The organism is Streptomyces sp. 135, from assembly GCF_020026305.1.
Taxonomy (GTDB): domain Bacteria; phylum Actinomycetota; class Actinomycetes; order Streptomycetales; family Streptomycetaceae; genus Streptomyces.
The window spans coordinates 7106515-7162312 of record NZ_CP075691.1 but is presented as its reverse complement, the minus strand read 5'-3'; the positions used below and the strand labels follow the sequence as shown (position 1 = coordinate 7162312).

General features: G+C 70.4%; 51 protein-coding genes, 6 pseudogenes and 1 riboswitch (1 of these 58 cut by a window edge). Of the genes and pseudogenes, 30 read left to right on the top strand and 27 right to left on the bottom strand.

Going from position 1 to position 55798, the window contains the following annotated elements; translation table 11 throughout:
• The 3 genes and pseudogenes from KKZ08_RS32225 to KKZ08_RS39045 all read left to right on the top strand — a co-directional run.
• Positions 1-407, top strand: partial view of a GNAT family protein gene (locus tag KKZ08_RS32225; RefSeq protein WP_223777782.1) — the 3' portion only. 142 nt of this gene lie to the left of the window's left edge; the window shows 407 of its 549 coding nt (coding positions 143-549); its start codon lies off the left edge, out of view; it ends in the stop codon at positions 405-407.
• Between the two features lie 218 nt (positions 408-625).
• Positions 626-1966, top strand: a complete 1341-nt coding sequence (locus KKZ08_RS32220) for a DUF3533 domain-containing protein (RefSeq protein WP_223777781.1) — start codon at positions 626-628, stop codon at positions 1964-1966.
• A gap of 52 nt (positions 1967-2018) precedes the next feature.
• Positions 2019-2291 (top strand): annotated as a pseudogene (locus KKZ08_RS39045) (hypothetical protein); the annotation flags it as partial.
• Here KKZ08_RS39045 and KKZ08_RS39040 read toward each other — a convergent pair.
• The 6 genes from KKZ08_RS39040 to KKZ08_RS32185 form a co-directional block, all read right to left on the bottom strand.
• Entirely contained in the window at positions 2172-3383 is a 1212-nt protein-coding gene (locus tag KKZ08_RS39040; RefSeq protein ID WP_346657924.1) for an amidohydrolase family protein, read from the bottom strand. The pseudogene KKZ08_RS39045 and the gene KKZ08_RS39040 sit on opposite strands and share 120 nt — an antisense overlap.
• Positions 3384-3529: 146 nt before the next feature.
• Positions 3530-4933 (bottom strand): dihydropyrimidinase, encoded by a 1404-nt coding sequence (gene hydA / locus KKZ08_RS32205; protein WP_223777780.1) that lies wholly within the window; start codon positions 4931-4933, stop codon positions 3530-3532.
• Between the two features lie 69 nt (positions 4934-5002).
• The gene (locus KKZ08_RS32200) at positions 5003-6286 is read right to left on the bottom strand and encodes an aspartate aminotransferase family protein (protein ID WP_223777779.1); all 1284 of its coding nucleotides are present in this window, start codon (positions 6284-6286) and stop codon (positions 5003-5005) included.
• Positions 6283-7125, bottom strand: a complete 843-nt coding sequence (locus KKZ08_RS32195) for a nitrilase-related carbon-nitrogen hydrolase (protein ID WP_223777778.1) — start codon at positions 7123-7125, stop codon at positions 6283-6285. The genes KKZ08_RS32200 and KKZ08_RS32195 overlap by 4 nt, the downstream gene beginning before the upstream one ends.
• A 207-nt stretch (positions 7126-7332) precedes the next feature.
• Positions 7333-8637 carry a tetratricopeptide repeat protein gene (locus KKZ08_RS32190; RefSeq protein WP_223777777.1) on the bottom strand — a complete coding sequence of 435 codons (1305 nt, stop codon included), beginning with the start codon at positions 8635-8637 and terminating at the stop codon, positions 7333-7335.
• A 181-nt stretch (positions 8638-8818) separates the two neighbouring features.
• Positions 8819-9070 carry a helix-turn-helix transcriptional regulator gene (locus KKZ08_RS32185; RefSeq protein WP_223777776.1) on the bottom strand — a complete coding sequence of 84 codons (252 nt, stop codon included), beginning with the start codon at positions 9068-9070 and terminating at the stop codon, positions 8819-8821.
• Between the two features lie 46 nt (positions 9071-9116).
• Between KKZ08_RS32185 and map the strand changes: the two genes are divergently transcribed.
• From map to KKZ08_RS32165, 4 genes are all read left to right on the top strand, one after another.
• Positions 9117-9884, top strand: a complete 768-nt coding sequence (gene map, locus KKZ08_RS32180; RefSeq protein WP_223779272.1) for a type I methionyl aminopeptidase — start codon at positions 9117-9119, stop codon at positions 9882-9884.
• Between the two features lie 46 nt (positions 9885-9930).
• A complete protein-coding gene (locus tag KKZ08_RS32175) occupies positions 9931-10086 on the top strand; it encodes a hypothetical protein (RefSeq protein ID WP_223777775.1) in 156 nt (51 codons plus the stop codon).
• A gap of 67 nt (positions 10087-10153) precedes the next feature.
• Positions 10154-11347 (top strand): hypothetical protein, encoded by a 1194-nt coding sequence (locus KKZ08_RS32170; RefSeq protein ID WP_223777774.1) that lies wholly within the window; start codon positions 10154-10156, stop codon positions 11345-11347.
• Positions 11347-11562: a hypothetical protein gene (locus KKZ08_RS32165; protein ID WP_223777773.1), complete on the top strand. Its 216-nt coding sequence runs from the start codon at positions 11347-11349 to the stop codon at positions 11560-11562. The genes KKZ08_RS32170 and KKZ08_RS32165 overlap by 1 nt, the downstream gene beginning before the upstream one ends.
• Before the next feature lie 49 nt (positions 11563-11611).
• Here KKZ08_RS32165 and ggt read toward each other — a convergent pair whose 3' ends face one another.
• A complete protein-coding gene (gene ggt / locus KKZ08_RS32160) occupies positions 11612-13426 on the bottom strand; it encodes a gamma-glutamyltransferase (RefSeq protein ID WP_223777772.1) in 1815 nt (604 codons plus the stop codon).
• Positions 13427-13530: 104 nt separating this feature from the next.
• On the opposite strand from ggt, the gene KKZ08_RS32155 reads away from it, so the two are divergent.
• The 3 genes from KKZ08_RS32155 (at position 13531) to KKZ08_RS32145 (ending at position 17332) form a co-directional block, all read left to right on the top strand.
• The gene (locus KKZ08_RS32155) at positions 13531-14286 is read left to right on the top strand and encodes a hypothetical protein (protein WP_223777771.1); all 756 of its coding nucleotides are present in this window, start codon (positions 13531-13533) and stop codon (positions 14284-14286) included.
• 134 nt (positions 14287-14420) lie between these two features.
• Positions 14421-15614 carry an Ig-like domain-containing protein gene (locus KKZ08_RS32150; protein WP_223777770.1) on the top strand — a complete coding sequence of 398 codons (1194 nt, stop codon included), beginning with the start codon at positions 14421-14423 and terminating at the stop codon, positions 15612-15614.
• 113 nt (positions 15615-15727) lie between these two features.
• On the top strand, positions 15728-17332 hold the full coding sequence (locus KKZ08_RS32145; RefSeq protein WP_223777769.1) for an alpha/beta fold hydrolase: 1605 nt from the start codon (positions 15728-15730) through the stop codon (positions 17330-17332).
• Between the two features lie 35 nt (positions 17333-17367).
• Here the strand turns inward: KKZ08_RS32145 and KKZ08_RS32140 are convergent, their stop codons facing one another.
• The 5 genes from KKZ08_RS32140 to KKZ08_RS32120 all read right to left on the bottom strand — a co-directional run bounded on the left by KKZ08_RS32140 (position 17368) and on the right by KKZ08_RS32120 (position 21149).
• A complete protein-coding gene (locus tag KKZ08_RS32140; RefSeq protein WP_223777768.1) occupies positions 17368-18234 on the bottom strand; it encodes an amino acid ABC transporter permease in 867 nt (288 codons plus the stop codon).
• Positions 18231-18875 (bottom strand): amino acid ABC transporter permease, encoded by a 645-nt coding sequence (locus KKZ08_RS32135; protein ID WP_223777767.1) that lies wholly within the window; start codon positions 18873-18875, stop codon positions 18231-18233. The genes KKZ08_RS32140 and KKZ08_RS32135 overlap by 4 nt, the downstream gene beginning before the upstream one ends.
• Before the next feature lie 9 nt (positions 18876-18884).
• Positions 18885-19790 (bottom strand): glutamate ABC transporter substrate-binding protein, encoded by a 906-nt coding sequence (locus tag KKZ08_RS32130; protein ID WP_223777766.1) that lies wholly within the window; start codon positions 19788-19790, stop codon positions 18885-18887.
• Positions 19791-19821: 31 nt separating this feature from the next.
• Positions 19822-20565, bottom strand: a complete 744-nt coding sequence (locus tag KKZ08_RS32125; protein WP_223777765.1) for an amino acid ABC transporter ATP-binding protein — start codon at positions 20563-20565, stop codon at positions 19822-19824.
• Between the two features lie 137 nt (positions 20566-20702).
• Positions 20703-21149 (bottom strand): DUF6278 family protein, encoded by a 447-nt coding sequence (locus KKZ08_RS32120; protein WP_223777764.1) that lies wholly within the window; start codon positions 21147-21149, stop codon positions 20703-20705.
• Positions 21150-21412: 263 nt separating this feature from the next.
• On the opposite strand from KKZ08_RS32120, the gene KKZ08_RS32115 reads away from it, so the two are divergent.
• Positions 21413-23185: an SGNH/GDSL hydrolase family protein gene (locus KKZ08_RS32115; RefSeq protein WP_223777763.1), complete on the top strand. Its 1773-nt coding sequence runs from the start codon at positions 21413-21415 to the stop codon at positions 23183-23185.
• A 15-nt stretch (positions 23186-23200) separates the two neighbouring features.
• On the opposite strand, the gene KKZ08_RS32110 is transcribed toward KKZ08_RS32115, so the two are convergent.
• From KKZ08_RS32110 to pcaC, 3 genes are all read right to left on the bottom strand, one after another.
• On the bottom strand, positions 23201-23980 hold the full coding sequence (locus tag KKZ08_RS32110; protein ID WP_223777762.1) for an exodeoxyribonuclease III: 780 nt from the start codon (positions 23978-23980) through the stop codon (positions 23201-23203).
• Between the two features lie 30 nt (positions 23981-24010).
• On the bottom strand, positions 24011-24643 hold the full coding sequence (locus KKZ08_RS32105) for an MBL fold metallo-hydrolase (RefSeq protein ID WP_223779271.1): 633 nt from the start codon (positions 24641-24643) through the stop codon (positions 24011-24013).
• A gap of 63 nt (positions 24644-24706) precedes the next feature.
• On the bottom strand, positions 24707-26008 hold the full coding sequence (gene pcaC, locus KKZ08_RS32100) for a 4-carboxymuconolactone decarboxylase (protein WP_223777761.1): 1302 nt from the start codon (positions 26006-26008) through the stop codon (positions 24707-24709).
• Between the two features lie 24 nt (positions 26009-26032).
• Between pcaC and KKZ08_RS32095 the strand changes: the two are divergent.
• Positions 26033-26280: pseudogene (locus KKZ08_RS32095) on the top strand (TraM recognition domain-containing protein); the annotation flags it as partial.
• A 145-nt stretch (positions 26281-26425) separates the two neighbouring features.
• Here the strand turns inward: KKZ08_RS32095 and KKZ08_RS32090 are convergent.
• Positions 26426-26620, bottom strand: coding sequence for a hypothetical protein (locus tag KKZ08_RS32090; protein ID WP_223777760.1), 195 nt, complete (start codon positions 26618-26620; stop codon positions 26426-26428).
• Between the two features lie 347 nt (positions 26621-26967).
• Here KKZ08_RS32090 and KKZ08_RS32085 point away from each other — a divergent pair, with 347 nt between their 5' ends.
• Both KKZ08_RS32085 and KKZ08_RS32080 read left to right on the top strand, forming a co-directional pair.
• Entirely contained in the window at positions 26968-28209 is a 1242-nt protein-coding gene (locus KKZ08_RS32085) for a cation:proton antiporter (RefSeq protein WP_223777759.1), read from the top strand.
• 144 nt (positions 28210-28353) lie between these two features.
• On the top strand, positions 28354-30258 hold the full coding sequence (locus KKZ08_RS32080; protein ID WP_223777758.1) for a potassium channel protein: 1905 nt from the start codon (positions 28354-28356) through the stop codon (positions 30256-30258).
• Between the two features lie 247 nt (positions 30259-30505).
• Here the strand turns inward: KKZ08_RS32080 and KKZ08_RS32075 are convergent.
• Positions 30506-31853, bottom strand: a pseudogene (locus tag KKZ08_RS32075) (alanine:cation symporter family protein).
• On the bottom strand, positions 31808-33067 hold the full coding sequence (locus tag KKZ08_RS32070; protein ID WP_223777757.1) for an ankyrin repeat domain-containing protein: 1260 nt from the start codon (positions 33065-33067) through the stop codon (positions 31808-31810). The pseudogene KKZ08_RS32075 and the gene KKZ08_RS32070 overlap by 46 nt, the downstream one beginning before the upstream one ends.
• Positions 33068-33367: 300 nt before the next feature.
• Between KKZ08_RS32070 and KKZ08_RS32065 the strand changes: the two genes are divergently transcribed.
• The 5 genes from KKZ08_RS32065 (at position 33368) to KKZ08_RS32045 (ending at position 37353) form a co-directional block, all read left to right on the top strand.
• Positions 33368-34315 (top strand): helix-turn-helix domain-containing protein, encoded by a 948-nt coding sequence (locus tag KKZ08_RS32065; protein WP_223777756.1) that lies wholly within the window; start codon positions 33368-33370, stop codon positions 34313-34315.
• Between the two features lie 144 nt (positions 34316-34459).
• Complete coding sequence (locus tag KKZ08_RS32060; protein ID WP_223777755.1) at positions 34460-35089, top strand: DJ-1/PfpI family protein; 630 nt, start codon at positions 34460-34462, stop codon at positions 35087-35089.
• 86 nt (positions 35090-35175) lie between these two features.
• Entirely contained in the window at positions 35176-35784 is a 609-nt protein-coding gene (locus KKZ08_RS32055) for a DJ-1/PfpI family protein (RefSeq protein ID WP_223777754.1), read from the top strand.
• Positions 35785-35825: 41 nt separating this feature from the next.
• Positions 35826-36563, top strand: coding sequence for a DJ-1/PfpI family protein (locus KKZ08_RS32050; RefSeq protein WP_223777753.1), 738 nt, complete (start codon positions 35826-35828; stop codon positions 36561-36563).
• 145 nt (positions 36564-36708) lie between these two features.
• Positions 36709-37353, top strand: a complete 645-nt coding sequence (locus tag KKZ08_RS32045; RefSeq protein WP_223777752.1) for a hypothetical protein — start codon at positions 36709-36711, stop codon at positions 37351-37353.
• 99 nt (positions 37354-37452) lie between these two features.
• On the opposite strand, the gene KKZ08_RS32040 is transcribed toward KKZ08_RS32045, so the two are convergent.
• Positions 37453-37977: a hypothetical protein gene (locus KKZ08_RS32040; RefSeq protein ID WP_223777751.1), complete on the bottom strand. Its 525-nt coding sequence runs from the start codon at positions 37975-37977 to the stop codon at positions 37453-37455.
• 1226 nt (positions 37978-39203) lie between these two features.
• Entirely contained in the window at positions 39204-39584 is a 381-nt protein-coding gene (locus KKZ08_RS32035) for a MerR family transcriptional regulator (RefSeq protein ID WP_223777750.1), read from the bottom strand.
• 58 nt (positions 39585-39642) lie between these two features.
• On the opposite strand from KKZ08_RS32035, the gene KKZ08_RS32030 reads away from it, so the two are divergent.
• Positions 39643-40440: an SDR family oxidoreductase gene (locus KKZ08_RS32030; protein WP_223777749.1), complete on the top strand. Its 798-nt coding sequence runs from the start codon at positions 39643-39645 to the stop codon at positions 40438-40440.
• Between the two features lie 172 nt (positions 40441-40612).
• Here the strand turns inward: KKZ08_RS32030 and KKZ08_RS32025 are convergent, their stop codons facing one another.
• Together KKZ08_RS32025 and KKZ08_RS32020 are read right to left on the bottom strand one after the other, a co-directional pair.
• Entirely contained in the window at positions 40613-40897 is a 285-nt protein-coding gene (locus tag KKZ08_RS32025; protein ID WP_346657904.1) for a DUF4383 domain-containing protein, read from the bottom strand.
• A 347-nt stretch (positions 40898-41244) separates the two neighbouring features.
• Entirely contained in the window at positions 41245-41652 is a 408-nt protein-coding gene (locus KKZ08_RS32020; RefSeq protein WP_223777748.1) for a peptidase inhibitor family I36 protein, read from the bottom strand.
• A gap of 138 nt (positions 41653-41790) precedes the next feature.
• Between KKZ08_RS32020 and KKZ08_RS32015 the strand changes: the two genes are divergently transcribed.
• Positions 41791-42357: a hypothetical protein gene (locus tag KKZ08_RS32015; RefSeq protein WP_223777747.1), complete on the top strand. Its 567-nt coding sequence runs from the start codon at positions 41791-41793 to the stop codon at positions 42355-42357.
• Between the two features lie 182 nt (positions 42358-42539).
• Here the strand turns inward: KKZ08_RS32015 and KKZ08_RS32010 are convergent.
• The 4 genes and pseudogenes from KKZ08_RS32010 to KKZ08_RS31995 all read right to left on the bottom strand — a co-directional run.
• Positions 42540-42803: pseudogene (locus KKZ08_RS32010) on the bottom strand (transposase); the annotation flags it as partial.
• Positions 42804-43367: 564 nt separating this feature from the next.
• Positions 43368-44007, bottom strand: a pseudogene (locus tag KKZ08_RS32005) (transposase); the annotation flags it as partial.
• Positions 44008-44078: 71 nt separating this feature from the next.
• A pseudogene (locus KKZ08_RS32000) lies at positions 44079-44663 on the bottom strand (AMP-binding protein); the annotation flags it as partial.
• Positions 44664-45387: 724 nt separating this feature from the next.
• The gene (locus KKZ08_RS31995) at positions 45388-46323 is read right to left on the bottom strand and encodes a LysR family transcriptional regulator (protein WP_223777746.1); all 936 of its coding nucleotides are present in this window, start codon (positions 46321-46323) and stop codon (positions 45388-45390) included.
• 127 nt (positions 46324-46450) lie between these two features.
• Here KKZ08_RS31995 and KKZ08_RS31990 point away from each other — a divergent pair, with 127 nt between their 5' ends.
• From KKZ08_RS31990 to KKZ08_RS31955, 8 genes are all read left to right on the top strand, one after another.
• Entirely contained in the window at positions 46451-47452 is a 1002-nt protein-coding gene (locus KKZ08_RS31990) for a fumarylacetoacetate hydrolase family protein (protein ID WP_223779270.1), read from the top strand.
• Complete coding sequence (locus tag KKZ08_RS31985) at positions 47449-48411, top strand: cyclase family protein (RefSeq protein WP_223777745.1); 963 nt, start codon at positions 47449-47451, stop codon at positions 48409-48411. The genes KKZ08_RS31990 and KKZ08_RS31985 overlap by 4 nt, the downstream gene beginning before the upstream one ends.
• A 24-nt stretch (positions 48412-48435) precedes the next feature.
• Entirely contained in the window at positions 48436-49566 is a 1131-nt protein-coding gene (locus KKZ08_RS31980; protein WP_223777744.1) for an FAD-dependent oxidoreductase, read from the top strand.
• The gene (locus tag KKZ08_RS31975) at positions 49563-50564 is read left to right on the top strand and encodes an amidohydrolase family protein (protein ID WP_223777743.1); all 1002 of its coding nucleotides are present in this window, start codon (positions 49563-49565) and stop codon (positions 50562-50564) included. Before KKZ08_RS31980 ends, KKZ08_RS31975 begins: the two co-directional genes overlap by 4 nt.
• Before the next feature lie 4 nt (positions 50565-50568).
• Positions 50569-51501 carry a VOC family protein gene (locus tag KKZ08_RS31970; protein WP_223777742.1) on the top strand — a complete coding sequence of 311 codons (933 nt, stop codon included), beginning with the start codon at positions 50569-50571 and terminating at the stop codon, positions 51499-51501.
• 177 nt (positions 51502-51678) lie between these two features.
• The gene (locus KKZ08_RS31965; protein ID WP_223777741.1) at positions 51679-51849 is read left to right on the top strand and encodes a hypothetical protein; all 171 of its coding nucleotides are present in this window, start codon (positions 51679-51681) and stop codon (positions 51847-51849) included.
• A gap of 28 nt (positions 51850-51877) precedes the next feature.
• A complete protein-coding gene (locus tag KKZ08_RS31960; RefSeq protein ID WP_223777740.1) occupies positions 51878-52849 on the top strand; it encodes a fumarylacetoacetate hydrolase family protein in 972 nt (323 codons plus the stop codon).
• Entirely contained in the window at positions 52846-53052 is a 207-nt protein-coding gene (locus tag KKZ08_RS31955; RefSeq protein WP_223777739.1) for a hypothetical protein, read from the top strand. Before KKZ08_RS31960 ends, KKZ08_RS31955 begins: the two co-directional genes overlap by 4 nt.
• Positions 53053-53265: 213 nt before the next feature.
• Here the strand turns inward: KKZ08_RS31955 and KKZ08_RS31950 are convergent, their stop codons facing one another.
• The gene (locus KKZ08_RS31950; RefSeq protein ID WP_223777738.1) at positions 53266-54069 is read right to left on the bottom strand and encodes an NAD(P)-binding domain-containing protein; all 804 of its coding nucleotides are present in this window, start codon (positions 54067-54069) and stop codon (positions 53266-53268) included.
• Between the two features lie 635 nt (positions 54070-54704).
• A riboswitch (cyclic di-AMP (ydaO/yuaA leader) is annotated at positions 54705-54869 on the top strand.
• A 3-nt stretch (positions 54870-54872) separates the two neighbouring features.
• Here KKZ08_RS31950 and KKZ08_RS31945 point away from each other — a divergent pair.
• Positions 54873-55595: a LysM peptidoglycan-binding domain-containing protein gene (locus KKZ08_RS31945; protein WP_223777737.1), complete on the top strand. Its 723-nt coding sequence runs from the start codon at positions 54873-54875 to the stop codon at positions 55593-55595.
• Positions 55596-55798: the final 203 nt, after the last annotated feature.

The window sequence follows — 55798 nt, the reverse complement described above, 5'->3', positions numbered from 1 at the left end:
ACGGCGCCCGGGCCACCCTGCGCCGGTACGCGGAGCGGCAAGCCGCGGACGGCGCGCGCCTCTACGGCATCTGGCTCGACGGCACGCTGGTCGGCGGCGTCATGTTCGTGGCCTTCGACGCCGCCGCGGGCACGTGCGAGGTCGGCTGCTGGCTGGAACCGGCCGCCGAGGGCCGCGGTCTGATCACCACGGCGTGCCGCACCGTGCTGGACTGGGCGTTCACCACCCGGGGCGTACACCGCGCCGAGTGGCGCTGCCGGGCCGACAACGCCCGCAGCTCCGCGGTCGCCGAGCGGCTCGGCATGACCCTCGAAGGAGTACAGCGCGAGGCCTGGCCCTACGGCGGCACCCGCTACGACAAGCAGAACTGGGCGGTCCTCGCCGGGGAGTGGCGCGCCGGGGCGTGAAGGGGGGCGGGGCGGCGGCGTGAAGAGGCGGCGGGACTTGCCCGCCCTCTCACCGTCCGGCGAACCCCGGTACCGCAGGACGCGCGTGGTCCATTCGGGCAGGCACGACCAGCAGGCCTGTGTCGCGGGCGGTCCCGGGCCGGGGCGGCGCCTACGCTCGCCAGCGTTCGTTCGCCGGTACTCGGGGCAGACCCGCACTCATCACCTCATGGAGCGCCATGGCTTCCGACCGCGCGCGGCCCTCCGGGGCCGCGGTGAGCGCCCGGTCCGCGGTGAGCGCCGGGTCCCTGCTGCGCCACGGAAAGCTGTGGGTCGCGCCGGGCGTGCTCAGCGGACTCGTCGCCCTGATCCTCTCCCTGCTGTACATGGGCGGCGTCCTCACCCCGGAGAGCAGTCTCCACCGGCTGCCGATCGCGCTCGTGGACCAGGACGCCGGCAAGCCTCTGCCCGGAGCGCGGCAGAACCTGGGCGCGCAGGTCAGCGCCCAGGTCATCGCCTCCACTCCGGCCGAAGACGTACGGTGGCGCCGCCTCGGCATCGAGGCCGCCAAGGACCAACTCGCCTCCGGCAAGATCTACGGCGCCCTGGTGATCCCCGCCGACTTCACCGCCACGGTGGGGTCGCTGACCGGCACCCGCGCCACTCGGCCGACCCTGACCGTGCTCACCAACCCGGGGTTGGGCAGCCTCGGCTCGTCGATGGCCGCCCGGATCAGCCAACAGGCGGCCCAGAAGGCGTCGACGGGCATCGGCAAGCAGCTCACGGCCTCGCCGGAGATCGCCGACGCGGACTCCGCCACCCGCCTGCTGGCCGCCGACCCCGTCGCCGTGCGCACGGAGCCCGGCCACCCCATCGGCAGGCACAGCGGAATGGGACTCAGCGCCTTCTACTACACGCTGCTGCTCGTGCTGGCGGGCTTCCTGGGCGGCAACATCATCCACAACGCCGTCGACACCGCCCTCGGTTACGCCGACGCGGAGATCGGCCCCTGGCACTCGCGGCGGCCCACCGTCCCGATCAGCCGCACACAGACCTTGCTGCTCAAAATGGCCATGACCGCGGTGCTGGCCGTGCCGGTCACCGCGCTGACGATGCTCGCCTGCATCACCATCCTGGGCATGGACGCGTCCCACCTGCCCATGCTCGCGCTGTTCTCGTACTGCTCCTGCCTGAGCGTGGGACTCGGCGTACAGGCGATCAACGCGGCGTTCGGGAGCATCGGCCAGATCGTGTCGATGTTCGTCTTCATCGCGCTGGCCCTGCCGTCCTCCGGCGCCACCATCCCGCTGGAGGCCGTGCCCGGGTTCTACCGCTTCCTGGGCGTCTTCGAGCCGATGCGTCAACTCGTCTCGGGGGTCAGGGCGAATCCTGTAGCTGGGACCCGGCCGAGGAACTGGCGTACCTGCTCCAGGACGCGATCACGGACCAGACCGGTCCCGGCGCGGCGAGGAGGTCGCGGCGCGGACGACCCCCTGCTTTTCTGCCCGAGCCCTTCGCGACATCACGACCGAGCTGCCGCCGCTGAGGAAGAGCCCGCAGAGCCACCGCAAGACCCGTGAACAGCAGCGGCTGCACCTGGTCCGCACCGCGAGCTACGCCATCACCGCACTCGTGGCTCTCACGGCGTCGGCGGTGAGTCTCTTCAGCACGGCGGTCGCATACGACCCGCTGAGGATCATCGCGATCGGCCACACGGAGAACAGCTCGGTCACCTGGTGGCCCGCCCTCGTCTTCGGACCCTGGCTGGTGGCGTCCCTGTCCGTCCTACGAGCCGCTCTGCATCAACGCCGCGCCGTCCACTCCTGGTGCGTGGCCGTCCTCTTCTCCCTGATCACGATGCTCCTGTGCATCGCCCAGGCCCCCAGAGACGTCATCGACATCACCGTCGCCGTCCTGCCCAGCCTCGCCTCCCTGGCCTGTTTCCAGCAACTGGTCCGGCAGGTCACCCTCACCCGGCCCCCCAAGCGTGTCGCCCCCCGCCACCGCCTCCCCCAGACCCGCGTGCCGCTCCCCGCCGATGAAGCAGCCGTCAAGACGACGGCCGGCACCACCCAGAAGGCAGGAGTCCCCCGACCGCGCCCCGCGGGACGCGGGGAGCAGTGAACGGGGGCGGTAGCTCGGTGCCGGGCCCTCCGCCCGGCACCGAGCTACCGCCCGTAGACCTGGTTGCCGAGGACGTACGTGGCGGCAACCGCCTGTTCGCCGCCGAGGATCATCAACGCGAAGAGCCGTTCGTCGAAGGTCCCGGCCACTTCGTACGACGGGCCAGGGCGGGGTGGCGGCCCAGTCGAGGACGGTGGAGTCGGCCTCCTTGCCCGGCGCGAAGTTGCCGATGACGCCGTCGAGGTCCAGTGCCTGCGCGCCGCCGAGGGTCGCGAGGTAGAAGCCGCGGATGTCGGTCCCCATGCCGACGTCGATGTTCCGTGCCCGGGCGGCACGCAGGTCGAACAGACCGCTGCCGAGGAACAGGTTGGAGGTGGGGCAGAACGCGATGGCGGAGCCCGCCGCAGCGAGCCGGGCGCCCACCATCCTCAGCAGCCTCTTGGTGGAGGTGAGGGCGAACCTCGGTGTGAGGCTGTAGCCGAGCCGGCCCTTGCCGTGCCAGCGGTCGATCAGCTCGCGCGTCGCCCGCTCCGCCTCGTCGACATCGGCGTCGCGCAGATAGGCGGGGGCGTACGGCTCGCGGTCCATGAGGACCTTGCCGCAGAGCATGCGCAGGTCGCGTTCTGCGGCCTGCTCGAAGAAGGCGTCGACGGACACCGGGTGCACCGTGGGAAAAACACTCGCGGTCGTGGTCCCGGCGGCGAGCAGCCGGTCCAGGAAGAAGCCGCTCACCGCACGCACGTGTGCCCGGTCGTCGAACTTCGCCTCAGCGGGAAAGACGTACTTCTCCAGCCACTGCAGCAGTTGCTCACCGTACAAAGCGATGATGTCGACCTGGCTCGCGTGGACGTGGGTGTCGACGAAGCCCGGCACGATCAGCTTCCCGCGGTGGTCCACCTGCCGGGCGCCCGCGCGCAGCCGCCTGCCCAGGCGGACACCGCCGCGGCGGCGCCCAACCCCGACACCGAAGCGGCGGGTCACCCGGGAGAACGAAGCCGTCCGCCTGCTGCCCGGCCCCCCTAGTTCAGGTACTGGCAGGTGGAGCGCGGCGTGTACAGGCCGTGTCCTGCCCGGCCGGTGTAGGTGCGGGCGTCGATGACGACCTCGCCGCGTGAGAGGACCGTCTCCACCTGGCCCGTGACCCTCTTTCCCTCGTACGCCGAGTAATCGACGTTCATGTGGTGGGTCTCAGCGGACATGACCTGCTCGGCGTGCGGGTCGTAGATCACGATGTCGGCGTCCGCGCCGGGGGCGATGGTGCCCTTCTTCGGATAGAGGCCGAACATCCGGGCCGGGGCGGCGCAGGCGATCTCGATCCAGCGCCGGCGGCTGATGTGCCCGTCGACGACCGCCTGGTGCAGGAGGTCCATCCGGTTCTCCACGCCCGGCAGGCCGTTGGGGATCTTCGAGAAGTCGCCGCGGCCGAGCTCCTTCTGGCCCGTGAAGCAGAACGGGCAGTGGTCGGTGGAGACGACCTGGAGGTCGTTGGTGCGCAGCCCGCGCCAGAGCGCCGCCTGGTGCTCACGCGGCCTCAGCGGCGTACTGCACACGTATTTGGCGCCCTCGAAGTCCGGCTCGGCAAGGTTGTCGGTGGAGAGGAAGAGGTACTGCGGGCAGGTCTCGCCGAAGACGTTCAGGCCCTTGTCGCGGGCGGCGGCAAGCTCGGCGACGGCCTCCTCGGCCGACACATGCACGACGTACAGCGGGGCGTCGGCGACCCGGGCGAGCTGGATCGCGCGGTGCGTGGCCTCCGCCTCCAGCAGCGCCCTGCGCACTTCGCCGTGGTAGCGCGGATCGGTCTCGCCACGGGCCAGGGCCTGCTCGACGAGTACGTCGATGGCGATGCCGTTCTCGGCGTGCATCATGATCAGCCCGCCGTTGGCCGACGCGCGCTGCATGGCGCGCAGGATCTGCCCGTCGTCGCTGTAGAAGACGCCGGGGTAGGCCATGAAGAGCTTGAAGGAGGTCACGCCCTCCTCCACCAGCAGGTCCAGCTCCTTGAGCGTCCGCTCGTTCACATCGGAGACGATCATGTGGAAGGCGTAGTCGATCGCGCACTTCCCGTCCGCCTTCGCGTAGTACGCGTCGAGCCCCTCGCGCAAGGAGTGCCCCACGGTCTGCACCGCGAAGTCGACGATGGTGGTGGTGCCGCCCCAGGCCGCGGCCCGGGTCCCGGTCTCGAAGGAGTCGGCCGAGAAGGTGCCGCCGAACGGGAACTCCATGTGCGTATGGGCGTCGACCCCGCCCGGGATCACGTACTTTCCGGTGGCGTCGATGACGTGCTCGGCGGTCCACGCGCCCGCCGCGGCGGTGCCGCTCGCGGCGAGCGCGGCGATCCTGCCGTCCTCGATCAGCACGTCGGCGTGGATCTCCTCGGCGGCGGTGACGACGAGGCCGCCGCGGATCAGGGTGCGGGTACTCATGTGGTGCGCTCCCTCTTCTGCACAGGGGGTGTGGCAGGGGGTGTGGCAGGGGGTGTGGCAGGGGGTGAACTAGGCGCTTCGCAGGGCCTGTTCGAGGATGGCCGCGCCCTCCTCCGCCTCCGCGACGGTCAGCGAAAGGGGCGGGGCGACGCGCAGGACGCTGGTGCTGTGGCCGCCTCCCTTGCCGATGAGCAGGCCCCCCTCACGGGCCGCTTCGAGCACTGCGGCGGCCGCGCGCTGGTTCGGCTCGTCGGTGCCGGGCTCGACCAGCTCGATGCCGATCATCAGGCCGCGCCCGCGCACCTCGCGCACGACGGGCAGCTGGGCGCAGATCGCCCGCAGCCGCTCGATGAGCAGGCCCCCGACGCGCCGGGCGTTGCCCTGGAGGTCGTGCTCCAAGAGGTACGTGAGGTTGGCGAGGCCCGCCGCCATGGTGACCGGCGAACCGCCGAACGTAGAGATGGAGTTGGCGTCGAGGCAGTTCATGACCTCGGCGCGGGCGACGACACCGCCGATCGACATGCCGTTGCCGATGCCCTTGGCGAAGGTCAGCATGTCCGGCGGGCCGCTGCGGGCGTGGGCCTGCCAGCCCCAGAAGTGCTCGCCGGTGCGGCCCCAGCCGGTCTGCACCTCGTCGGAGATCCACAGGATGCCGTGCTCGGCGAGGACCTCGCGGAAGGCGGCGTACAGCCCGTCGGGCGGCGACGTGAAGCCGCCGACCCCCTGGATCGGCTCGGCGATCAGCGCCGCCACTCCCCCGCGGGCCTGCCCGAGCATGTCCCGCAGGTCGGCCACGCAGGCCGCCGTGAACTCGGCGTCGCTCAACTCGGCGTACGGGCCGCGACTGCGGACGCCGCCGTGCACGTACAGCGTCTGGAGCGGGGAGAGGCTCGTCGGCGACCACGACTGGTTGCCGGTGATGCCGACGGCCGAGAAGGAGCGGCCGTGGTAGCTGTTGCGCATCGCCAGGATCTGGTTGGAGCGGCGGTGCGCGGTGGCGAGCAGCAGCGCCGCGTCGTTGGCCTCCGTGCCGGAGGTCGTGAAGAAGACACGGGCGTCGGGGATGCCGGACAACGCGGCGACGCGCTCGGCGAGTTCGACCATCGGGCGGTCGAGATAGAGCGTCGAGGAGTGGATGATCCGGCCCGCCTGCTCGCTCACCGCCTTGGTGACCTCGGGCAGGGCGTGCGCCGTCATGGTGGTGAGGATGCCGCCGAAGAAGTCGAGGTACTTCCTGCCGTCGGCGCCCCAGACATACCGGCCCTCGCCGTGCGTCAGCTCGATGGGCCGCTGGTAGTAGAGCGCGAGCCACTCGGGCATGACCGCCCTGTGGCGGTCGTACAGGTCGGTCACGGCTGCACCAGCCCTTCGTAGACGTCGGGGCGTCGGTCGCGGTAGAACGCCCACTGTTGTCGTACTTCCTCGATGAGCCCGAAGTCGAGGTCGCGGATGAGGAGTTCCTCTGTCTTGTCGCTCGCGGGCTCGCCGACGAACTGGCCTCGCGGATCGACGAAGTACGACGTTCCGTAGAAGTCGTTGTCGCCGTACTCCTCCTGGCCCACGCGGTTGATCGCGGCGATGAAGTACTCGTTGGCGACGGCCGCCGCGGGTTGTTCCAGCTGCCAGAGGTGGGAGGAGAGGCCGCGGTGGGTGGCGGAGGGGTTGTAGACGATCTGGGCACCGTTCAGGCCGAGTTGGCGCCAGCCCTCCGGGAAGTGGCGGTCGTAGCAGATGTATACGCCGACCTTGCCGACGGTGGTGTCGAAGACCGGCCAGCCCAGGTTTCCCGGCTTGAAGTAGTACTTCTCCCAGAAGCCCTTGACCTGGGGGATGTGATGCTTGCGGTACTTGCCGAGGTAGCTTCCGTCGGCGTCGATCACGGCCGCGGTGTTGTAGTAGAAACCGGACTGCTCGGTTTCGAAGACCGGGACGACGATCACCATGCCGGTCTCGCGGGCGAGCGCCCGCATGCGCGTGACGGTGGGTCCGTCCGGCACGGGCTCGGCCCAGCGGTAGTGCTCGGGCTCCTGGACCTGGCAGAAGTAGGGAGCGTTGAAGACCTCTTGGAATCCGATGATCTTCGCGCCCTGCCGGGCCGCCTCGCGGGCGTGCTCCTCGTGCTTGGCGATCATGGATTCGGTGTCGCCCGTCCAGGTCGCCTGGACTAGTGCGGCGCGTACGACGTTGACCATGAGCTGCTCCTTCACTGCCCTGGGGAGGACTGCCCTTGAGAGGGCGTCAGAGAGCCTGTACGCACGTAGAGAGAGTCTCTACGCACGTAGATTTGGTGCGTGGACAGGCAAACGTAAGCCTGCGCCGACGGGCTGAGCAAGACCATCGTCGTCAGCCGGCGGAGTCGATCATGTTTCGCACCCGAGCGGGCGAGGGGCGGGTGCAATTCACGCGTTGAAGCCCGCCACGCGCAGGGCGTGCACCAGGTCCCAGCGGTGTTCCTCCGAGACCCCCCGGGCCGTCTCCAGGAGCAGTGGGACGAGGCGGCGAGGGTCGGTGTGCGCGCAGCGCGCCGCGTCCTCCGGGGTGCGGACGCGGAGATACGAGTCGAGGAGCGCGCGGGCCTCCCGCTCCCGGCCCGCGTCGATCAGCGCGAGGATCGCCTCGGCGATCTCCGGTGCCGGGCGTGCGACGCCCTGCCGCAGCAGCTTCCGGCAGTCGTCCGCGCGGCCCGCGCCCGCGAGGGCGTCCGCGAGGGCCACGAGGCGGTCGGGGGGCAGCGAGGCGGCCTCCCAGAGGAGGGTGGCCCAGTCCGCGGCCAGTCCCGCGCGGTGCAGTTCCGCGGCGAGCGGCGGCAGGTCGTGGGGCGGTCGGGCCGCCGCCTCCACCAGTACGGCGTGGGCCTCGCCGGTGCGGCCTTCGCGGCGGAGGTGGAGCAGGGCCTGGACGGTCTGTGTGGTGTGGTCGGGCTTGGCGTGGTCGGGCTTGGCGTGGGGGGTGGGGGCGGGGGGGGGTACTTCGGGGGTGGGTGCCTCGGGGGGCGGCGGTTCATAGCGTGCGCCGCGGGGGGTGGAGGGCGTTGCGGGCGTGGGGGTGGGGGGTGCGGCGGGCTCCGGGTACGTGTCCGTGGTCTGCAGGCCTGCGTAGCGGGCACCCCGGGGGTGGTGGGGCTGGTCGGGGTTGGGGGCGGCGTCGGGGCGGGGGCGAGTCGGAGTCGTGCCGGGGTTCGCCCAGGTGGGGCGGTCCGCCGACTCCAGGCGGGCCAGTCGCTCCTGGAGTTCCGCGCACCGGGCGGTCGCCCGCTCGTGGTCGTCGCGCACCCACGCGAGGTCGAGGCTGATGCGGTCGGCGTCGTCGGGGGCGGTCGCCTCGGACAGCAGGCGGCTCAGGTCCGCCTCCCTCTCCAGGGCGAGCCGCCGCTCCGTGAGCATCATGTCGAGGCGGTCGCCGAGCAGCTCGCGGGCGCCGGGGCGGGAGTCGTACGCGGTGAGTGACGCGCGGTGCAGGGTGCGGGCCCTGTGGGTCTCGCGTTCGGCCTCGGGGATGCCTCGGTCGGCCGCGAGGTCGTGGAGCAGGGCCTGGACCACGTCCCAGGGCGGGACCTCTACGCCGTCCAGGCAGGCGCGCATGCCGTCCGGGTCGCGTTGCCAGAACACGCCGCACCAGCCGGTTGCCTGGTCCAGGCGTCCCAGCAGGTCCCTCAAGTACCTTGCGAACTCCCCTACTTGGTCCGGGAGTTGTCCCACTGCCATCTGACCAGCACCGCCCCGTGGAGACTGGAGTCTTCCGGTCCGGAAGATAACACCAGACGTGTTACTGGACGACTACACGGAGTTTTCCGGTGGTTGTCCGGTTGCCTGGGGTGCGTTTGGGGGGCGCGCCCGCGGCCGCGGGCGCGCTCCCGCCTCGACGCCTTGATGCCTCGCGCACCCGTCACGCAGGAGCGAGCTCGCAGCGGAGGACGATTTCGTCCAGGGAGAGGTGCAGGACGGAGGCCAGCGCCGCCACCGTGAAGAGCGCCGGCGTCGGCGCCCGTCCCGTCTCGATCTTCCGGAGGGTCTCCGCGGAGAGCCCAGCCTCCGCGGCCACCGACACCATGCTCCGCGTCCCTCGCGCTTCCCGCAGCAGCTGCCCCAGCCGCTCGCCGCGCTCACGCTCTTCGGGGGTCAAGGGGGTACGAACCATGCCGCCATCGTACGACGCCCATTTAAATACCGGTATAGTAATGGGCATGGTGGAACTCAAGACTGATGAATCGATCGACGCGATGCGCGAGGCGGGTCGCGTCGTGGCGCAGGCGCTCACGGCTGCGCGCGAGGCCGCGGCCGTCGGCGTAGCGCTGCTCGACCTGGACGCGATCGCGCACGACGTGCTCCGCGAGGCCGGGGCCTCCTCGCCCTTCCTCGGCTACCGGCCGCACTTCGCCCCGGTGCCCTTCCCCGCGGTCCTGTGCACCTCGGTGAACGACGCGATCGTGCACGGCGTCCCGACCGCCTACCGCCTGCGCGACGGCGACCTGGTCTCCATCGACTTCGGCGCCCAGCTCGGCGGCTGGGCCGGGGACTCGGCGGTCAGCTTCATCGTCGGCACCCCGCGACCCGAGGACCTGCGCCTCATCGAGACGGCCGAGCACGCCCTGGCGGCGGGCATCGAGGCGGCGGTCGTCGGCAACCGCATCGGCGACATCGCCCATGCCATCGGCACCGTCTGCCGCAAGGCGGGGTACGGCATCCCCGAGGGGTTCGGTGGGCACGGCATCGGGCGCCGCATGCACGAGGACCCCGGCGTGCCGAACGAGGGTCGGCCCGGCCGCGGCATGCCGCTGCGGCCCGGCATGGTCCTGGCCATCGAGCCGATGGTGATCGCCGGTGGCGACGATCACTACCACCCCGCGCCCGACGGCTGGACGCTGCGGACGAACGACGGGAGCCGCGCGGCCCACGCCGAGCACACCGTGGCGATCACCCAGGACGGTCCCAGGATCCTCACGGCACTGTGACACCTCGGGGACACTCCCCTACGTAGATCATTCGTACGATGCGCCGGTGAGACGAGAGATCATCGATTACGGACGGTTCGCGGAGCGGCTGCGGGCGCATCAGCAGGGGCGGGCGCGCTGGGAGTTGCTGGACGCCGTCCAGCGCGAGTGGGGGTATGAGGAACCCGGGCACTCACACCCAGTGGCCGCCCAAGATCTCTGAGCTCGAAGTCGCCCCGGACAGCTGGCTGTTGGCGGGTGGGAGCACCGATCGTCGCGTCTGTGTGTTCATGTCCGAGTATCACTACAGCCATGAGTGGGGCTATCTCGCGGCCGAGGCCGAACAGCCCGACCCGCGCGTCGTCGTCAGCGTCGGCGGCGCGTGGGTCGAGCAGAGCCGCTCGTTGTCCGAGTTCCTGATGCGGCTGGCCTTCGAGCGGATGCCCGCGCACTACGGCTGGACGCTGCGGGCTCGTACGGCGCCCCGGATGCGGTCATACGGCACGGGCGCGGGCCCGGCGCCGACTTCAGGATCGTCGTCAACGCCCGTACGCGCGACGCGCTCATCGCGGTCGCCGAGACCCTGGGCGTCGACTGGTCCGGCGACAAGGCGATCCGCCCGCCGAGCGAGCCGCCCCCGCCCCTGGAGGACCCTGGGGCCGGTCTCGTTGGAGGAGGGCGCCGCCGACCCGCGAGGGCGCTGGACGGTCGTCTCGCGCGGCCCCGCCTCACCGCCCCCCGTGCCCGGCGCAGCCGCCGCGCTCGTCCCCGGGCCCGCAGCCGTCCGGGCGGTGGCCGCCGACCAGGACGCGACGACCCTCGCGGCCGGTGACGCGGACGGCCAGGTGCATGTCCTGGAGACCGACGACGAGCACCCCGAGACCATCAGCCTGTCGCTGCACCGCGCCCCGGTGACCGCGCTCACCTGCCTGAAGCTGGACAGCGGCAGGCGCCTCGTACTGAGCGGCGACGAGCACGGCGGGATCCGCTACTGGAGCACCCGCCGCAAGCCCCTGCGCTCCCCCTTCGCCCGCCGCCGCACGCCCGTACGAGCCCTGCCCACCGCCCAGCTGGAGACCGGGCCCGCGCTCGCCGCCGCGTGGGCCGACGGCCTGGCCCGGGTCTGGGACATCGCGTCCGACGCGGTGGCCGCGCTGCGTCTTGGCACCGGGATCACCTTCCTCGGCCTCGACGCGGACGGCACCCTGCGCGTCACCGACGCCGACGGCACCTCCGTGCTCCGGCTGGACCTGGCGAAGCTGTGGCCCCACAGGGATCTGCAGATCCGCCTGGACGGTGTCGACTGGGGCTCGCTGTGGACCTCCCGCGGCCCCGGTCACATGATCCTGGACCTCATCGGCAAGGTCGCCTCGGACGACAAGAAGACCGCCATGGACGCGGTGCACGACCTGTACCGGCTGCTGGTGCCAAGGAGGCCTCCTCGACGGCGGCGGTCCCCGCGATCCCGTTCCTGGTCGAGCTGATGCAGGCCCCGGACAATCTGTCGCGGAGCACCCTGCTGCTGCTCATCGCGGGCCTCGCCGACGTCCGCCAGGCCCGCGGCGGCCGCGGTGACGCCCAGCTCGCCGCCGTCCGCGAGGCGCTGCCCACCCTGCGGTATCTGCACGATGACCCGGAATCAGCCATCCGCTGGGCCGCCAACGAACTGGAGCGAAACTGCGCGGCCACGCCCGCCTGAGGGGTCTCACGTATACGAGACGCACGCGAGACCCCCGGGACGCGGCGGCTCACTCGGCGGGACGTACCACCATCGCCGAGCCGCCGCCCCTGCGCTCCTTCTCCGCCGCCGCGAGCCACTTGCCGCCCGGCAGCCGCTGGACGCCCGTCGCCGCGCCGATCTCCGGGTTCCGTTTGAAGGAGTGCCCGATCGACTCCAGGGAGGCGCGCAGCCGGCTGTCCCACAGGCCCGGTTCCAGCTCGGTCTGCGCGGCGTTGCGCTGGCTCGCGCGCGGCGCGGCGATCGCGTCCACCAGCGGCAGGCCGCGGTCGACGAAGCCGGTGAGGGTCTGCAGGACGGTCGTGATGATGGTGGCGCCGCCCGGCGAACCGAGCGCCACCACCGGCTTGCCGTGCTTCAGCACGATCGTCGGCGCGATCGAGGAGCGCGGGCGCTTGCCCGGCCCCGGCAGGTTCGGGTCGTGCACCGCCGGGTCGGCGGGCGCGAAGGAGAAGTCCGTCAGTTCGTTGTTGAGGAGGAAGCCCCGGCCGGGGACCGTGATGCCGCTGCCGCCCGTGGACTCGATGGTCAGGGTGTAGGCGACGACGTTGCCCCACTTGTCGGCGGCCGTGAGGTGCGTGGTGTTCTCTCCCTCGTACGTCGTGGGGGCCGCCTTGTCCCCCGAGGCGCACGGCTTGGGGTGGCGGGGGTCGCCGGGCGCGAGCGGGCTCTTGAGGACCGCGTCGTCCTTGATCAGGCACTCCCGCGTGTCCGCGAACCGCTGCGTGAGGAGTTCCTTCGCCGGTACGTCCTCGAAGGCGGGGTCGCCGACCCAGCGGCCCCGGTCGGCGAACGCGATGCGGCTTGCCTCGATGAAGCGGTGCAGGTACTTCGTCCTCGACGCCTTGGAGAGGTCGGTGCGCTCCAGGATGTTCAGCGCCTCACCGACCGTGGTGCCGCCGGAGGACGAGGGGGCCATGGAGTAGACGTCGAGGCCGCGGTAGGTCGTCTTCGTGGGCTTCTGGCGCTTGACGTCGTAGGACGCGAGGTCCTTGAGGGAGAGGTCGCCGGGGCGTGCCACGCGGCCGGACGCCGGGGCGACGGGCGGCTTGTTGACGGTGCGTACGAAATCCTTGGCGAGCTTCCCGTGGTACAGCGCCCCTACGCCCTTGCGGCCCAGCTCGTCGTACGTGCGGGCCAGGTCGGGGTTCTTGAACGTCGAGCCGACCACCGGGAGCTTCCCGCCGGGCAGGAACAGCTTCGCCGAGGCGGGGAAGTCCCTGAAGCGCTTCTCGTTCGACTCGGTCTGGGAGCGGAAGGTCTCGTCGACCGTGAAGCCGTCGCGGGCGAGGCGTTCGGCGGGCTTCAGGAGCGTGCCGAGCTTCTTGGTCCCCCAGGCGTCGAGCGCCGACTGCCAGGTCGCGGGCGTCCCGGGGGTGCCGACGCCGAGGCCGCTGGTGACCGCGTCCGCGAAGGGGATCGGCTTGCCGTTCTCCAGGAAGAGCCCGGCGTCCGCGGTGCGCGGGGCCGTCTCGCGGCCGTCGATGGTGCTCACCTTGCGGGTCTTGGCGTCGTAGTGGACGAAGTATCCGCCGCCGCCGACACCGGCCGAGTAGGGCTCGGTGACGCCGAGCGCGGCCGCGGTGGCGACGGCCGCGTCCACGGCGTTGCCGCCCTTGCGCAGCACCTCGATGCCCGCGGCCGAGGCATCCGGGTCGACACTGGCGACCGCGCCGCCGTACCCGACGGCGACCGGCACCTTCGCCGGGCCCGGCGGGGTGTGTTCCGCTGAGCGCGTAGGCGAAGGGGGTGCGGCGGCACCGACCGACACCAATACCCCTCCGACCGCCAATAGCGTCAGATTACGTGCGACAGCGCGACGCATTCGTACCTCCAGTCAACAGCCGTCCGCGCAGCGTAACTTCGCGGCCCCCGCCGCGTCAGGACCCCCTCGAACGTGTCTCCGAGGTGGCGCTAGCATGCGCCCCCATGACTGAAGACGTGCGCAACCTCGTCCTCGGCCTGATCGCGGTCGGCCTAGGCGCCCCCCTTGGCTGGCTCGTCCGCAGCCAGTTGTGGAAGCGCAGGCTCCGTCGCAAGCAGGCGTTCTTCGGGCTGCCCGCCAACTCCGAGTCGCTGCTCGTGGTCAACCGCGACGCGGGCGGCGGCGAGCTGATGGTGGTGCGCCACGACGTGTTCGCGCTCCTGGAGCTCGCCGCGGTGATCAAGGAGTGCGGGGCGCACGCGCAGATCGTCGCGCACGACGCGGCCCGGCAGGGCTTCGGCGAGCGCACCGAGTTCTGCGTGGGCAGCCCGGTGGCGAACCGCCGCATGGCGGCGCACCTGCACTCGCTGCTCCCGGGCGTGCGGGTGAACGCCGAGCCGGAGCCGACACCCGACCGCGGCGCGTTCCAGATCGGCGCCGAGCGCTACCGCCTGGAGGCGGGCCTCACGGAGTACGTGCTCCTCGCGCGGCTCACCGCCGACCAGGGCCAGGAGGCGAGACCCGTCTTCCTCCTCTGCGGACAGCGCGCGGTCACCAGCCAGGCGGCCGGCCGCTATCTCGCACGCCACCACGAGAAGCTCGCGCGCAAGTACGGCAACAACTCCTTCGTGCTGCTGCTGAAGGTCGTCAATTCGCAGGCGTACGGGCCGGACGTCGTCGAACTCGTCGCGGACGTGACGCGCGCGGCCCAGACGCCGATCCCCACGCCGTCGGCCCGCACCTCTCATCGCGCGAAGTGACCGCGCCCTCACCGTGGGCCCACCTCGCCGGGGGCCTTCTGTGACCTAGCGGTCATTTTCCGGACATCAGGCTACCTGTCGGCCTCGTGTCCCCTCTCTCCGGGCAGTCCACATTCGCACGGAGGTACGTTTCCTTGTCCCCGCAGAGCTCTTCGAGCCGCCGACGCCCCCTTCGCACCCGCCACGCGGCGACCGCGGGAGTCGCGGTCCTTGCCGCCGCCCTGAGCGCCTGCTCGGGCGGCGGTGACTCGTCCGACGGCAAGGCCGCCGCCGAGAAGCCGGAGATCTCGGTGAACCTCACGGGGCAGCAGGCCAAGGCGGGCGGGCCGGTCACGGTGAAGCTGGCCGGCGGCAAGCTGAAGCAGGTGACGGTCGCCGACGCCAAGGGCGCGGAGCTGCCCGGCAAGGTCTCGGCGAACGGCACCACCTGGAAGTCGCAGCGCGTGGCGGCGCCCGGTACCGCGTACCAGGTCGAGGCGGTCAGCGAGCAGGGCGGCAGCGCGAAGGCGTCCTTCAAGACGGCCGCACCCAAGCAGGTCAACAAGGTGACGCTCGCCCCGGGCAAGGGCACCACCGTCGGCATCGCCCAGCCCCTGTCGATCACCTTCGACCACCCGGTGCGGAACAAGGCCGAGGTCGAGAAGCAGCTGAAGGTGACGACCTCCGACGGCACCACCGGTTCCTGGGGCTGGATCAAGAACTACGACGGCAAGGACCGCGTCGACTGGCGCCCCGAGGAGTACTGGAAGTCCGGCACGAAGGTGAAGCTGGACGCGCGGCTCAACGGCATCGACTCCGGTGGCGGCGACTGGTTCGTCCGCGACTACGCCACCGGCTTCACGGTCGGCAAGAGCCAGGTCGTGAAGGTGAACCTGGACAGCAAGACGGCGACGCTGGCGAGGGACGGCAAGACGGTCAAGTCGCTCCCGATGTCCGCGGGCACGCCCGGCGGCGAGAAGGCCTCCTGGGGCGGTACGTCCGTCCTGATGTCGAAGGAGGGCACGATCAACATGCGCTCCGAGACGGTCGGCCTCAGCGGCAGCGACAGCTACAACAAGATGGTCGACTACTCGATGCGGCTGACCTGGTCGGGCATGTACGCGCACGCGGCACCGTGGAACGTCTCGTACTTCGGCAACACCAACCACAGCTCCGGCTGCGTCGGCATGAGCACCGGCGACGCGGGCTGGCTCTACCGCGAGGCGCAGATAGGCGACCCCTTCGAGGTCACCGGCAGCGGCTCGAAGGGTACGCCGGACCCGGGCAACGGCTACGGCGAGTGGAACCTCTCCTGGTCGGACTGGCAGACCAAGAGCGCGCTGAGCTGACGGTACGTCCGTCAACAATCGTTACCGGGGCGTAACTTACCGATGGGTTACCCCTGGTAAAGCCCTGCGGTTACCGTCGGGTCACTTTGCACCGTCCGAGTGAGGAGTGACCCGTGGGACTGCCGCACCGTGCTCACCATGCCTGGCGTACGACCACCGTGGGGAGTGTCTCGGCGGCCCTCGTCGCCGGGGCCGCCTTCGGGCTCGCCCCGGCGGCACAGGCGGCGCCCGCCGCCGGGCCGTCGGCCGCGAGCGCCACCGGCGTACGCTTCGTCGACATCCCCGGCGAGGGCGGCACGGTCCTCAAGGCCAACGTCTTCGCACCGAAGGACGCGGAGCCCGGCGCGAGATACCCCTCGATCGTGCTGCCCACCAGCTGGGCCATGCCCCAGATCGAGTACGTGGCACAGGCGCAGAAGCTCGCGAACGACGGCTATGTCGTGGTGAGTTACAACTCCCGCGGCTTCTGGCAGTCCGGCGGCGAGATAGAGACCGCGGGCCCCGAGGACATCGCCGACGCCTCCAAGGTCATCGACTGGACGCTGGCGAACACCCCGGCCGACCCGACGAAGGTCGGCATGGCGGGCGTCTCGTACGGCGCGGGCATCAGTCTGCTCGCCGCCGGGCACGACAAGCGGATCAAGGCCGTGGCCGCGCTGAGCGGCTGGGCCGACCTGATCGACTCGATCTACAGCGGGCGCACCCAGCACGTCCAGGCCGCCGCCCTGCTCGGCGGCGCGGGGGCGCTCACCGGTCGCCCGAGCGCCGAACTCCAGCAGACGCTCAAGGACTTCCTCGCCTCCAATCTGGACAAGGAGGACGAGATGATCGCCTGGGGCGCCAAGCGGTCCCCCGTGACCCATCTCGACCGGATCAACGAGAACGGCGCGGCCATCATGCTCGGCAACGCCTGGGGCGACACGCTCTTCCCGCCCAACCAGTACGCCGAGTTCTACGAGCGGCTGACCGGCCCCAAGCGCCTGGAGTTCCGCCCGGGCGACCACGCGACGGCGGAGGCGACGGGCCTGCTCGGCCTGCCCAACGACACCTGGACCTCCACCCGGCGCTGGTTCGACCACCACCTCAAGGGCGAGGCCAACGGCATCGACAAGGAGCAGCCGGTCCAGCTCAAGTCCCGGTCGACGGGCGGCTACGAGGGCTACCCGGACTGGAAGTCGGTTGGCCCCACCCGCAAGAAGATCGCCATGGCGGGGACCACCACGATCCGCACGAACGTCGACTCGGGCGCCAACGGCGGCATCGCGATCCTCTCCAACGCCCTGGACCAGTTCCTGAAGATCCCGCCGACGGCCTCCGTGCCGCTGCTGCCGCGCCGCTACACGGGCGTCTGGCAGTCGGAGCGGTACGCGTCGGACCAGCGGGTGCGCGGGACGGCGAAGCTGCACACCACGCTCACCAGCACCAAGGAGAGCGGCACCCTCGTCGCGTACCTCTACGACGTGGGCCCGCTCGGCCTCGGCAAGCTGGTCAGCAATGCGCCGTACACCTTCCACGGCAAGACGCCCGGCAAGCCGTTCGGCGTGGACCTGGAGCTGTTCTCCACGGCCTACGACGTACCGGCAGGCCACCGACTCGCCCTGGTCGTCGACACGGTCGACCCGCTGTACATCGAGCACAACCCGTCCGGCGCGCAGCTGACCTTCTCCTCACCGGCGGCGGACCCGAGTTACGTGTCCGTCCCCCTGCGCGAGCAGTGATCTCCGGCTGCTGCCGGGTGGGCCTGCTTCCGCCGCTACCGGCCCGGCAGCAGCGTCCCTGGTTCGGCCGGCGCGACTTCCGCGGCCTCCGTCTTGGGATTGCGCCGCTGACGCTTGGACACCCACTGGGCGAACCACGACAGCAGCATGCACATCCCGATGTAGATCGGTGAGATCACCATGACCACGGGGATGAAGGGCAAATCGTAGTCGAGGTTCGAAGCGATCAGTTTCCCGGCATGGAGGAACTCCTCGTAGGTGATCAGAAAACCCAGCGAGGTGTCCTTCAGGGCCACCACCAGCTGGCTGATGATGGCGGGCAGCATGGCGCGCAGGGCCTGGGGCACGAGGACGTGGCTCATGACCTGGGTCTTGCGCATGCCGAGCGCGTAGGCGGCCTCCTTCTGTCCGCGTTCCATGGAGTTGACGCCGGAGCGGAAGACCTCGGCGAGCACCGAGCCGTTGTAGAGCGTGAGTCCGGTGACGAGCGCGGGCAGCGGCTGCACCTTCAGCGCCACGAAGACGAAGAAGATCATCACCAGGACGGGCATCGCGCGGAAGAACTCCACGAGGAGCGTGGCCACCCAGCGCACCGGCCGGTGGTCCGAGAGCCGCCCCATGGCGAGCAGTCCGCCGAGCGCGAGCGCGAGCACCGCGGCGATCGCGAAGGCCTTGAGCGTGTTGCCGAGGCCCCGCAGGAGCAGTTCCTGGATGCCCTTGTACTCGAAGGGCGTCCACTTGGTGGAGGTGAACTGGTCGGTGTCGAAGAGCAGGTACAGGATCCAGGCGACGAGCGCGAGCACGGCCAGGGTGGAGAACACCCCGTAGATCCTGTGCCGCCGCACGGTGTTCGGCCCCGGGATGTCGTACAGCGCGGTGGAGTCGTGGGCGAGGGCTTTCATCGGGCGACTCCCCAGCGCTTCTCGAGGATGTTGAAGATCGCGCTGATGGCGAGGGTGATGATCAGGTAGCCGATGGCGATCCAGACGAAGGTCCAGATGATGCTGTAGCCCAACTCGTTGAGGGTCTTGTACGTGCCGAGCAGCTCGGTGACGCTGAACGCGCCGGCGATCGCGGAGTTCTTGGCGAGCGCGATGAGGTTGGAGCCGACCGGGGCGATGACGGAGCGGAAGGCCTGCGGCAGGACCACCTTCGACAGGGTCTGCCCGAAGGACATGCCGAGGCTGCGCGCCGCCTCACCCTGCCCCTTGGGCACGGTGTTGATGCCCGATCTGAGCGCTTCGCAGATGAAGGCGGAGGTGTAGCAGCCGAGCGCGAGGACCGCGAACACCTTGAAGGGCAGCACGAGCCCGAAGCGCGGCAGGCCCAGCAGCACGGCGAAGAAGAGCAGGGTGAGCGGGGTGTTGCGCAGGACCGTCACCCACACCGTGCCGAAGGCCCGGAAGGAGCCGACGGGCGCGACCCGGAACGAGGCCATGAGGAAGCCGAGCACGAGCGCCAGGAGCGAGGCGTAGACGGTGAGTTCGACGGTGCCGAGGAAGCCGTCGCCGAACGTGGAGAAGTTGTCTGTCAGTACGTCCACGACGCCTCCTCAGTTCGCCGGGTAGCGGTCGATGGCGGGTGGCTCCGGCGCCGGGACCCCGGAGAGCCCGAGGGTGGCGTCGTAGGCCTTCTTCCAGTCGCCGTTTCGCTGGCGGGCGGCGAGGGCGTCGTCGACGGCGAACCGCAGCGCGTTGTCCCGCCTCGGCACCCCGATCCCGTACGGCTCCTCGGAGAACGGCTTGCCGACGACCTTGAGTTCGTCGGGCACCTTGGCCGCGTAGCCGATCAGGATCGCGTCGTCGGTGGTGACGGCGTCGACCTGATAGGTCAGCAGGTTGTCGACGCACACGGAGTACGTGTCGTACGCGACGAGGGTGGCCTTCGGGTAGTCCTGCTGGATGCGCTGGAAGGGGGTGGACCCGGCGGCCGAGCAGACGCGTTTGCCGTCCAGGTCCCCCGGGCCCTTGATGTCCTCCTCGTCGTGCCGTACGAGCAGGCCCTGGCCCGCCATGTAGTACGGCCCGCCGAAGCCGACGAGCTTCTTGCGGTTGTCGTTGATGGTGTAGGTGCCGACGTAGTAGTCGATCTGCCCGTTCTGGAGGGCGGTCTCGCGGTTGGCCGACGCGATGGTCTTGAACTCGATCTCCTTCGGGTCGAGGCCGAGCGATGCCGAGACCATCTTGGCGATCTCGATGTCGAAGCCCGAGTAGGTGCCGGTCGCCGGGTCCTTCTCGCCGAGGTAGGGCTGGTCCTCCTTGGCCCCCACGATGAAGCGGCCGCGGCCCTTGGCCTTGCGCCAGGTCCCCGACTCGGGCAGCTGGAAGCCGGTCGCCACCCGGTACTTGGGGAGTTTCTCCGCCGCGGGGCCCTTGGTCGGCGGGCTGCCGTCCTTGCCGCAGGCGGTGGCGACGAGCGCGGACAGGACGAGGGCCGCCAGGAGCCGGGTGGTACGCATGGTGGGTCTCTTCACGAGCACGTCGCCCCCGTCAGTGCTTGAGGATCTTGGAGAGGAAGTCCCGGGCGCGCTCGCTCTCCGGGTGGGTGAAGAAGTCCTCGGGGGACCGGTCCTCGACGACGCGGCCGTCGGACATGAAGACGACGCGGTTGGCGGCGGAGCGGGCGAAGCCCATCTCGTGGGTGACGACGACCATCGTCATGCCGTCCCGGGCGAGCTGCTGCATGACCTCCAGGACCTCGTTGATCATCTCGGGGTCGAGGGCCGAGGTCGGCTCGTCGAAGAGCAGCGCCTTGGGGTCCATGGCCAGGGCGCGGGCGATGGCCACGCGCTGCTGCTGGCCGCCGGAGAGCTGCGCGGGGTACTTCTCGGCCTGCGTGGCCAGTCCCACGCGCTCCAGGAGTTCACGGGAGCGGTGGTCGGCCTCGTCCTTCTTGCGGCCGCGTACCTTCACCTGCGCCAGCGAGACGTTCTGGAGAACGGTCTTGTGCGCGAAGAGGTTGAAGGACTGGAAGACCATGCCCACTTCGGCGCGGAGCCTCGCGAGCGCCTTCCCTTCGTCCGGCAGCGGCTGCCCGTCGAGTCTGATCTCGCCGGACTGGATGGTCTCCAGCCTGTTGATCGTCCGGCACAGTGTTGACTTCCCCGACCCCGAGGGGCCGATGACCACGACCACCTCCCCCTTGCCGACGGTGAGGTTGATGTCCTGGAGGACATGCAGCTCCCCGTAGTACTTGTTCACATCGCGCAGTTCGATCAAAGGATCGACGGCCATGGCAAGACCTGCCCACTCTCAGCTGTGTACGTCCGCGCAAACTATCCACGTGAAAACGGGACTTACCGGACGACACGCTCGCGGGGGCATTAACCGTATTTGAGGCAATCCCAGATACGTTTCGACGGTCCCGCCGGTTACGTTTCGGCGGCCTCGGCGTAGATCTGCGACAGCTCGGGGGCTCCGTGCACCGCCCAGTCGAGCCCCGCCTGGACGACCGGGATGTCACGGCCGGAGCGGAGCCGCACGACGGGGCTGCCGCCGGGCCACACGTGCCAGGCCGCGCCCGGCACGGTCCGCACCACGATCGTGCCCAGGTACAGCCCCGCGTCGTTGCCGAGCCACGGCAGCAGCTCGGGGTCGTCGCGCCAGCGCGGCAGGAGCTGGTCGAGGGCGGTCAACGACGCCGGGGAGTCGTCCAGTTCGAGTCCCGCCGCGGCCGCCTGGGACCGCAGCAGCTCGCACTCGGACAGCAGCTCGGCCACGCCCCGCGGGTCCTCCCGGAAGGCCGCCGCCAGCCCCTCGCCGGCGGCGTCCGCCGCGGAGTGCCGTCTGCGCCACTTGTCGAGGAACGGAATGTTCATGGTCGGCCTCTCCATCGATGGCACCCGCCGGAGAGCGCGCCGGAACGCGCGTGTCCGTATGCCCCGAATGTACCTTGCATCCACGGGACGGGACCGGTCGCTGCGGCCATCAGGACGACCCCTGGACCCGGGCCAGGTGACTCCGTCCGGAGCGCCTGACCGACCAGGTGAGTTCGCGCCGTATTCACGCGCGACTCATTGACGCGCCTCTGACGCCTCCTTAGCTTCATGGCGCATCTGTCATCACGCGGGAGGGGACTGTCGTGCGCCGACGTATCCGGGGGGCGGCCGTGGCGCTCTGCCTCTGTACGGGCCTCGCCCCCGCGGTCTCCGCCGAGGCGGCCACGCCCGGGCCCCGGCCGCCGCTCCCCCTGGAGCGGCTCTTCGACAACCGGGCGGTCAGCGACGACGCCCGGCCCGGCGCCGCGGACTTCGACGGGGCGGGCGGCTCCCTCTCGGCGCGGGACCTGCGGGCCGCGGGCTGGACTCCCGGACGCTCCCTCGGGGTTGACGGGGCGCGGCTGACCTGGCCGCGCACGGAGCCGGGCGAGCGGGACAACGTGCGGGCGAACGGCCAGTCGGTGCGGGTGCGCGGCCGTGGGGACGCCCTCGCGTTCCTGGTGGCGGGCACGGGCGGCGAGGCGAGCGGCACGGGGACGGTGCGCTACCGGGACGGCTCACGCGGCGGCTACCGGCTCACCGCACCGGACTGGCGTTCGGGTCCGCTCGCCACGAAGTCGGTCGCCCTGCCGCACATCAACACCCCCGACGGTCAGCGCGCCGAGAAGGCACGCCTGTACGTGGTGACCGTGCCGCTGGTCCGGGGGCGCGAGGTGGCGTCGGTGGAGCTGCCGCGCGACCCGGGCGCCCCGGACCTGCACGTCTTCGCCTTGTCGGTGCGGGCGCAGACCAAGGGCTGGACCGGCAGCTGGTCGGCGTCGACCGCCGGGTACACGGCGGTCGGGCCCTGGAGCGACCGCACCCTGCGCCTCGTCGTGCACACCAGCACCGGCGGGCCCCGGGTGCGCATCCGGCTCGACAACACCTTCGCGGCGGCTCCGGTGCGGATCGGCGGCGCCACTGTGGCGGTGCAGGCGGCCGGGGCGGAGGCAGCGGGCGAACCGCGGCGGCTCTCTTTCCGGGGCCGGGCCGGCACCGAGATCCCGGCCGGGGCCCAGGCCTTCAGCGACCCCCTCGACTTCGACGTGCCCGCCGACGCCAATCTGCTGGTGAGCTTCCACCTGCCGGGGCCCGTGGCGGCGGTGCCCGTGCACAGCCAGGCCATCCAGCGGTCGTACGTCAGCGGCCCCGGCGACCACGCGGCGGACGCCTCCCCGGCGGCGTACACCTCGACGATCACGACGTGGCCGCTGCTCACCGGGGTCGACGTGGGCGGCGGGCCCGGGTCCGTGGTGCTGCTCGGCGACTCGATCACCGACGGGGTGAAGTCGACGCCGGACACCAACCGCCGCTGGCCGAACGTCCTGGCCAGGCGCCTGCTGAGCCAGTCCGACGTGCCGCGCTACGGCGTCCTCAACCACGGCATCTCGGCGAACCGGGTGGTCACCGACCGCTATCCCGGCGACGGTGTCTCCACCGACACCGGCGGCGTGAGTGCCCTGCACCGCCTGGACCGCGACGTCCTCGCCCAGACCTCGGCCCGCACGGTGGTGGTCTTCGAGGGGATCAACGACGTGCGCTGGGGAACCTCCGCGGACCAGGTGGTCGCGGGCCTGCGGGAGATCTCGGAGCGGGCGCGGGCCCGCGGCCTGCGCGTGGTGGCGGCGACCATCGCGCCCTGCGAGGGCGAGTCGCTCTGCACGGCGGCGGCGAACGCCCGCCGGGAGGCCGTCAACGCCTACCTCCGCGAGGGCGGCGACTTCGACGCGGTGCTCGACTTCGACGCGGTCCTGCGCGATCCCGCGCGCCCGGCGCGGATGCTGCCCGCCTACGACAGCGGGGACCATCTGCATCCGGGCGACGCGGGCCTCGCGGCGCTCGCGGACTCCGTGGACCTGCGGAAGCTGGTGCCCTGAACCGGGCCAGGGGCCTCAGAGCTCCAGGTCCACCACGACCGGGGCGTGGTCGGATGCGCCCTTGCCCTTGCGCTCCTCGCGGTCCACGTACGAGTCGGTGACGGCCTTGGCGAAGGGTTCGTTGCCGTACACCAGGTCGATGCGCATGCCCTTGTTCTTGGGGAAGCAGAGCTGGCGGTAGTCCCAGTAGGTGTACGGGTGGTCGTACTTCAGGGGGCGCGGCACGATGTCCGACAGGCCGGTGCCGCGCAGGTCGGTGAGGGCGGCGCGCTCGGCGGGGGTGACGTGCGTCGCGCCGACGAAGAGGGAGGGGTCCCAGACGTCGTCGTCGGTCGGCGCGACGTTGTAGTCGCCGAGGACGGCGAACGGGCGCGAGCCCTTCGCGTCCCCGGCGACGGCGGCCTTCAGGGCCTCGAACCACTGAAGCTTGTAGGCGTAGTGGGCGTGGTCGACCTCGCGGCCGTTCGGCACGTACACCGACCAGAGGCGGACCGGGCCGCAGGTCGCGGAGATCGCGCGGGGCTCCTCCACGCCGTCGTAGCCCGGATCGCCCGGCAGGCCCCTGACGACGTCTTCGAGGCCGACCCTGGAGATCAACGCGACGCCGTTCCACCTGCCGGTCGCGTGGACCGCCGACTCGTAGCCCAGCTCGCGGAGCTCGGCGGCCGGGAAGCCCTCGGCCGTCGTCTTGGTCTCCTGGACGCACAGCACGTCCGTGCCGGTGCTCTCCAGCCAGGCCAGGAGCCTCGGGAGCCGAGCGGTGATCGAGTTCACGTTCCAGGTCGCAATGCGCATGCCTCACAACCTACCGGCCGCCACCGACAGTCAGAGTTCGGCGGTCTCCCCGGGGGTCAGCCGCAGGTGTTCGGCGCCGCCGAGGGCCCCGATCTGACGGTCGTAGATCGGCCGGGCGAGGTCGGTCAGCAGGGCGTCGTGGATGTCGTAGGCGCGCTGCGGCCTGACCTCTCGTACGTACTCGATGACCTCGGAGATCTTGTTCCAGGGCGCCATGACCGGGAGCATCAGCGTCTCCACGGGCTGGTCGGGAACGGTCAGCGCGTCACCGGGGTGGAAGACGGAGCCGTCGACGAGGTACCCCACGTTGGTGATGCGCGGGATGTCCGGGTGGATCACGGCGTGCAACTCGCCGTGCACCTGGACGTCGAATCCGGCGGCGGTGAACGTGTCGCCGTGCCCGACGGTGTGCACGCGGCCCGGGAAGGCGGCCGAGAGCTGGTCCGCGACCGCCTTCAGGGTCCAGATCTCGGTGCCGGGGCGGGCCTCCATGGCCGCGCGCAGGTGCCCCTCGTCGAAGTGGTCGGGGTGTTCGTGGGTGACGAGGATGGCGTCGGCGCCGGCGGCGGCGTCGTCCTCGCTGAACCCGCCCGGGTCGACGACGAGCGTGCGTCCGTCCTTTTCGAGACGCACGCACGCGTGGGACTTCTTCGTGAACGTCATGCGCTTCGCGCGCGTGGGAGCGTTGTCCGCGGGGGTCGTCATGCCAGTCATCCCCCCATCCTGCTACTCCTGCGGAGTGGTTTCCTCACGGATCACGGCCTGCGCGACCTTGAAGGCGGAGTTCGCCGCGGGGACGCCGCAGTAGACGGCGGCCTGGAGCAGTACCTCCTTGATCTCGGCCGGGGTGAGGCCGTTGCGCAGCGCGGCGCGGGTGTGGAACGCCAGCTCGTCCAGGTGGCCGCCCGCGACGAGGGCCGTGAGGGTGACGCAGCTGCGGGAGCGGCGGTCCAGGCCGGGCCGGTTCCAGACCTCGCCCCAGGCGTAGCGGGTGATGAGCTCCTGGAAGTCGCCGGAGAAGTCGTCGGCCGCGGCCAGCGCACGGTCCACGTGAGCGTCGCCGAGGACCTCGCGGCGGACCTTCATGCCCGCCTCGTAGGGATCGTTCCGGACGGTGCCGACGACCGCCTCGGGCTGTAGGGCGGCGGCGATCTCGGCCACGGCGGCCACCGGGGCTGTCGGAGTCATGGACTTCGGGGACAGGGCGGGCTTGACGGGCGGCGGTGTGATCGCCGCCTGGTGGGCCTCCTGCCAGGCCGTGGAGAAGTGGCGTACGAGCAGGTCGGTGACGGCGGCGGGCTGCTCGACGGGCGCGAGGTGCGAGGCGCCCGGCACGACGGCGAGCCGCGAGTCGGGTATGCCCGCGACGAGGGTGCGGGCCTCCCCCTGCCCGGTGACCTGGTCCTCGGAACCGACGAGGACCAGCGTGGGGACGCCGATGCGGCCCAGTTCGGCGCGGACGTCGAAGGCGGCGAGGGCCTCACAGGCCGCGATGTAGCACCCGGGGTCGGTGGTGCGCACCATCTGCACGGCCCAGTCGGTGATCGCGGGCTGCGCGGCGGCGAAGCCGGGCGTGAACCAGCGCTCGGGGGCGGAGCGGGCGATGGGGTCGAGGCCGTTGCTGCGGACGATCACGCCGCGCTGGCGGAACTCGTCGGCGGTGCCGAACCGCGGCGACGCGGCGATCAGGGCGAGCGAGGCGACCCGCTCCGGGTGCCGCAGCGCCAGCTCGGCGCCGATGGCACCGCCGAAGGCGCATCCCGCGTACCCGAAGCGCTGCACGCCCAGCTCGTCCAGCGTGGCCAGCAGCCGCTCGGCGAGCTCTCCGACGGAGCCGCACGGGTGTGCGGGGGCCCCGCCGTGCCCCGGCATGTCGAAGCGGAACACCCGCCAGTGGCGGGTCAGGTCGGGTATCTGCCGGTCCCACATGTGCCAGGTGGTACCGAGGGAGGCACCCAGGATCAGGACCGGGGCCTCTTCTGGCCCGTCAAAGCGGTATTGCAGGGTGTTCGACGGCGTCTCACTCACGCCCCAGACCCTCTCACGTCTCACCTGCAGTCCTACCGGCAGGGCCAGGAGGTCTGGGGGGACGCCGGCGTGGACGCCATGTGGAGCGCCTCCACGATCAAGGTCATCGGCTCGGCATCGGCGACCCGGACTTCGCCGACAAGCTCTCCCGGCTGATCGGCGACCACGACGTGGAGACCACCTCCACCTCGCACTCGGAATCCGGCAAGTCGACCTCGGTCAGCATGCGGCAGGAGCGGATCCTGGCCGCCGACGCCATCCGCGCCCTGCCCAATTGGGGGCGGCCTTGGCGACGGCCCGCTCGGTGATGCCCGTCGGTGCACAACGCCCCGATGAAGTCCTGCCGTGACGGTGCGGGCTCGTCCGGGAAGAGCTTGGCGAAGGGCCGTACGAGCCCGCGCGCCGCCCACCAGGCCGTCAGCCCGGAAGCCAGCAGCAGGGCGAAGTCCGCCGCGACGTGAGTGAGCCGGCCCCCAGGTCCACATCCGTGTCGAAACTGTCCGCTGCGACCGCACCGAACATGGCGAGCAGCCAGAAGGCAAGGACTACCACCAGGGCGGAGGTGAAGACGACGGCCGGAAAACCCGTGGCGGACTCCAGGAACTCCCGCATCTTCCACTCCTTTCCCATGCCGCAGCTCCGACCCTGATGCCGGGGCCTCGTTTCCGTGACCCGGCATCAGGGCCAGGCCCCCGTTTCTGCCACGCCCATCCTGGACCGAGAGGCCGTCACAGTTCATTGCCGAATTCCGGCAATCCTACGCGTTGTTGATGCCGGACCCGGCGTGCTCGGCCAGACGACTCCACGCCTATTTATGTCTCACCTCCACCGGCGGTCCCGAGCGCTCGTCAGGGTCCTGTTAGCACCGCGTAAAGAACATGTAAGGTTCCCCTCGGTGTGCCGGGAAGTCTGGTCGGCGTCTTGAGACAAGTCTCTTCGCTGATCGGGGGATTCCGGCCATGGTGCTCATCGTCGTCTTCGGAACCGCGCTGCTCATCGCGGTGCTGCTGTCCGGCCTCGCGGCCCGCACGGTGCTTTCCACCTCTTTCCTCTTCCTCATCGGTGGCGCGCTCGTCAGCGACGGCTTCCTCGGCCTGATCCACATCACCCCGGACAGCGAGATCGTGTCGGTGACGGCCGATCTCGCGCTGTTCGCGGTGCTGTTCACCGACGGCATGCACGTCTCCTTCCCCAAGCTCCGCGCCAACTGGAAGAACCCGGCACGGGCCCTGGCCCTGGGTATGCCGCTGGCGTTCGTCGCCATGGCCCTGGTCACCCATTACCTGGTCGGGCTGGACTGGACGACGTCCTTCCTGGTCGGCGCGGTCCTGGCGCCGACCGACCCGGTGTTCGCCTCGGCGATCGTGGGACGCAGGGAAGTCCCCGCCAAGCTCCGGCAGTTGCTGAACGTGGAGAGCGGTATCAACGACGGTCTGGCGCTGCCTGTCGTCCTCATCCTCATCGCGGCGGCCGGCCCCACCTCGGGACACGCCGAGTCATCACTGTGGCAGATCGGCCTGGAGTTGCTGCTCGGCCTCGTCTTCGGTGTCGCCCTGCCGATGCTCGTCATCGCCCTCGTCCGCTTCCGCGTCCTCGGCGCGGAACCCAAACTGCAGCCCCTGCTGCCGCTGGCCATCGGCGTGATCCTGTACGCGCTGTGCCACCTCACGCATGCCAACCCCTATCTCGCCGCGTTCTCGGCGGGCGCGGTCCTCACGGCCCGCTCCATCGAGGCGAAGGAAGCGTTCGAGCCGCTGGGTGAGGCACTTGCCGAGCTGGCGAAGTTCGCCGCGCTGCTCGTGTTCGGCGCACTGCTCACTCCCAGCCTCTTCGGCGACCTGTCCGTCGGCGGGTACGTCGCCGTGGTCCTGGCCATCGTGCTGATCCGTCCCGCCTCACTGCTGCTCTCCCTGATCGGAACCCGGTTCACGCGTCAGGAGAAGCTGGTCGCCGCCTGGTTCGGCCCCAAAGGATTCGCCTCGGTCGTCTACGGGCTGCTGGTCCTGCAGGCCGGAATCCCCGAGGGTGAGGAGGCGTACACCGTCATCGCCGTATGCATCGCCTTTTCCATCGTGGCCCACAGCAGCACCGACGTACCCATCGCGCGCCTCTTCGACATCGACGAGCCCGCCGACAAGGTCGTGCCCGCCGCCCGCACCGGCGAGCCCTCGACCACCAAGGACAGCCACGGTGGCACGTGACGTTGCCCGGCCTTGCCCGCCCGTCTGTCGTCATGGGGGAGGAAGCGAGTGGTGAACCAAGGGAACCAGCAGGCGGTCCGTCGCGCTCCACGTGGTGCGTCCGCTCTCCCCCACCAGACACCGCGGCTCCCACCGACAGGCCACATGATCGTCTGCGGCGACGACGCGCTCGCCGAACGGCTGGCCGCGGAACTGCACGCCGTCTACCGCGAGAACGTCACTGTTGTCGTGCCCTCCGCGCCGGCCGGTGGTGGAGCGCAGACCACTTCGGTGAGTCGCCCTGCCACCGCTCTCCTGGGCCGGGTCCAAGCCGTGATGAACCGGTCCCCCCGCGTCCCCGGTCACGAAGGGGCGCGAGAACCTCGAGTGTTCGAAGCTGCGGAACCCGACGAAGCGACCCTGACCGAGGCGGGGGTAGGTGGGGCCGCCGCGCTGGCGCTCGTCTACGACGACGACGAAAGGAACATCCACGCCGCGCTCGCCGCCCGCCGCCTCAACCCCCGTCTGCGCCTGGTGATCCGGCTCTACAACCGCAAGCTCGGCCAGCACTTGGAGGAGCTCCTCGACCAAGCCGCGGCCGTCGCTGCCCCCGGTCTCGACCTGGCGACACTGGACACCTCCACCACCGTCCTGTCCGACGCCGACACCGTCGCCCCGGCCCTCGCGGCCACCGCCGTCGCCGGTACCAGCAAAGTCGTCCAGGCCGACGGGCTCCTGCTGCGGGCGGTGGAGCGCACCCCGCCGGGCCGGGACGAGATCGCCGATCCCGGCCTGTGCACCCTCGCCCTGCTGTCGGCCACCACCAATGACCCCGCGGGAGAAGAGGGCTCCGACGACAGCGGTCAAGGGCAGGGCCCCCTGCTGCTGCCCGACGACCGCACGGTGGCCGCCGCGACAGGTCGGGGCACAGTTGTCCTTGAGGCCGTCTCACACGTCGGCCCCACGCTGCCACCGGGACGTCTCGTCGGCCGGGCCCTTCCGTTCGGCTCGTTGTTCTCAGCACGTCTGCGCTGGTCACTCGCCGGGCTCGCCGCCTGCGTCCTCGGCCTGGCGGTGGCGAACTGGCTGACGGTCCCGCGCACCCATCCGCTGCACGCCGGATACGTCACCCTGCTCGACCTCTTCGCCATCGACGATCCCGCGCTCGGCGAAGCCACCTCCCGCCAGATCCTCCAACTCCTGGCCGGTCTCGCGGGCCTGCTCCTCCTGCCCGTTCTCCTGGCCGCCGTCCTGGAAGCCCTGGGCACATTCCGCAGCGCGGCCGCCCTACGACGTCCGCCGCGCGGTCTCTCCGGCCACGTCGTCCTGCTCGGCCTCGGGAAGATCGGCACTCGCGTACTCGCGCGGTTGCGCGAACTCGGCATCCCCGTGGTGTGCGTCGAGGAAGACCCTGAAGCCCGCGGCATCCCCCTGGCCCGACGCCTGAAGGTGCCCACCGTCATCGGAGACGTCACCGACGAAGGCGTCCTGGAATCCGCGAAGATCCACCGCGCGCACGCACTGCTCGCCCTCACCAGCAGCGACACCACCAACCTCGAAGCGGCCCTCTACGCGCGCTCGGTCAAACCCGACCTCCGCGTGGCGCTACGCCTGTACGACGACGCGTTCGCCACTGCCGTCTACCGCACCCTGCGCGCCGCGCATCCTCAGGCCCTCACCCGCAGCCGCAGCGTCTCCACTCTCGCCGCGCCCGCTTTCGCCGGCGCGATGATGGGACGTCAAGTCCTTGGCGCCATTCCCGTGGAGCGCAGAGTCCTGCTTTTCGCCGCTCTCGATGTGGCCGGGCACCCCCAGCTCGAGGGGCGCACGGTCGCCGAGTCCTTCAGGGCCGGGGCGTGGCGCGTCCTCGCCCTGGACTCCGCCGCACCCGACGAACGCCTCCCGGACTTGGCGTCCGCTCCCGCCGACGACGGCGAACCCTCCACCGGCCTGCTCTGGGATCCACACCCCGGCTACGTCCTTCATGCGCAGGACCGGGTCGTCGTCGCTGCGACCCGCCAGGGCCTTGCCGACCTCCTCCGACGCGACCACCGAGTCCCCCGGGCATAGACGCCCCTGGCCCACTTCACAACACCGTACTAGCGGACCTGCCACCGCGCATCGCTGGTCATGGCGCCTCCCGGCTTCCGTCGCCTTTCGCCGGCTCAGGCACCCGGGCCGTGTCGACCGATCAGGTAGGAGCCCCACTCCCGGCGAGCGCTGCCAGGGCCCGGATCTCGTGCAAGGACGTTCTGAGGACCAGAGCGGCGGCGATGACCGCCACGGGCAGCAAGGAGGCGGCCATGAGGGGATCCTGTCAGCGCTCGGTTGTATCGGCCCGCTGGTAGATGTCGGGGATACCGTCGTGGTCGTCATCGCGGGTCTCCTCGTCATGCAGGCGCCGGTATACGCCGTGGCGCCGCTTGACGAGGAGACCCGCCAAGGCTGCGGCCATGAGAGAGCCGGCCAACACCGCGGCCTTGATGTGCTCGATGGCGGCCGGGGTGGGGAAGGCCAGTTCACCGACGAGAAGGGCGACAGTGAAACCGATCCCGGCCAACACCGCGAGTGCCAAGACGTCCGCCCAGGCGAGATCCGGGTTCAGCTTGGCCCGGGTGAAGCGCACAGCGAGGTAGGTGCCTGCGAAGATGCCGAAGGTCTTGCCGATGACAAGACCGAGGACCACGCCCAGCGGCTCCGGCCGAGTGAACACCTCCCCCAGGGCCGCGCCTGAGATGCCGACGCCGGCGGCGAACAGCGCGAACAGGGGAACCGCGACCCCCGCGGAGATGGGGTGCATCAGGTGGGAAGCCCGTTCGGCGGGGGATGCGCTCTCACCCTTGTCGCGGGTGGTGCGCAGGATCAGGCCGATGGCGACGCCTGCGACGGTGGCGGGGGGCTTGGTCTTGACCGCGGAGTGGGCGATCGGGGCGGAGCCGAGGCCGGCCTCGTTGGAGAACGCGGCCCGCTGGAAGCCGATGATCAGCGCGCCGATGACACCGCCGGCGACACCCTGGGGGTTGAACGCGCCCTCGATGATCGTGCCGATCGCGGCCGGCAGGGCGGAGACGTGGACCAGGATGACGACCAGGCAGGCCACGATGTAGATGCCGGCCATGGCGGGGACGAGCCTGCTGGTCACGTTGGCGATGGAGCGGATGCCGCCGAGCAGCACGATCCCGACGAGCGCGGCGATGAGGATGCCGAAGAACAGCGCACCGGCGGAGGAGCCCATCAGGCCGTCCTCGCCGCCGGTGACGGAGACGAGCTGGGCGTAGGACTGGTTGACCTGGACGCATAGGGCCGCCGGAGACGGTGCCGTCGGCGTGCACCTCGCGGTAGTTCACGCCCAAGGTGACCTCGACGAACTTGGTGGCCATGCCGAGCAGGCCGCACAGGATCATCCAGAAGGTGGCGCCGGGGCCGCCGATGGATACGGCGACGGCCACGCCGGCGATGTTGCCCAGTCCGACCGTGCCCGAGACGGCGGCGGTCAGCGCCTTGAAGTGGTTGACCTCACCGGCCGACCCCTTCTCGTCGTACTTCCCGCGCACCACGTCGACGGCGAGTCTGAATTTCCTGACCTGCGCAAGCCCGAACCAGCCGGTGAAGATCGGTCTCAGCGGCCCCAGGTGCGGTGTCGGTGAACGTCGTAGAGCAGCCAGTGGTACGGGGAATCCTTGTCCGTGGCGTCCAGACCATCCAGCAGTGCGTCACCACGGGAATCATCGCGCAGCGCGAGCCGGACCGCGGCCTCTACCCGGACGCTCTCGTCCGTGTCGGCGAGGCATGCGGCGAGTGTTTCAGAGGCGTCCTCAACATGGGGTGGCGCGGAGGCAAGGGCCCTGCAGGCCGCCTGTCGGACGGCTGCGCACGCGTCCCGAGTGCTTCGAGTGAGCGCGGCCAGCGCCTCGGGTTTCTCCGCCGCGGCGGCGCGGTGCAGTCCGCTGACCGCCCACTGGCGGGCCCGGCTGTCGCTGTGACGAGTGAGCGCTGCCAGTGTCTCCTCGGCACGGACGTCCAGGGCGTCAGCCAGACCGGCGGTGAGGGCACCCGCCACACGGGGATCCGGCTCCTGCGCGACCCAGGGTACGAACATGTCGACCAGCGGAGCGTCGAACGGCGAGTCGTCGTTCTCGTCGAGGAGGTTGATTGTGCGAAGGACTTCCGCGGCGAAGTACCGCTCCAACGGGTCCGCTCGGTCGCGCAAGGCGGCGGCAGCGTCCCAGACAGCGGGGTCGTGACGCTGCTGGAGCGCGTGCGTCGTCGCCCACCACACGTCGTGGTCGACGTCCGGTTCGGCAAGGGCGCGGGACAGCAGCTCCTCGAAGGACGGAGTGATTCCGTACCTCGGCTCCAGCATGGTGAGAATCGCGGTGTGCCCCGTACGGACCGTCAGGCCAGCCAGTGACAGCTCCTCGCACCTCGCCCCCGACGCGGAGCGGACAGTCCCGCGCCGGACCGGTCCAGGCTGTTCGCTTCTCCGGCGAAGCTCGTCCGCGACGTCTGCCCGGTGCCAGTACCGGGCCAGAGCCAGAGCATCGCGTCCTTCAGCGTCCCTGGCCCCCAGGGGTGCTCCGCGGCGGATGAGGGTCTCGGCGATGTCGCAGGCGCCGCGGTCGACCGCCCGCAGCAGTGGGGAGCATCCGTCGGCAGCAGTAGGGTCCCACCTTGACGACGCCAGCAGAGCTTCGACGATCGTCAGATCGAAGGCATCCACAGCCAGGCACAAAGCGGAGGTGCCGTACGCATCAGCGGCACAGGGGTCGGCACCCGCCTCCAGCAGTGCCTCCACCGCCCGTACATCCCCGCTCCGCACGGCCGCTATGAGTGGCTCAACGCCCATGCCTCTCCTCTTCGTCCCCCCGCTGTGCAGCACCGCACGGTCCTCGGCCAGGCATCGGCCGTCCTACCGGGCACCAGGCCCGTCCTCACTGGCTGTGCCGCCGGTAACCTTTTCGCTCGCGGCTGTCCCATGGCGAAGATTAGCGCGGGATGAAGGGCAGACTCCCTTCCCCTGTCCGCTGGGGGCGCTCAGGACCGCAGACTCATGCCACGACGTTCGTCGAGCCCGGGGTAGGGCAGCCTCGACCTGCCTCATCGGCGGCGCCCGCAGCCGCGATGCGCTTCGTGGCATCCGCGCGCCGGGAAGACGCAGCCCCGGCGTAACCTCGGCCATATGCATGTGGTTGCGGTTCTCGCGCTCGAGAACGTATCGGCTCTCGATCTCGCCATACCCTGCCAGGTGTTCGCGCTCGTCACCGGTCACGACGGGACCCCCGCCTATGACGTCCGCGTGTGCGTCGATCGCGACACAGCGGCCACGGCAGGCCCCACGGTACCCTTCCGGGTGTCCTCGTCGTATCTCTGGGACGACGCGCTCGGTGCGGACACGGTGATCGTGCCGGGCATTCCCGTCGAGCACGCCCCGGACCGCCGTGCGGTACGACTGCTGCGAGAGGCGGCGAACAACGGGGCGCGCATCGCTTCCATCTGCACCGGGGCATTCGCCCTGGCGCACGCCGGGCTTCTGGACGGACGCAGAGCGACGACCCACTGGCGGTTCGCCGACGCGCTGGCCGAGCGCTTCCCGGACATCGACGTCGACCCGTCCGTGCTGTACGTCGACGAGGGGCGGGTACTCACGTCGGCGGGCATCGCCGCGGGCCTGGACCTGTGCCTGCACATGGTGCGCCGCGATCACGGCGCCGTCGCCGCATCGAAAGCGGCGCGGATGCTGGTCATGCCGCCCCAACGCACGGGCGGGCAGGCACAGTTCATCGAGTATCGCGCGCCCGGGACCGACTCCGCCGATCTCGGCGAAACACTGCAGTGGATGCGCGGCAAGCTCGGCGAACCGCTCTCCGTGGCCGATATCGCGTCGCACGCGATGATGAGCAGGCGCAGTCTGGCGCGGCACTTCCGCGCCCAGACGGGCACTACGCCGCTGCGCTGGCTGCTCGCGCAGCGCGTGCAGCGTGCCAGGGAGCTACTGGAGACGACCGACCTCCCGTTGGCGCGGATCGCGGAAGCCACGGGCTTCGGGGCTGTGGAGACGCTTCGCCATCACTTCGTCCGGCACGTCGGTACGACACCGTCGGCGTACAGGGGCGCTTTTCGCCGGTGACGGCAGCCTGCATCCGGGCCTGGCCGTATCTTGCGCACCAGGGGCACACGTGCCGGTGTCGCCGGGGGGCGGCCGTCGGAAGACTGAGCGTGTTCTCGCCGGCTCGTTCCGGGAACCACGCCACCTCTTCACGGAGTCCCTTTCATGCCTGGTCCATCCGTACGTTCTCGCCGTCCCGCACGCCCGCTGCGTGTCCACACCGTCCTCTATGACGGCGTGGAGGAGCAGGATTTCGCCGGTCACATCGAGGTGTTCGGCATTGTCGGCGAAAAACTCCTCGCACAGTCATTCGTCACCGTGGACGGTGCCCACCGGGTGACGACGTCCGCCGGCATGGAGATCGTCTGCCGGGACCCCTGGGCGCCGCGCTCCGCCGACGTGATCATCGTCCCCGGCGGAGGCTACGGCGAAGGCTCCGGACTCCAGCGGGAGATCCGCCGCGGCCGCCTGCCCAGAGCACTCGCGGCCGCCCGACGAGACGGCCTGGTCATGGGGGCGGTGTGCTCGGGCACCATGCTGCTGTCCGCCGCCGGCCTGACGGACGGCCGCCGCTGCACCACCCATCACATCGCTCAGCAGGACCTGCGGGCCCAGGGCGGCCGAGTGGTGGAGGGCCGGGTCGTCGATGACGGTGACCTGGTCACCTGCGGGGGCGTCACCTCGGGCATCGACCTGGGGATCTGGCTCGTCGAGCGGTTCCTCGGCCCAGACACCGCCCTGCTCGCCGAGGAAGTCCTCGAATACGAGCGCCGCGGCACCGTGAACACCGCCTGACCGGCGCCACGACCCGAACGACGCCGCCCGTGCCCACCTTTACTGCCCGTGCGCCCGTACCGCGCCCCGCATTGAACGGCTTTCACGTGACCAGCTACGGCATCCTCCTCTTCGACACCGCCGAGGAACTCGACTTCGTCGGCCCCTGGGAAGTGTTCACCACCTCCGCCGCTCTGCGTGGAGAGCGCGACAACGCCCTGCTCCTCGCAGAACGCGCCGATCCCGTCCGCTGCGCCAAGGGCATGCGCGTACTGCCGGACCGCACCCTGGACGACCACCCTCCGATCGACGTGCTCCTCGTGCCCGGAGGGTCCGGCGCCCGGCAGACCGAACCCCACAACCCCCGCGTCACCGGATGGATCGATGCCCAAGCCGCACGGGCCGAGTGGGTCGTCGGCGTCTGCACGGGCGCCTTCCTCCTGCACGCCGCGGGCCCGGCACGCGGCCGTCGGGTCGCCACCCACCGGCACTACGAGCAGGCGCTGACGGCGCGAGGCGACGTCACCGTGGTGTCCGACGCCCGCTACGTCGTGGACGGCAACCTGCTGACCAGTCAGGGAGTGTCCGCCGGCATCGACAGCGCACTCTGGCTCGTGGGGCGCCTGCACGGCCGCGAACACGCCCGTGCCGTACGCCGGGAGATCCAGTACGACCCCGCTCCGCCCTATCTCGCGGACGAACCACTCGCCCTTTGACCACTCCGACCACCCCACGAAGACGAACAAAGGAGCTTCGCGTGAACCGACGCACCGTTCTGCGTACCGCGACCGCCCTCGGCGCCGCAAGCATCACGACCGGCATACCCACCCACACGGCTGCGGCCCAAGCCGCCACAACCGCCTCGGCGTCCACAGCCGACCGCCGTTCCCCCTTGCGTGTCCAGGTCGTGCTCTTCCAAGGCGTGGAGGAACTCGACCTCGCCGCCCCCTACGAAGTCCTTGCCGCCTCCGACCACTTCACCGACCGCGATGTCGACGTGCGCTACGTCACTCTCGACGGCCCACGCACCATCACCGCCGCCTTCGGCACCCAGCTCCGCGCCGACCACCGCTGGGCACCCGAGAAGGCGGACCTCCTCATCGTGCCCGGCGGCGGATACGCGCGCCGCGAGGACCCGGGCGTCTGGGCCGAGATCCGCAGGGGCGCCCTGCCGCGAGCCCTGGCCGCCGCCCAACGGCCCGGGCTGACCCTAGCGGCCCTGTGCACCGGCGTGATGCTCCTCTCCGCGGCCGGCGTCACCCGGGGCCGTCCCTGTACCACTCACCACAGAGCGCAGTCCGACCTCGTCGAGCAGGGCGGTGTGCTGAAGAAGGCCCGTGTCGTCGACGACGGCGACCTGGTCACCGCCGGCGGCGTCACCTCCGGCCTGGACCTCGCCCTGTGGCTGGTCCGCCGCGAACTCGGCGTCGACGCCGCGCTCGGCCTGGAGAGCATGCTGGAGTACGAAGCCCGCGGCACCGTCTGGACTTCCTGACGGACGTCAAAGCCGACGCATAGCCGGTGCGACCCTCATGTGGCCGGGCGCGAACTGTCACACCTGGCGTTCTTGTACCCGGCCGCCACTGCGCAATGTCACGTAGAATACGGCGTTCTGTGCACGCCTTGTGAAGGAGCCCTCGATGGCCCTGGCGCCCTTCCGGCTCGTCTGGCTGGCCCTATGGGTGGAAGCCTCGCCCGAGGAGAATGCGGAACTCACCGAACATCTTCGTGCGGCCCTCGTGCGCCACGGCGACGTTGCCGTACATGCCCGAGGGCCGTTCCACCGAACTCCGGAGATGTTGCACTTCGAGGTCGACCTGAAGCCCCATGCCACCACCTCCGACTGCCTTCGGGCGCTGGGGTTCACGTGGGACGAGGACTTCGGCTGGAGCGAGTGGGAGCGCCCGGTCGACGGCGGAGTGTTTCTGCACCCCGCCGTCTACGGTGCTCAGGCCGGCGAAATGGAGGCGGCCGCAGCTCCCCGCTTCGAAACGGGGGACATCGTGCGGGTCAAAAACTCAGATGAAGCTCGCAGATTGGGCCTGGCAGGCAGGAAAGTAGCCGTGCTGCATCCGCATAACGACGAAGAAGCCGACCCCTCCCGCCGGACGTGGCGCTACTCCGTGCACGTCGAAGGGCAGGAAGAGACCGGCGATCTCGATGAGAGCAGCCTGGAACCGATCGGTCGACGCGTACAGCTGTACAACACCCTCATCAGCGTCAACGGCGAAGGCGCGCTGGAAAGGTCAGCCGACCGGAATGACGCCTACAGCAATGGCGCATAGAGCCACAGCCGATTGCTGCGGCTGGATCGCTCCCACAGCCGAGAGTGTTCCGTCCGTCTCCGGTTTCCCATGGTCGCCCGTTGCGTTCCCAGCGACAGATCAGGCGGCACCGTGTCTCCTGGCGGTAAGACGGATCTCCCGTGCGGCGCCTGGCCGCTCCAGCAACATCGTGCCGACCTCCTGCCCCTGACGGTGTACGCGCAGTCGGGCGCCGTCAGCGATCACCCGCAGCTCGGGCCACGAGTGCCACCAAAGCAGGACGGAACGCTCCCACATCTGTACGCCGCTTGTGGTCAGGCGCAGTTGGTACTGCGGGCCTTCATGCGCCGCGGGCGGTGTGTGCTCGGTGAATGGGGCCTGGACGTTGTAGGTGGCGACCACCTTCTCCCCCGGCGCCAGGACCGCGTCGCGCACGCCCTCGCGACGCCCGCTCTTGGACCCGGCCCAGCCGGCGAACCCCGCTGTAAGCAAGCCCACGGCCAGCATGGCCCACCAAGGAAGATCGGACTTCACGCCAAAGCCGAGGACCGCCGTCACGGCGAGCAGAGCCGTTGCCACAGCACTCGTCAGTCCCGCGCTGCGAGGGCGTTCGCCCTGGCCGCTCCCCTCCACATCCAGCGCCACCGGTCCCCTCGTTATTCTTGGTACTGGATTCCGTCGGCTCGCGGGTTCCCCTGCTGCCAGTCTCGGTCGCAACAATATGTGAGGGTTGCCTCAACCAACAGTGTGACGGCGGAGGGGAGCGCCTTCCAGAGCGCCGACGTGACTCATGCGGGCTTGGTGTGGCCGGCTCACGGTGCGGCGGGAGAGAGGGAACCCAGTGCCGGTCGGTCCTCGCACCGCCAGGGCCGGACTTCGACGCGGGCCCAATCGAAGAGCCGCCCTCCCCCGCGCCCTACGTCACCGCCGAGTTCTCCCCGGGCGACTGTCGGCAGCGCCCGCTCAAGGCCGCCTGCACCCGCACCGACAGCCCGGAAAGTCTCCTTCTTGCCGCGCGAGCTCTACGACATCCAGTCCGAGTCGCGGACCGAGCAGCAGACCCAGGAATGGTTCTCGCGCTACTCGCTGCGGGCCGCCTCGAGAGCACGATCAGCGAGTTCGTCAACGGCCACGGCATGCGCCAGTGCCGACTCACTGGCCCCGGAATCCGACAGCTCTTCAGGACTTCCTCGACTGGCAGCACATTGGCTGGAGTGATCGTCCTGAAGGTGATGGTCACCACCTTGTCCGAGACCGGCCCGGAGACCGAACCGAATCCAACCCTGGCACAGCACTCCGGCGGGGACCGCCCATTCAGCTTGGTGATCCCCGGGGTTCAGTCCCGAAATAGCGTCGGCCGGCCCCATCTCCGCCCGGTCCGCCCCTCCCCGCTTCACCGCATTCCTGCGATGCGGAAGCCCACCCTCCAAAACCGCCAAACCCCGGATTGACGCGGGCACCGTCGTTGCCGCGCTCGCCTTCAACTGCCGCCTTCCGAACATGATCGGAGGCATTGCACAAGTCCTTGAGCCACCCGAAGCTGCCGGAGCCGCCAGCCCCTCCGTAGCCGCTGCGGAAGTTCCCCGACGCCTCCCCGCCATGCCCCGGCCGCCCGGCCCGAGCATGGGTCACCATCCGGCCCGGCCCGAAGACCGAGGACTTGTTGCCCGAGGTCGCCTCCGCTGCCGTCGTTGTACTTACCTGAGCCGCCTTGGCCGCCCTCACCGCCCTTGCCGACGACGATCCGCAACAGGACTTGAAAGACTGTCCCGTTATTGGTTTGGGCGGCAGATCGAGGCAACGCCGGAGGCGCCGGGGGCGGTCAGATGGTGCCGGCAGGTCGGGGAGTCGTCCGCTGCGGAGCCGCGTCCCTATCCGTTGCGGCCACCCCGGGCGGTGATCGCTTCGCCTGCGTGGATGATCGAGCCGAGCATGGCGTGGGCGGCTTGGAGCTGTTCGATGGAGCGGCTCAGGCGCTCGCGTTCATGCTTGAGGTCCTCGGCCATTTCCTCGCAGGTGGGGGCGAGAATGGCTCCCTCGTCGGCCATGCAAGGCATGACCTCCCGGATCAAGTCGGTGTTCAGGCCGGCAGCGAGCAGGATCCGGATCCGGCGTACGGCGGCCACGTCGAACTCGTCGTACTCGCGGTAGCCGCTGGTTCGCCGCCGCGGTCGCAGTAGCCCTTGTTGCTCGTAGTACCGCAGGCTCCTCGTGCTGACCCCGGTCCGCTTCGACAGCTCGCCGATGAACATGTGACCCCCGCCATAGACGTTGACTCTGACACTGACGTCAAGGTCTAACTTAGCCGCCATGACAACGAACCACAGCACCCAGCAGGCACCGGCCACGGATCCGAAGGCGCTGGCAGGCAAGAAGGCTGTCGTCACCGGCGGCACCATCGGCATGGGCCGAGCCATCGTCCAAGCCCTCACCGACCGCGGCGCCGAAGTGATCTACACCGGTCGCAGTGACCAACGGCTCGCCGAGGCACAGACGGCACTCGACACCCCGTTGGCTCACCCGGTGCGCTCCGACGCCACTGACACCGATGCCATCGCCGCACTCGGCGATCAGGTCGCCGATCGCCTCGGCGTCATCGACTACCTGTTCATCAACCAGGGCATCGCAGAGTTCCAGACGCTCGAAGAAGTCACAGAAGAATCGTGGGACCGCATATTCGACGTGAACGCCAAGGGTGCCTTCTTCACCGTCCAGCGGCTGGCGCCCCTGATGTCCGAGGGTGGCTCCATCGTGTTCACCACCGTCTCCAACAACCAGATCTTCCCCGGTCTCAGCGCCTACTCCGCGGCCAAGGAGGCCGTCGCCGCCTTCACCAAGGTGCTCGCCGCCGAACTGCTCCCCCGCAACATCCGTGTCAACGCGATTGCCCCGGGCTTCATCCTCACCCCCACCATGGGCGTCGCCGAACTGACCGACCAGCAACGCGCCGAGTTCATCGAACAGGGCAACGCCTCCACGCCGATGGGCCGAGGAGGCACCATGGAAGAGGTCGCCGCCGCGGCGTTGTACCTGGCCGTCGAGGCCACCTTCACCACCGGCGTCGAACTGCCCGTGGACGGTGGCTTCGGCCAGGGCCTCGGCGTGTGACCACCACTGCCGTATGCGGCATCCCCTGAGAAGACAAGGGCGAACTGCCCTGTGGCGCCAGGCCCAGCTCCGTGCCAGGACAATGGGGAACGGAGCTGGACCGTGCGTGTGTGCCGTCGCCATAACCTGCGAGGTCAACGGGCAGCTCTCGGGCCGAATGTGACCCCGGCTCTTACCGGGCCGCGTTGGTGCGGCGGCTGAGCAGCGTGCCCAGGGCGATCATTCCGACGCCGAGAACGGAGTGCAGCCAGTCGTCGGCGTTGTTGAGCGGTACGAAGTTGCCGCTGCCGTGGTGGCCGATGAGCAGGCCGTAGAGCCACAGCACCAGGTAGACAGCGCCTCCTGCCAGCAGGAAAGTGCGGACTCCGGCAACGGTTGGGGCCATGGCCGGGCCGGCGACGCCGAAGGCCACGTGCACCAGGTTGTGCAGGATGGAGACCCGGAAGATGCCGAACAATTCGGCGCCGGTGAAAGGCGCATTCCAGGGTGTCGTAGTCCGTGGTGATCCCCGGGATGAAGCCCAGCACTTAGTGTCCTGAGTCAAGGGTTCGTCGGCAGTAGGTGGCGGCTTTGTCGAGGATCTCCTCGGCTGCCTTCGCCCGGGCAAAGCGTCTGGGGCGCTCGTTCCAGTCGGCGAGCCAGGACCGGATGCCGTGTTCGAGGGCCTGGACGCAGCGGTGGACGCCGCGCTTGAACTCGTTATGCGTGAGTTCGGCGAACCACCGCTCGTCCAGGTTCAGCCAGGACGCGCTGGCCGGCGTGAACTGCTGCGGTGCCTCACGTCCAACGCCTTTGTCATGACCTTTACAGGTTGGGCCAGTTCGCAGGCGGGAGCGCACCGCCGGTGCAGACGAAGTCGGCCCTGCGGAAGGCTGGGTTGCTGGCCGAGTCGGAGGAGTGGCCGCCGGGCCTGATGGCGCCGGTTTCCTGCCAGGTGACGCTCTTCTGCCACAGCTTCGCACTCACGGACATGTTGTTGCGGTACGAAGCTATCTGACCGGTGGTGGTGCTGAGGTAATACTTGTGCAGGTTCCGCCGGCCCTTGGCGGTGCCGGTCTGGAATCGCATGTCGATGTAGTTGCCAACCCGGTAGAGGCACAGTTGGCCGGACGGGCAGCCTTCTGCGGCGGAGGCGGTCGGCGCTGCTGTGCCCGCGCCGACCAGAGCCATGGCGGCGGATACGGCGGTGGCGACTCGGGCCCTGAACTTCATGATAGGACTCCCCTTGTCCGTGATCATGAAGGCCGTGATCGTGGTTCAGGCCTGCACAGACGCGGCTACGGGGCGGCACGCCCCCGGTGGGCCGCCCCACCCATCTCATGTTGACCACACCGCATCGAGGATCAGCCTTTGACTCCGCATTCCCTGGCGTTCTACGTGGACGTCATCACCACCGGCACCTTGCTCGGCGTGGGCCCCGCGGACTCTCCCGACCACGTCACCAAGGTCCTTGGGTCGGACTTCGCTGAGAACACCTTCGGCGACCGCAGCATGTGCCGTGACTACGGCCTCGCCGAGTTCTACTGGGACCGCGCTTGTGCCGGCCATCCCTGGTCGGGCCACCACTTCACCCTGCAGGTGCACCGGCTCGCGTACCGGGACCGCACCCTCGTCAATGACGAGCTTCGTGCCCGGTACGGGCGGTTCACTCCCAGGCTTCGGTTCGAAAAGCTGCAACGTCTATTGGTGCGGCGCGGCATCCCCTTGTTGGAGATCCCGGAGATCCCGGCAAACTCCCCGTATTTCCGTACCTTCTGGCAGCCCGATTCCCGTGTGGCCGTCTCCGTCATAGGCACCTACGGCGAGTACAGCACGCCGGACAACCTGCGGGTCGGTGACGTGTACAGCATCCAGGCCCCGACGCTGTCCGGGCGTGTGCGCAGCCCTGGCTCCAGCGGTCATCCAGGTAGGGCCTGAACGCGGCGAGCTTGGACTGCCGCCCCTGCCACTGGCCCCGAGGCAGCCGACCCCGGGCAGGAAGAGAGCGACCGCCGTTCCGAAGCCGAGCACATCTCCACGCCGACGAACCGGGCCTGCCGTCACGTTCCACACGGTCGGCGGCGTCCTCGAAGGTGTCCAGCAGGATCACCGGCGTGACCTTGCGGAATGGTCGCCTCGATACCGCGCCTTCGCAGGTAGGCCCGGTTGCGGCGGGAGTCGTACGCCTTGTCGGCTCGCACCCGGTCCGGTCTCCTGCGGGGCGGGCCAGAACCGATCCGCGGCACCCGGATCGCGTCCAGGACAGGCTCGAACTGCGGGGAGTCACCTCGCTGACCGGCCGTGATCAGTACCGAAAGAGGCTGCTGCCCCTGCTCGACGGCAAGGTGGATCTCGGTGGTCAGCCCGCCTCGGGAGCCTCCGAGGCCATGGTCGGCCGACTCGACGGCAATGCCGCCGGGCGGCTCCTTTGCGGATCTCCCTTTTCGCCGCCTCGGCAGCGTGTTCGTGGGCCCGGCAGGCGGTGGAGTCGACGTTCACGTCCCAGGCGATCAGGCCCTTCGCATCCGCCAGGGCCTGGAGTTGGGTGACGATCCTGGCCCAGGTCGGAGATATCCGCCACGGACCCGGATCCTGAGCCGCCACTTTTCCTGTTCGCTGTGCTGGTGGTGTCCGGCACCGTTTTGGCGCGGTGCGCCGGTACGGCCTTTGCGCTCGCGCGGGTGAGACTCCCCCCGAACCGTCCCCGGCGGCCGGCGGGCGCCGGTATCACCGGGTTGTGATCACCACTTGTATGCGCGCGGCCCTGGCCGCAGCCTTCCTTGCCCTGCCCCTCACCACGGTGTCCCCGGTTTCGGCCGCCGACGCTGACCTGGTCGCGCTTCCGATGACGCTGGAGCAGGCGGTCGCCGCTCTGCCGAGGGCCGCGGCCTGGGCATCGACCACATGGTGCCCCTCGCCGAGGCCTGGGACTCCGGCGCCAGCACGTGGCCCCAGGTGCTGGGGTCCCCGTAGACGAACTCGCCGCCATGCTTGGGCGGACGGCCGCCCTTGGGGTCGTAGACCCGCGGCGGCGTGGGCCGACGCATCACGCGGTCCGAGCCGAGCCGGCCGAGGATCTCGACCGGTAGCCCGGCCAGACGGTGGGCGATGCGTGGTGCGTCGTATCCGGCGTCGAGCACGACCAGGACCTCCGGGTCACCTTCCTGCCACTGGCCAGCGGCAATGAGCCGCTCGACGACCTCGCGGACCTGGACCGTGGTGACCGCGGCGACGTCGGCGCCGGGCTCCAGGCGGAGCGCGTCCAGCACCGCCGTCCAGGACGTGCGGCCGGTCTCCAGGGCGGCCACCACCGAGTAGGGCCAGCCGGGAACCATCTCGTGCTTGCCTTCACCGCGGCCGGACGTGTGGCACAAGGACCGGTCGGCACACGTGTTGGCGGCAGGCCGCAGCCACGGCGAGACATCCACGGCCAGCACGAGCCGACCGTCCGCCGCCCTCGACAGCGGCACCCCGACCAAGGCACGACGCTCCGCCCCTGGTTGAGCCCGCCGTACAGAGCGCCGTGCCCGTGGCGGTGTTCGGGCACGAGCGCGAGATCGACCAGCGTCCAACCGGCCCGTCCGTGCACGACAAGGCCCGGGAGCGGCGAACTGGATCAGGCCCACTTCGCCCGGCGGCAGGGTGCGTGCCGTCACCGGGACGACCGCGCGCAGCCGGCCGAAGCCGGGCACCGTCCGGCCCAGCACCTGGGTAGGGGGCGGCGGATGGCCGCGGCGCCGTACCGAGCCGCGGGTGTAGGGCCGGATCGCCAGGGCTCCTGCCTCGGTCTGGCTCCACGACTGGCCCCAGACCGGGAGCCTTCGGTCGGTGGCGGCCAGGAAGATGCGGATGGTCCGGGTGTGGATCGCGTCGAAGGAGTTCACGAACACCCGCACCCGTCGAGACGGCCTGGCCGGGTCCCTGGCGAGGTCCTCCCAGGCGAGGAAGGCGTTGGGCAGGGTCTCCACAAGGGTGGGCGCGTGCCGCACCAACAGCGTGCGCAGTCCGAGGCCCCGGGGGTCCGACAGCATCAGGAGGTTCGGCCCCACCGTGGTCAGCGGCAGCAGCCCTGTGACCACCCGCTGGTGCGAGTAGGGCTGGCAGAACGCCACCGTGTCGTCCGCGCGCAGCCCGAACACTGGCCACCGCTCCGCCTCCACCAGCCCGAAGGAGTAGAGCGAGCCCGCCGAGTGCGGTACCAGCTTGGGGACGCCGGTGGTGCCGGAGGTGTGTGTGATCACCATCGGCTCGTCGTACGCCCGCAGCCTCCGTGCCGGCACGGGTGCGCCCCGCAGGGCCGCGAAGTCGAGCAGGTCCGGCCGGCCATCGGGGTCCCGTCGACACACCGGTCCGCTCGGTCAGCCGCGCCACGGTCCCGGAGGTGATCCCCATGCTTTCCAGGGCCCCTTGGTCGGTCACCAGGTAGGGGCGCTCCAGGCGTTCGAGGAGTACGGCGGTCGTGTCCGGCGTGTGATTGTCGCAGATCAGGGCCGGCACCGCTCCGATGCGGGCCGCGGCGGAGGCCATCAGACAGAGGTCGGGCTGGTTGCGCTTCATGACGGCGACGCGGTCCCACACCTGGTCGAGCACGGCCACCGTTCCCTCGCCTGCGTCAGCGGCCCCGACCCGGCCCCACACCGGCTGGAGGCCGCGTCGGCCGTGGTACCGCCTCGGTACGACGACCGGCATCCGCCACGGGACGCCAGGCCGGCCGACTGCTCATCGAGGACATGGCCCACGGAATCAGGCATACGCACCGCCACGTCGTGTTGCGACCCGAACCGGTCGTACGCCAAGCGACCATGGCGGCTCCCGCGCGCTGACCGGGTCCGCGCAGAGCCGTGCGGAACGGGTGCGGCACCGATGGCGGGCCCCGTCCGAGCAGGCGTCCTGCCGGTCGCCCGCCCACCGCTGCCGGCATTCACGTTGCCGATGGATGGCATCCGCCCCGTGGATGACGTCCGCTGTTCAGGCGCGGCGGGGCTCGCTCATCTCCCCGGGCTCGGCCATCCGCCTGCCGACCCGGGCGGCGGTCTCCCGCAGCCAGATGTGGGCCGCGTCGTGGGTGTGCACCGGGTGCCACCACAACGCCTCCCTCAGAGGTACCGCCTCGTAGGGCGGCTCCACCACGCGTACGGCGGCGAGCGGGGCGAGGAGCCGGGCGAGGCGGGCCTGGATCAGGGCGATGCGCCGGGTTCCGCTGACCAGCAGCGGCATGATCTGGAAGCTGTCGACGGAGACCTCGACGCGGGGCTCGACGCCCAGCATGCCGAGCTGGCGGACGGCCGGAGCGTCGTAGGTGCGCTGGTAGGTGACCCAGGGCAGTCGGGCCAGGTCCTCCCGGGTCAGCCGGTCGTCGATGCTCGGGTGGTCGTCGGCGACGAGGAAGACCCACCGGTCCTGGTAGAGGTCGGTGGCGGGGAAGTCGCTGATGACTCCGTGCGGCATGAGCAGGCCGTCGGTGGTGCTCAGCAACGTGTCCGTGGCGTCCACCACGGTGGTCGGTGTCTGGGCGAAACGCAGTCGGATGCCGGGGGCCTCCTGGTGCACGACCCGGGCGAATTCGGCGCCGAAGACGGCGACCGCGTAGTCGGACGCCACGAGTTTGAACTCACGGCTCTCCTTGGCCGGGTCGAAGTCCGCCTGACTGGCGAACAGGCGTTCCAGCAGGTCGTAGGCGGTGGACGCGCGGTCGAGGAGGACCTGTCCGAGGGCGGTCAGTTCGTAGTGGCCGCCGACCCGGGCCAGCAGGTCGTCGTCGAAGTGCCTGCGCAGGCGGGAGAGCGCCGCGCTCATCGCCGGCTGGCTGAGGCCGACGCGCTGCCCGGCGCGCGTGACGTTGCGCTCTTCCAGCAGGGCGCGCAGGGCGACGACGAGGTTGAGGTCCAGGCGACTGAGATTCACTGCGGCTTCCCTAGTTGTCCGGCGGTGACCTGCGGGAATTCGCCGTGTGGATGGCTCTCATCCACAGAATCTATTTCCCTGATCACTGGTGGCGGGTCCAGATTAGTGCCCTCGCCACCAGGAGGACATTTCCGTGAAACCCGAAGCCGCGTCCGCCCTCTTCGCCGGACCCTTCGCCCTGGCCACCCTTTCCGCTTCCGAGGGCCCCGCCTTCCCCGCTCTCGTCACTGCCGACGCTCAGGTGATCGACCTGCGGTCCGCCCTGGGCGACGCCGAACTGACGGTACGTGGGGTCCTGGACGACTGGGACGCGGTGCTGCCGCGGCTGACCGCACTGGACGGCGCCGCCGGCCCCGTACGCGGGGCGCTGGCGGAGTTCCGGGTGCACGCTCCGGTGGAGCCGCGCCAGGTGTTCCAGTCGGGGGCCAACTACCGGCAGCACGTCATCGATCTGCACGTCGCGCACCGGGCCCCGGGCGACGACCGGCCGGAGGCGGAGCGGCGTGCGGAGGCCGCGGAGATCATGGACCGGCGGGCGGCCGAGGACCTGCCGTACGTGTTCATCGGCCTGCCGAGCGCGATCACCGGCCCGTACGACGACGTGGTGCTGCCGGCCTGGGCTCAGAAGCCCGACTGGGAGCTGGAACTGGCCGCGGTGATCGGCCGCCCGGCCCACCGGGTGTCCCTCGAAGAGGCCCTGGACCACGTCGCCGGCTACACGATCGCCAACGACCTGACCGACCGCGCCACCGTCTTCCGCCGGGACATGCCGCAGATCGGCACCGACTGGCTGCGCAGCAAGAACGCGCCCGGCTTCACCCCGCTCGGCCCCTGGATCGTGCCCGCCACGTCGATCGCGGACCCGGACGACCTGCGCCTCACGCTGAAGCTCAACGGCGAGACCATGCAGGACGAATCGACCAAGGACATGATCTTCAACGTGGCGCGGATGGTGTCCTACGCCTCTCATACCGCCCGGCTGCTCCCCGGCGACCTGGTGCTCACCGGCTCCCCCGCCGGCAACGGCATGCACTGGGGCCGGCTGCTGCGCGACGGCGACGTCATGGACGCCTCCATCACCGGGCTCGGCGCCCAGCGCACCCGGTGTGTGGCGGAGGCCACCCGGTGACGCCGGACCGCACGGACCCCGCGGGCTCGGTCGCACGGGCCGCGAAGTCGTACTCCAACTGGGGCCGCTGGGGCGAGGACGACGTGCTCGGCACGCTCAACTTCCTCGGCGAGACCAAGCGCCGCGAGGGTGCCGCCCTGATACGACGGGGTGTCAGCTTCTCCCTCTCCCAGCGCTTCGACATCGGCGGCCCGCAGAAGGGCTGGCGCAAGCGCACCAATCCGGTGCACACCATGCTGGACACCGGCACCGACGCCGCACTCGGCAACCAGGGCCTGCCGCACGGCATCGGCGGCGCCGACGACGTCATCGCCATGCCGTTGCAGTGCTCCACTCAGTGGGACGGGCTCGGCCACATCTTCGACCACGGCAAGGCGTGGAACGGCCGTGCCGCCGAGAAGGTCGTCACCTCCGACGGCGACCAGGTCACCGGCATCGAGCACATGGCCTCGCACGTCGCCGGACGCGGCGTGCTCCTGGACGTCGGCCGGTGCGCCGGCGAGGGCGGTGAGCTGCCGGACGGTTTCGCGATCACCGAGGAGCACCTGACCGCGACCGCCGAAGCCCAGGGCGTGACGGTCGGCCGCGGTGACCTCGTGCTGGTGCGTACGGGCCAGCTCGCCCGGGTGCGCCGCGACGGCTGGGGCGACTACGCCGGCGGGCCCGCCCCCGGCCTGTCGTTCACCACGGCGGGCTGGCTGCACAGCAGTGAGATCGCCGCGATCGCCACCGACACCTGGGGCTTCGAGGTGCGGCCCAACGAGTTCGAGCACGCCTTCCAGCCGTTGCACCAAGTCGCCATCCCCCACCTCGGCCTCCTGATCGGTGAGATGTGGGACCTCGAAGCCCTCGCCGAGGACTGCGCGGCCGACGGCCGGTACGACTTCTGGCTCACCGCGGCGCCGCTGCCCATCACCGGAGCGGTCGGCTCCCCCGTCAACCCGATCGCCGTCAAGTAGACAGCGGAACGAAGGAGTTCCCCCATGACCCCATCCCGTACGGTCCTCGTCGTCGGCGGCGGCGCGGCCGGCAACGCCGTGACGATCCTGCTGCGCCGCGCCGGGCACGCGGTGGACCTGATCGAGGCCAAGGACGACTGGAACGCCACCGCCGGATCCGGCATCACCCTCCAGGGCAACGCCCTGCGCGTGCTGCGCGAACTCGGTGTCCTGGAGCAGGTGGAGGCGTCCGGTTCCGGCTTCGGCTCGGTCGGCATCGTCGCTCCCGACGGCACGGTCCTGCACACGCAGGACGACCTGCGCACCGGCGGCGACGACCTGCCCGCCACCGTCGGCATGCAGCGGCCCCGGCTCCAGCGCATCCTCAGCGAGGCGGTGCGCGCGAGCGGCGCGTCGGTCCGGCTCGGCACCACCGCGGAGATCCTGGGCCAGGACACCGACGGCGTCTCCGTCCGGCTCTCCGACGGCTCCGAGGGCCGTTACGACCTGGTGATCGCCGCCGACGGCCTCGGTTCGGCGACCCGCGCCGCGATCGGCATCACCGTCGAGCCCGAGCCCACCGGCATGGCCATCTGGCGCGTCGCGGGCCCCCGCCCGGCCGGTGTCACCCGCGCCGAACTCACCTACGGAGGCCCGGCCTACATCGCCGGCTACTGCCCCACCAGCGACACCACCCTGTACGCCTTCGTCACCGAGGCCAACCGCGACCGCGCCTCCATACCCCGCGCGTCGTACGCGGACGAGATGCGCCGACTGGCCTCGGCCTACGGCGGCCGCTGGTCCGAGATCACCGAGCACATCACCGACCCGGCGAAGGTCAACTACACCTGGTTCGACCGGATGCTGGTGGAGGGCTCCTGGCACCGCGGCCGGGTCGTCCTCGTCGGCGACGCCGCCCACTGCTGCCCGCCCACCCTCGCGCAGGGCGCCGCGCTGTCCCTCGAAGACGCCTGGGTTCTCGCGCAGATGCTGACCGGGTCCGACGCATGGGACGACGCCCTGTTCCAGGCCTACTACGAGCGGCGGATCGCCCGGGTCCGTCCGGTCGTGGAGGCTTCCGTACAGATAGGGCAGTGGCAGCTCGACGGGGTCCGGGACGCCGACGTGCCCGGCCTGATGGCCCGCACGATGACGATGCTCAGGGAGCTGCCGTGACCCCGCCCACCGTGGACGTGCACGCCCACGTCCTGCTGCCCGAGGTCGACGCCCTGGTGGCCGGTCTGCCCGGTCACGCCGAGGCCCGGGAGCTGGACGCCCGGCGCAACGGCCCCGCCGCCCTCGCCGTCAGCGGCCCCATGGTCCGCGAGCGTCTGCCCCGGCTGACGGAGGCCGGTGTGCGGCTGGCCGCGATGGACGCGCGGGGCGTGGACGTGCAACTGGTCAGCCCGTCGCCCTCGCACTACCACTACTGGGCGGACGAGGAGACGGCCGAGAAGCTGTACCGGTGGGCCAACGAGGCGACGGTGGCGCACTGTTCGGCCGCCCCCGACCGGCTGCGCGGGCTCGGCCTGGTCCCGCTCCAGCACCCGGAGCAGACGGTCCGCGCCCTGGACCACGCCCTGGAGCTGGGTCTGGCCGGAGTGGAGCTCTCCAGCCATGCCGGCGGCCGGGAGCTGTCCGACCCGGCCTACGAGCCCTTCTGGTCCCGGGCCGCGGAGACCGGCGCGATCCTCTTCCTGCACCCTTTCGGCTGCACGCTCGACGAGCGGCTGGACCAGTGGTACCTCTCCAACACCGTCGGCCAGCCCACCGAGAACGCCGTCGCCCTCTCCCACCTGATCTTCTCCGGTGTCCTGGACCGGCACCCGGGCCTGCGGGTGATCGCCGCGCACGGCGGCGGCTACCTGCCCACCCACATCGGCCGCGCCGACCACGCCTGGTCGGCGCGCTCCGACGCGGGCGCCGGGTGCGCGCACCCGCCCAGCAGCTACCTCAAGCGGCTGTACTTCGACTCCCTGGTGCACGACCCGCACGTACTGCGGGAGCTGATCCGGGTGGCCGGCGCGGACCGGGTGCTGCTCGGCTCCGACTTCCCCTTCGACATGGGCACCGAGGACCCGGTCGGCGCCCTGCGCGCCGCGCGCCTGTCCGACGCCGACTTCCACGCCGTCCGGGGCGGCAACGCCGCCGCCCTCCTCCTCGTCAAGGAGTGATCTCATGCGTCTGCTCACCCACCTGCGGCACGTCGACCTCGCCGTGCCCGACTACGACAAGCAGCTCGACTTCTACGCCGGCGTCTGGGGCCTGACCGAGGTCGCCGAGGACTCCGGCATCTCCTTCCTGGCCGCCGAGGGCTCCCCGGAGCAGTACGTCGTGCGGCTGCGCAAGGCCGAGGAGAAGCGCCTGGACCTCGTCTCCTACGGCGCCGCGTCCGCCGCGGACGTCGACACCCTCGCCGAGCAACTCCTCGCCGGCGACGTGCAGCTGATCTCCCGGCCCGGCAAGGTCGACACCCCCGGCGGCGGCTACGGCTTCCGCTTCTTCGACGTCGACGGCCGCACCATCGAGGTCTCCGCCGACGTCGAGGTCCGGCAGCACCGCAAGATCGAGGAGAAGGAAGCCATCCCGGTCAAGCTCTCCCACGTCGTCCTCAACAGCCCCGACCTGAACCGCACCCGCGAGTGGTACGAGCGCCACCTCGGCTTCGCCCTGTCCGACACGCTCAGCTCGCCGCACATGGGTGAGGTCATGCACTTCATGCGGATCAGCAGCCAGCACCACTCGATGGCCATCGCCCGGGGCCCGCACACCGCGCTGCACCACATCTCGTTCGAGATGCGCGGCATCGACGAGTACATGCGCGGCTCGGGCCGGGTGACCCGCGCCGGGTTCCGGAAGATCTGGGGCCCCGGCCGGCACATGGCGGGCGACAACACCTTCACGTACTTCCTCGACCCGCACGGCAACACCGTCGAGTACACCACCGAGCTGGAGAACCTGGACGAGGACACCTGGCACCCCCACGTCTACGACTTCTCCCGGCCCGAGGTCACCGACCAGTGGGGCACCGCCAACCCCATGAACGAACTCGTCGCCAAGGAGTCCTTCAACGACCCCGACCGCGGCGTGTTCGTCGCCCCGCCGGTCTGATCCGCGTCCGCGTCCCCGCACCTCACGGCCCCTTCCTCACCCCTCATGGCACCTCGAGCCCCGTCACCCCCGGGCGGCCCGCGCCGGGCGTCGCCGAGACCACCCGGCGCGCGAACGCCGCCTTCGCCTTCGTCGCCGAGGGCTTCGGCATCGACCCCGCGTCCATGCTCGACGCGGGTGACGGCGACCAGGGTCCCGCACGGCAACATGTCCCCCTCGTACGCGTACCGGTTCGACGCCGCCGACGGCTCCGTCGTCTTCTCCGCCTCCGCCCGCGCGGCGGGCTATCGGGGCCGCGTCGGCGTGGGCCACGACCTCATGCGCATCCCTCTCACCCGATTCGCCTGATTCACCTGATTCCCGCTGGAGCCGCACCATGCGTTTCGCCGCTTACGAGGAACACCACCGCCGCCGGGTGGCAGTCGTGGAGCAGGACGGCACTCTCTTCCCGTTGCCCGGCGTCACCTCGCTCACCGCACTGGTCCAGGAGACCGGCGGGCTCCCCGGGCTGCTCGCCGCGGGCGCGGCGGCCCTCGACGCAACCCCCGGCCCGCACGTCTCCCGGGTACGGCTGCTGGCCCCGCTCCAGCCCGCCTCGGTACGGGACTTCGTGACCTTCGAGGAGCACGTCGAAGGGGTGCGCCGCGCCGTGGAGGGCACCGGCGGTGTCCCCGAGCAGTGGTACGCGGCCCCGACCTTCTACTTCACCAACCCGCACGCGATCTACGGCCACGGGGACGGCGTCCCGGTGCCGCCGGGGTCGGCCGTGCTGGACTTCGAGCTGGAGGTGGGCGCGGTGATCGGGCGGGAGGGCCGGGACCTCACGCCCGAGGAAGCCCGCCACCACATCGTCGGCTACACGGTCTTCAACGACTGGTCGGCGCGGGACCTTCAGGGCGCGGAGGTGAAGGTCGGCCTCGGCCCCTGCAAGGGCAAGGACACCGCCACCACCCTCGGCCCGTACCTGGTCACCGCCGACGAGCTGGAACCGTACCGGGACTCCGAGGGCTTCCTGCGCCTGGCCCTGACCGCCGAGGTCAACGGCGGGAAGGTCGGCGAGGACCTGCTGTCCAACATGAGCTGGACCTTCGAGGAGATGACCGCCTACGCCTCGCGCGGCACCCGCGTCGTCCCGGGTGACGTCCTCGGCTCGGGCACCTGCGGCAACGGCGGCTGCCTGGCCGAACTGTGGGGTCGGCGCGGCGGGCAGACCCCTGCGCCACTGAAGCCCGGCGACACCGTCACCCTCACGGTGGAGGGCATCGGCACGCTCACGAACACCGTCGTCCCCGGGGCGGAGCCCGTGTCCCTGCCGACCGGCCGACGGCGCGGCCGTGAGCGGCCGTGAGCGACCTGTGCCCCAAGTGGCTGCTCGGCAAGGTCGTCGTCACGGGTGCCGCTCACGGCCAGGCGCCGCCCAGGGCTCGTCCGTCGTCGGCGGCCACGTCCAGGAAGACGGTCCCGCACCGCTGGGCGTGGACGGCAGGCCTCGGCAGATCGGCCGGCGGCTCGGCGCTCGACGGCAGGTCGGCCAACGTAACGCGCCAGTAGGCGAGACAGGCCTCCTGGCTCCCGGGTCGCGACGCCCTCCGAGCCGTGGTTCGCGGCGGGGACTGCGGTCCCGGCAGTGACTCACCGGCGAGTGCCGCGCTGTGCACGGGGCTGTCGCGACGCTGGATGCGTACCACCGAATCGGTCAGGACATGACCGCTCCTGGTATCGGCCAACTGCCGTCCGGGACAAGCCAGAAGAGGCACCCGGCGGTTATGGCGCCTCCTCGCCGCCGGGCTGCCTCAGATCGGCGAGCAGGCCGTCGAGGGCCTTGCGGAGGGCGTCGGAGTTGGCCGGGTCGAACCACGTGGTGCGGATGCGTTCGTTGTTTCCGTTCGGAGTCTCGTGGTCGGCGGCGAGCCGGTGCAGGGAGCGGGTCTCGTCGCCCAGGGAGCGGCCGACGCCCTGGAAGAGTCCGCGGAGGTAGCGTTCGGCGTCGCCTGCGGCGATGCCCTGGTCGACGGCCCACGACGCGAGCGTGGCGAGATACGCGTAATGGGTGGTCAGCGTCCCCGTCAGCGCGGAGAAGACGTCGAAGGCCGCCTCGTCCGCGACGGGCAGCACCCCGCCCAGGCGCTCGAAGAACGCGTCCACCGCCGGCTGCGTCGGGTGCGTCACCGTGACGGAGCGGCGTTCGCGTATGGCGGGCAGGGGGATGGCCCGTACGAGCGGGGCGTCGGTGGCCAGGGTGCGGCGCAGCTCGTCGTGGGTGACGCCGGCCATCACGTTGACCACGACCTTGTCGTCGTCCACCTTGAGGCCGGCCAGAGCTTCGTGCCGGTCCTGACGGCGTACGGCGATGATCACGAGCTCCGAGCGGTCGACGACCTCCTGATTGCCGGCGCAGACCTGTACGCCCGGAAAGCGCGCGGACAACTCCGCCGCCGTGCGGGCTCCCCGGGGCGAGAGGAACACCTCTGGCGACCTGTCACCCCCGTCACACAACCCCGTCACGATGGCCCGGCCGATCTCACCGACTCCGATGACACCGATGCGCTTCACTGCTTCTGCCTCCACGTTCTTCCTCCGTTGTTCCTTCTTTACGTTCTTCCTTCGGGGTACGTGGCGCTGCCGCGCTGGGGTCGGTCATGCGGTGCGTACGAAGTTCCCCACGGCGCGGTGACCTCGCCCATATCCCCTCCTTGTTCGATCGCGCGGACCGCCAACGCGTAACCTACGGCGTGGAGTTGCGGATGTCCGAGGCGGTGCTCGCCGAGGTGGCGGTCGCCCCCGGACGAGGACGGGACGCGTACCGCCACTAACGGAGTAGCCGCCTACCCCTTCTCCGGCAATGGCCGCTCTTTCCATACCCGGGTCCACATCCACATCCACATCCACACGACCTCCGCCTACCGGCATCATCGAGCGTCGCGATATGCCCGATTTGACGCGACGAGCGGCATTTAACCTGCACCTCTCCGTGAAATGGGTCACGCCGGCTTTCGCACGTACCGAAGACCTCGGACCACATTCCCGTTCTGCGGACAGAGAGTTGAGTTTTGGATCAAAGAGGGCCAAGGGAATTTGATCTCCACGAACCGGCCTCTCGCATTGCCGCTGCGAATTCGGGCCTTGTTACCTCCGGCCTTTCTCGCTTAATGTCACCGTCGAACCGGATGGAACGCCGAATCCTGCCGCTGTCCGGAAGCCGTTACACCCACCCACTTACTCACTCACGCACGGCAGGAGCGGGGGAACCAGGTAAGCCGCCGATCCGGTTTCCGGAACGGCTAGGGGTGAAGTCGCATGCCCAGTGCGACCGGACATCTCCCGTCCGAACCCGACAGCTCACCTCGTAGGCGACGGAGAGGAAATTCGTCATGCCTGCAAAGGGAAAGCACCGCCGTCCCAAGTCCCGCTCACTCACCCGGGGCATCGCCGCCGCGGGAACGGGCGGAGCCGTGCTCGTCCTGCCGGTGCTCGGCGCGACCACTGCCCACGCGGCTCAGGCCCCTACGGCCGTCAAGCCCGCCGCCGCCCCGAACACCCACGTAGTCGTCGCGGGTGACTCCCTTTCCAAGATCGCCCGGGAGCATTCCTTGAGCGGCGGCTGGAAAAAGCTCTACGAGGACAATCGCAGCGTCCTCGGTGACGACCCGAAGCTGATCCACCCCGGTCTCAAGCTCACCCTCGGCAAGAAGAACGCCGCCGAGCCCGCGAAGAAGGCGACCGCTTCCCCGGCTTCCGTCAAGACCGCCGCCGCCCCGGCGAAGAAGTCCTACAGCGACAACCTCGACGGCTGGATCCGGGAGTCGCTCGACATCATGGCGCAGCACGGCATTCCCGGCACGTACGAGGGAATCCACCGCAACGTCATGCGCGAGTCCTCCGGCAACCCGTGGGCCATCAACAACTGGGACTCCAACGCCGTCGCCGGAACCCCGTCGAAGGGCCTCCTCCAGGTCATCGCCCCCACCTTCGAGGCGTACCACGTGCCCGGCACCTCGACGGACAGCTACGACCCGGTCGCCAACATCACCGCCGCCTGCAACTACGCGGCCGACCGGTACGGCTCGATCGACAACGTGAACGGCCCGTACTAGACCGCGCCCCTCTGACATGCCGTGAGCCCCGGACACGTGGTGTGCCGGGGCTCACGGCATGCCCGTTCCGCGCGGCGGGGCGGACGGGAGAGGAATGGGCCGCGGATTGCCGGGCACGTGGACGTTGGTAGCCGAAAGATCGGAACCGAAGATCGGAACCGTAGACAGTCGGAACCGTAGACAGAAGTAAACGAAGGAGTTGT

What these genes read in the sequence shown, in the direction of transcription:
- KKZ08_RS31960 (WP_223777740.1), top strand. Translation starts at nt 51,878, where the DNA reads ATGCGTTTCGCCGCTTACGAGGAACACCACCGCCGCCGGGTGGCAGTC.
- KKZ08_RS32220 (WP_223777781.1), top strand. Translation starts at nt 626, where the DNA reads ATGGCTTCCGACCGCGCGCGGCCCTCCGGGGCCGCGGTGAGCGCCCGG.
- KKZ08_RS32165 (WP_223777773.1), top strand. Translation starts at nt 11,347, where the DNA reads ATGCAGGCCCCGGACAATCTGTCGCGGAGCACCCTGCTGCTGCTCATC.
- KKZ08_RS32155 (WP_223777771.1), top strand. Translation starts at nt 13,531, where the DNA reads ATGACTGAAGACGTGCGCAACCTCGTCCTCGGCCTGATCGCGGTCGGC.
- KKZ08_RS31980 (WP_223777744.1), top strand. Translation starts at nt 48,436, where the DNA reads ATGACCCCATCCCGTACGGTCCTCGTCGTCGGCGGCGGCGCGGCCGGC.
- map (WP_223779272.1), top strand. Translation starts at nt 9,117, where the DNA reads ATGGTGGAACTCAAGACTGATGAATCGATCGACGCGATGCGCGAGGCG.
- KKZ08_RS32035 (WP_223777750.1), bottom strand. Translation starts at nt 39,584, where the DNA reads ATGTTCATCGGCGAGCTGTCGAAGCGGACCGGGGTCAGCACGAGGAGC.
- KKZ08_RS32170 (WP_223777774.1), top strand. Translation starts at nt 10,154, where the DNA reads ATGTCCGAGTATCACTACAGCCATGAGTGGGGCTATCTCGCGGCCGAG.
- KKZ08_RS32030 (WP_223777749.1), top strand. Translation starts at nt 39,643, where the DNA reads ATGACAACGAACCACAGCACCCAGCAGGCACCGGCCACGGATCCGAAG.
- KKZ08_RS32125 (WP_223777765.1), bottom strand. Translation starts at nt 20,565, where the DNA reads ATGGCCGTCGATCCTTTGATCGAACTGCGCGATGTGAACAAGTACTAC.
- KKZ08_RS32110 (WP_223777762.1), bottom strand. Translation starts at nt 23,980, where the DNA reads ATGCGCATTGCGACCTGGAACGTGAACTCGATCACCGCTCGGCTCCCG.
- ggt (WP_223777772.1), bottom strand. Translation starts at nt 13,426, where the DNA reads ATGCGTCGCGCTGTCGCACGTAATCTGACGCTATTGGCGGTCGGAGGG.
- KKZ08_RS32080 (WP_223777758.1), top strand. Translation starts at nt 28,354, where the DNA reads ATGATCGTCTGCGGCGACGACGCGCTCGCCGAACGGCTGGCCGCGGAA.
- KKZ08_RS32045 (WP_223777752.1), top strand. Translation starts at nt 36,709, where the DNA reads ATGGCCCTGGCGCCCTTCCGGCTCGTCTGGCTGGCCCTATGGGTGGAA.
- KKZ08_RS31970 (WP_223777742.1), top strand. Translation starts at nt 50,569, where the DNA reads ATGCGTCTGCTCACCCACCTGCGGCACGTCGACCTCGCCGTGCCCGAC.
- KKZ08_RS32060 (WP_223777755.1), top strand. Translation starts at nt 34,460, where the DNA reads ATGCCTGGTCCATCCGTACGTTCTCGCCGTCCCGCACGCCCGCTGCGT.
- KKZ08_RS32195 (WP_223777778.1), bottom strand. Translation starts at nt 7,125, where the DNA reads ATGGTCAACGTCGTACGCGCCGCACTAGTCCAGGCGACCTGGACGGGC.
- KKZ08_RS32120 (WP_223777764.1), bottom strand. Translation starts at nt 21,149, where the DNA reads ATGAACATTCCGTTCCTCGACAAGTGGCGCAGACGGCACTCCGCGGCG.
- KKZ08_RS32090 (WP_223777760.1), bottom strand. Translation starts at nt 26,620, where the DNA reads ATGCGGGAGTTCCTGGAGTCCGCCACGGGTTTTCCGGCCGTCGTCTTC.
- hydA (WP_223777780.1), bottom strand. Translation starts at nt 4,933, where the DNA reads ATGAGTACCCGCACCCTGATCCGCGGCGGCCTCGTCGTCACCGCCGCC.
- KKZ08_RS32020 (WP_223777748.1), bottom strand. Translation starts at nt 41,652, where the DNA reads ATGAAGTTCAGGGCCCGAGTCGCCACCGCCGTATCCGCCGCCATGGCT.
- KKZ08_RS31945 (WP_223777737.1), top strand. Translation starts at nt 54,873, where the DNA reads ATGCCTGCAAAGGGAAAGCACCGCCGTCCCAAGTCCCGCTCACTCACC.
- KKZ08_RS32105 (WP_223779271.1), bottom strand. Translation starts at nt 24,643, where the DNA reads ATGACGTTCACGAAGAAGTCCCACGCGTGCGTGCGTCTCGAAAAGGAC.
- KKZ08_RS32140 (WP_223777768.1), bottom strand. Translation starts at nt 18,234, where the DNA reads ATGAAAGCCCTCGCCCACGACTCCACCGCGCTGTACGACATCCCGGGG.
- KKZ08_RS32085 (WP_223777759.1), top strand. Translation starts at nt 26,968, where the DNA reads ATGGTGCTCATCGTCGTCTTCGGAACCGCGCTGCTCATCGCGGTGCTG.
- KKZ08_RS32190 (WP_223777777.1), bottom strand. Translation starts at nt 8,637, where the DNA reads ATGGCAGTGGGACAACTCCCGGACCAAGTAGGGGAGTTCGCAAGGTAC.
- KKZ08_RS32185 (WP_223777776.1), bottom strand. Translation starts at nt 9,070, where the DNA reads ATGGTTCGTACCCCCTTGACCCCCGAAGAGCGTGAGCGCGGCGAGCGG.
- KKZ08_RS32065 (WP_223777756.1), top strand. Translation starts at nt 33,368, where the DNA reads ATGCATGTGGTTGCGGTTCTCGCGCTCGAGAACGTATCGGCTCTCGAT.
- KKZ08_RS32130 (WP_223777766.1), bottom strand. Translation starts at nt 19,790, where the DNA reads ATGCGTACCACCCGGCTCCTGGCGGCCCTCGTCCTGTCCGCGCTCGTC.